The organism is Aquimarina callyspongiae, from assembly GCF_034322225.1.
In the GTDB taxonomy this organism is placed as follows: Bacteria; Bacteroidota; Bacteroidia; order Flavobacteriales; family Flavobacteriaceae; genus Aquimarina.
The window spans coordinates 173,014-230,684 of sequence record NZ_JAXLPA010000006.1 but is presented as its reverse complement, the minus strand read 5'-3'; the positions used below and the strand labels follow the sequence as shown (position 1 = coordinate 230,684).

At 31.9% G+C, this 57,671-nt stretch carries 38 protein-coding genes (2 of these 38 only partly in view); 8 read left to right on the top strand and 30 right to left on the bottom strand.

What is annotated here, in order from left to right; translation table 11 throughout:
• From U0D62_RS22860 to U0D62_RS22720, 29 genes are all read right to left on the bottom strand, one after another.
• On the bottom strand, nt 1–8,125 hold the 5' portion of the coding sequence (locus U0D62_RS22860; RefSeq protein ID WP_322289682.1) for an RHS repeat-associated core domain-containing protein. 2,198 nt of this gene lie to the left of the window's left edge; only the first 8,125 of its 10,323 coding nucleotides appear in the window; the start codon lies at nt 8,123–8,125; its stop codon lies off the left edge, out of view.
• Nucleotides 8,126–8,130: 5 nt separating this feature from the next.
• Complete coding sequence (locus U0D62_RS22855) at nt 8,131–8,874, bottom strand: LolA3 family protein (protein ID WP_322289681.1); 744 nt, start codon at nt 8,872–8,874, stop codon at nt 8,131–8,133.
• A gap of 11 nt (nt 8,875–8,885) precedes the next feature.
• Nucleotides 8,886–9,521, bottom strand: a complete 636-nt coding sequence (locus tag U0D62_RS22850) for a hypothetical protein (RefSeq protein WP_322289680.1) — start codon at nt 9,519–9,521, stop codon at nt 8,886–8,888.
• Nucleotides 9,511–15,684, bottom strand: coding sequence for a hypothetical protein (locus U0D62_RS22845; protein WP_322289679.1), 6,174 nt, complete (start codon nt 15,682–15,684; stop codon nt 9,511–9,513). The genes U0D62_RS22850 and U0D62_RS22845 overlap by 11 nt, the downstream gene beginning before the upstream one ends.
• A gap of 21 nt (nt 15,685–15,705) precedes the next feature.
• Nucleotides 15,706–16,296, bottom strand: coding sequence for a hypothetical protein (locus U0D62_RS22840; protein ID WP_322289678.1), 591 nt, complete (start codon nt 16,294–16,296; stop codon nt 15,706–15,708).
• Nucleotides 16,297–16,328: 32 nt separating this feature from the next.
• A complete protein-coding gene (locus tag U0D62_RS22835) occupies nt 16,329–17,948 on the bottom strand; it encodes a discoidin domain-containing protein (RefSeq protein WP_322289677.1) in 1,620 nt (539 codons plus the stop codon).
• A 331-nt stretch (nt 17,949–18,279) separates the two neighbouring features.
• Nucleotides 18,280–19,023 carry a tetratricopeptide repeat protein gene (locus U0D62_RS22830; protein WP_322289676.1) on the bottom strand — a complete coding sequence of 248 codons (744 nt, stop codon included), beginning with the start codon at nt 19,021–19,023 and terminating at the stop codon, nt 18,280–18,282.
• Between the two features lie 5 nt (nt 19,024–19,028).
• The gene (locus U0D62_RS22825) at nt 19,029–19,613 is read right to left on the bottom strand and encodes an RNA polymerase sigma factor (RefSeq protein ID WP_322289675.1); all 585 of its coding nucleotides are present in this window, start codon (nt 19,611–19,613) and stop codon (nt 19,029–19,031) included.
• A 445-nt stretch (nt 19,614–20,058) separates the two neighbouring features.
• A complete protein-coding gene (locus U0D62_RS22820) occupies nt 20,059–20,547 on the bottom strand; it encodes a hypothetical protein (protein ID WP_322289674.1) in 489 nt (162 codons plus the stop codon).
• On the bottom strand, nt 20,547–21,509 hold the full coding sequence (locus tag U0D62_RS22815) for a hypothetical protein (protein ID WP_322289673.1): 963 nt from the start codon (nt 21,507–21,509) through the stop codon (nt 20,547–20,549). The genes U0D62_RS22820 and U0D62_RS22815 overlap by 1 nt, the downstream gene beginning before the upstream one ends.
• Nucleotides 21,493–22,020 carry a hypothetical protein gene (locus U0D62_RS22810; protein WP_322289672.1) on the bottom strand — a complete coding sequence of 176 codons (528 nt, stop codon included), beginning with the start codon at nt 22,018–22,020 and terminating at the stop codon, nt 21,493–21,495. The genes U0D62_RS22815 and U0D62_RS22810 overlap by 17 nt, the downstream gene beginning before the upstream one ends.
• Complete coding sequence (locus tag U0D62_RS22805) at nt 22,013–23,203, bottom strand: PilN domain-containing protein (protein ID WP_322289671.1); 1,191 nt, start codon at nt 23,201–23,203, stop codon at nt 22,013–22,015. The genes U0D62_RS22810 and U0D62_RS22805 overlap by 8 nt, the downstream gene beginning before the upstream one ends.
• Nucleotides 23,203–25,092 (bottom strand): type II secretion system protein GspD, encoded by a 1,890-nt coding sequence (locus U0D62_RS22800; protein ID WP_322289670.1) that lies wholly within the window; start codon nt 25,090–25,092, stop codon nt 23,203–23,205. The genes U0D62_RS22805 and U0D62_RS22800 overlap by 1 nt, the downstream gene beginning before the upstream one ends.
• 33 nt (nt 25,093–25,125) lie before the next feature.
• Nucleotides 25,126–26,547, bottom strand: coding sequence for a GspE/PulE family protein (locus tag U0D62_RS22795; protein ID WP_322289669.1), 1,422 nt, complete (start codon nt 26,545–26,547; stop codon nt 25,126–25,128).
• 2 nt (nt 26,548–26,549) lie between these two features.
• Nucleotides 26,550–27,038 (bottom strand): hypothetical protein, encoded by a 489-nt coding sequence (locus U0D62_RS22790; protein ID WP_322289668.1) that lies wholly within the window; start codon nt 27,036–27,038, stop codon nt 26,550–26,552.
• A 4-nt stretch (nt 27,039–27,042) separates the two neighbouring features.
• Nucleotides 27,043–27,483 carry a type IV pilin protein gene (locus U0D62_RS22785; RefSeq protein ID WP_322289667.1) on the bottom strand — a complete coding sequence of 147 codons (441 nt, stop codon included), beginning with the start codon at nt 27,481–27,483 and terminating at the stop codon, nt 27,043–27,045.
• A gap of 57 nt (nt 27,484–27,540) precedes the next feature.
• Nucleotides 27,541–28,686, bottom strand: a complete 1,146-nt coding sequence (locus U0D62_RS22780) for a type II secretion system F family protein (RefSeq protein ID WP_322289666.1) — start codon at nt 28,684–28,686, stop codon at nt 27,541–27,543.
• Entirely contained in the window at nt 28,686–29,153 is a 468-nt protein-coding gene (locus U0D62_RS22775) for a PulJ/GspJ family protein (protein WP_322289665.1), read from the bottom strand. The genes U0D62_RS22780 and U0D62_RS22775 overlap by 1 nt, the downstream gene beginning before the upstream one ends.
• Nucleotides 29,146–29,463, bottom strand: coding sequence for a hypothetical protein (locus U0D62_RS22770; RefSeq protein WP_322289664.1), 318 nt, complete (start codon nt 29,461–29,463; stop codon nt 29,146–29,148). Before U0D62_RS22770 ends, U0D62_RS22775 begins: the two co-directional genes overlap by 8 nt.
• A 25-nt stretch (nt 29,464–29,488) precedes the next feature.
• Complete coding sequence (locus U0D62_RS22765; protein ID WP_322289663.1) at nt 29,489–30,721, bottom strand: hypothetical protein; 1,233 nt, start codon at nt 30,719–30,721, stop codon at nt 29,489–29,491.
• Nucleotides 30,722–30,723: 2 nt separating this feature from the next.
• On the bottom strand, nt 30,724–31,449 hold the full coding sequence (locus U0D62_RS22760; protein WP_322289662.1) for a toxin-antitoxin system YwqK family antitoxin: 726 nt from the start codon (nt 31,447–31,449) through the stop codon (nt 30,724–30,726).
• A gap of 452 nt (nt 31,450–31,901) precedes the next feature.
• Nucleotides 31,902–32,804, bottom strand: a complete 903-nt coding sequence (locus tag U0D62_RS22755) for an aldo/keto reductase (RefSeq protein WP_322289661.1) — start codon at nt 32,802–32,804, stop codon at nt 31,902–31,904.
• A gap of 20 nt (nt 32,805–32,824) precedes the next feature.
• Nucleotides 32,825–35,749 (bottom strand): glycoside hydrolase family 3 N-terminal domain-containing protein, encoded by a 2,925-nt coding sequence (locus tag U0D62_RS22750; protein ID WP_322289660.1) that lies wholly within the window; start codon nt 35,747–35,749, stop codon nt 32,825–32,827.
• A 7-nt stretch (nt 35,750–35,756) separates the two neighbouring features.
• Nucleotides 35,757–36,242 (bottom strand): ABC transporter ATPase, encoded by a 486-nt coding sequence (locus U0D62_RS22745; RefSeq protein ID WP_322289659.1) that lies wholly within the window; start codon nt 36,240–36,242, stop codon nt 35,757–35,759.
• A 119-nt stretch (nt 36,243–36,361) separates the two neighbouring features.
• Complete coding sequence (locus U0D62_RS22740; RefSeq protein WP_322289658.1) at nt 36,362–37,153, bottom strand: (Fe-S)-binding protein; 792 nt, start codon at nt 37,151–37,153, stop codon at nt 36,362–36,364.
• A 117-nt stretch (nt 37,154–37,270) separates the two neighbouring features.
• Nucleotides 37,271–37,717, bottom strand: a complete 447-nt coding sequence (locus U0D62_RS22735; protein ID WP_322289657.1) for an LNS2 domain-containing protein — start codon at nt 37,715–37,717, stop codon at nt 37,271–37,273.
• Between the two features lie 75 nt (nt 37,718–37,792).
• The gene (locus U0D62_RS22730; protein ID WP_322289656.1) at nt 37,793–39,118 is read right to left on the bottom strand and encodes a (Fe-S)-binding protein; all 1,326 of its coding nucleotides are present in this window, start codon (nt 39,116–39,118) and stop codon (nt 37,793–37,795) included.
• A gap of 12 nt (nt 39,119–39,130) precedes the next feature.
• Entirely contained in the window at nt 39,131–40,072 is a 942-nt protein-coding gene (locus U0D62_RS22725) for an MlaD family protein (RefSeq protein ID WP_322289655.1), read from the bottom strand.
• Nucleotides 40,073–40,158: 86 nt separating this feature from the next.
• A complete protein-coding gene (locus U0D62_RS22720) occupies nt 40,159–41,283 on the bottom strand; it encodes an N-acetylmuramoyl-L-alanine amidase family protein (protein WP_322289654.1) in 1,125 nt (374 codons plus the stop codon).
• Nucleotides 41,284–41,485: 202 nt separating this feature from the next.
• On the opposite strand from U0D62_RS22720, the gene U0D62_RS22715 reads away from it, so the two are divergent.
• The 7 genes from U0D62_RS22715 to U0D62_RS22685 all read left to right on the top strand — a co-directional run bounded on the left by U0D62_RS22715 (nt 41,486) and on the right by U0D62_RS22685 (nt 54,971).
• Nucleotides 41,486–44,269: a putative LPS assembly protein LptD gene (locus U0D62_RS22715; protein WP_322289653.1), complete on the top strand. Its 2,784-nt coding sequence runs from the start codon at nt 41,486–41,488 to the stop codon at nt 44,267–44,269.
• Between the two features lie 109 nt (nt 44,270–44,378).
• Nucleotides 44,379–47,270 (top strand): sensor histidine kinase, encoded by a 2,892-nt coding sequence (locus U0D62_RS22710; RefSeq protein ID WP_322289652.1) that lies wholly within the window; start codon nt 44,379–44,381, stop codon nt 47,268–47,270.
• A gap of 91 nt (nt 47,271–47,361) precedes the next feature.
• On the top strand, nt 47,362–48,912 hold the full coding sequence (locus tag U0D62_RS22705; protein WP_322289651.1) for a hypothetical protein: 1,551 nt from the start codon (nt 47,362–47,364) through the stop codon (nt 48,910–48,912).
• Between the two features lie 150 nt (nt 48,913–49,062).
• Nucleotides 49,063–49,671, top strand: coding sequence for a response regulator transcription factor (locus U0D62_RS22700; RefSeq protein WP_322289650.1), 609 nt, complete (start codon nt 49,063–49,065; stop codon nt 49,669–49,671).
• A 327-nt stretch (nt 49,672–49,998) separates the two neighbouring features.
• The gene (locus tag U0D62_RS22695; RefSeq protein WP_322289649.1) at nt 49,999–52,575 is read left to right on the top strand and encodes a T9SS type A sorting domain-containing protein; all 2,577 of its coding nucleotides are present in this window, start codon (nt 49,999–50,001) and stop codon (nt 52,573–52,575) included.
• 196 nt (nt 52,576–52,771) lie between these two features.
• Nucleotides 52,772–54,319, top strand: a complete 1,548-nt coding sequence (locus U0D62_RS22690; RefSeq protein WP_322289648.1) for a S41 family peptidase — start codon at nt 52,772–52,774, stop codon at nt 54,317–54,319.
• A 271-nt stretch (nt 54,320–54,590) separates the two neighbouring features.
• Nucleotides 54,591–54,971: a RidA family protein gene (locus U0D62_RS22685; RefSeq protein WP_322289647.1), complete on the top strand. Its 381-nt coding sequence runs from the start codon at nt 54,591–54,593 to the stop codon at nt 54,969–54,971.
• A 69-nt stretch (nt 54,972–55,040) separates the two neighbouring features.
• Here U0D62_RS22685 and U0D62_RS22680 read toward each other — a convergent pair whose 3' ends face one another.
• Entirely contained in the window at nt 55,041–57,230 is a 2,190-nt protein-coding gene (locus tag U0D62_RS22680) for an alkaline phosphatase D family protein (RefSeq protein WP_322289646.1), read from the bottom strand.
• Nucleotides 57,231–57,461: 231 nt separating this feature from the next.
• On the opposite strand from U0D62_RS22680, the gene U0D62_RS22675 reads away from it, so the two are divergent.
• Nucleotides 57,462–57,671, top strand: the beginning of a protein-coding gene (locus tag U0D62_RS22675) for a hypothetical protein (protein ID WP_322289645.1). Its footprint extends 351 nt past the window's final position; the window shows 210 of its 561 coding nt (coding positions 1–210); the start codon lies at nt 57,462–57,464; its stop codon lies off the right edge, out of view.

Below are 57,671 nucleotides of genomic sequence, written 5' to 3'. Positions count from 1 at the left end.
TTTTACTGATACGGTTTCCTAAACCATCATAGGCAAAGCTAATTACGGTACCATCATCTTTGGTTATTCTTTTTACTTTACCGTCTACTCGCCAATCAATATTTAAACCTTCTGCTTCATCCCTGGTTAACTGACCAATAGCATCGTACTGATAATTACCACTTGCCTGATTATCGACATCTACAGCAAATAAGTTTTGATCTACTGTATCTGCTACATGATCTAATTGATTGGTACCAGGGATATAGTTATAGGTAAAATTATCCATAGTTACCGCAGTACCGTTTGATAGTTTTGCTGCGCGCAACAGGTTTTGTAAGTTACCATTACGGTCATAACTATATGAAGTATTTACACCAGTAGCTGCTATAGCACCTGTATCATCAACTTCATAATTAGTCATCCCTTTGATCCTATTTAACTGATCATAATTATAAGTATTGATACTGGTATTTAGTGCCTTCTGATCCGTATCCAATATTGTGGTAACCATAGTATGGATATTACCATTATATAATCGTTTGCCTGGAACAGGAACAGCCCTCGCCAAGGTAAAAGGAGAGGTATTGCTACGCGGAGTATAATCATCATTAAAATAATTTAAAGAATATCCATACGCATCTCTTGCGACCTTTTCTGCCGTGCTTCCTACAACGCCATCTTTACCTATATCCTGGAAGGTACTTGAAGTCTCTCCGTTAACTCCTTTTAACCAGCCTTGTAGCGTATATACGTAATCCATACCCTGCACTTTTTTATCTCCAATCAGTACTCGTGCTAATGGGCCGTGCTGATAATACTGGTAATTGGCATCTTTTTCCCATAGTACTCCGTCTACAGAGGTTTCTACAGCTATAATCCTGTTATCTGCATCATAGTCATATCTATGTATGAATTGATCTGGTTTTCCTGATTGAAAAGTTACCTGGTTGACATTACCACTAATTAAATCATATTGATATTGTACTCGTTTTTGGTGTTGATTGATCGCTACCAGTTCTGTACTTTGATTATCACATACCAATTCTTTGACATTGCCATGGATATCGTAGTTATAAAAGATCCCGTGTTTATACTCTGTATCTCCTTGTGTATAGGTATCATAATATTGTACTGAGGTAACACGGTTACGGGTATGTATCACATCCTGATCGCTAAACAATGTTGTTCCTGCTGACACCTGATCATCATAGGTGGTAATGGTTACTTCAGTTCTTGGTGATTGGGTTAGATTGTATGGGTATGCCATTTGATCTACTTCAGTCACCACTGTTCCATCAGTTATTTTTACTAACCTTCCTGTAGTGTTGATCTCATAATCTCCTGATAATTCTAGTTCTCCGGCTTCTATGATTCTACCTAATGCATCATAATCTGTATAACTATAACGAGAGGATGAACAGGTTTGCTCGATGGTGTTTACGACTTTAAGGCCAAGAATAATTCCTGAAGCTTCAAAATCTACTTGTAGTGGTTTTGTCGTATCTGTATCAACAATGGATACCACAAGTGCTCCATTTTTATAGTAATTGATATTGCCTTGTTTTCTCTCTATACGGATCAAATCCTGATGATCATAAGTACCTGGAATTATCTGAGTAGGATTACTGATATTGGTAAATGTAAGCTCTCCTGTTCTAAACAATGACAATACCTCATACCCGTGCGGTGTACCATCAACTTCTACCAGTTTTACTTTGATCTTGGCCGAGTTACCAAAAGGATCATCTCCTATTATTGGGGATTTATTTAAGCCAAACTCTACATATCCATTATCTAGTACGGTTTCATTAGAACGCCCGGTTGGTGGATCAAAATTCATAGAGGTTATGACTCCTGCCAGGTTTCCTTCTGAAGTAACATTAATATCGCTATTATTACTATCTGGTGCCAGGGTAATTGGTAGTGTCGTTTCTTCATAAGAGCAATCATAAGGCTCGGCTCCAGAAGCTTTTTGCTTTGCATTTTGAGACAAAACAATTCTACCCAATTTATCATAAGCAAAGCGAGTAATACCTCCATCTGGTGTTGATTGCCATACTAATTGATTTAAAGAATTGTATTTATACTGTGTTTTTAACTCATGAGAAGGTATTACAGCATCGGTAAGATCTTCATCTCTGTTTACTCCTTCTGGCGGTACAGTTTGTACCAGGTTACCTGCCTGATCATAGTAATACAAAGTATATTGATATTCTTTATCACCATATGTCACTTTTAAAGTTTCAGTAACATTATTAATCCCTTTGGTAATATATTCACGTTTAAATCTATTGACCAGCTCGTTGATATATGCCTGATATGAATCTTCCTGATAGGTTTCTGTCACTGCAATATTGAACTCCTGGCAGTCGGTTACATCATCGTTGATTTCAATATCAAAAATCGGTAACAATGCTGCTGGAGGACAAATTCCTGGGTTATCAACCAAGTATTTATTATTTACATAGGCTGTCCAATACAAATCATCCTCTGTATTAGCTGGTGTATTGTCATTAAATTGTGAGTTATAGGTAACGTAGGCCGTAATTACCGTATTGATATCATCATACCCATAGTTAAGTTGGTTTTCCCCAAACTCAGCGATACTCAAGAAATTAGGGTCTAGTGAAGATCCATTATTCTGAGGATTTAGGATTCCTAAATCGGTAAGGTACTTCTCGTAAGAATCTACCAGGTATTGATAATTAAGGTTACAAAAGTTTTGCTGAGTATAAAAATCATCAAGCAATACATAATCAGGTATTCTGGACGATTGCCCTGTAGTTTCATCAATCCCTAACATTGTCAGAAATTTTTCAAACTTCTCTTCGCAAGGTACAGGCGCTACCGTTTGTGGGATACAGATCTCACAAGACGGATGTGTATCCATATTTGTAGAAGTTGCTGCAATCGGCTGAATCGGATCGCAAATTACTGTGAATGCCTGTACTTGTGACGTATTTATATCTGCATAAATCAACGGAAGACCATTACTATTATTAGGGTCAACTCCGAAAGACCTTAACGTATAATTTATTGCGCTTGTAGATGGGTTTATAGTTTTTAAAATTTCTATAGTACTCACCTCAAAAAACTGGCTTCGGTCAAATAATTTTATACAGGTTACTCCATTTACCAATAACCCAGAAGTATCTCCTCCAACCGTAGAATTAAAAAAGGTTACCGTTGCTACATTCTGTCCTCCAATAATTTCTGTAATTAAAGTATTCAATTCGGTAGTAATATACCCTCCTGCAATCAAATCAACGTTACCGTTAAGATCTAAATGCCATTGATTATCATATACCGCTTTATATATATTGGCCAAATCTGTTTCCAGCTTACTTTTATTGGTTTGAATATAATCATCAAAGCACTCATATACTGGAGCTACCTTACAACAAGAGTAATCTAATATTTGTTTTATAAACGTAGAAAAAGAGCTATTATCTCCTGTTATAGTAGTATAATATAAGGTTTGAGAAGTATTATTAGCTCCTTGTATGAATCTAATACTTTCATAATTCTGTACATCACTTGCAACTAATGATCTTCCTGCCTGAAATGTAAATAACGATGTATTATTTACACTAATCGTATAGAAAAAATTAGCACTATCGTATTCCCAAACTCCTGATAAGTTGGTATCACCAATAATCTCTGGAATAATGCTATTTGTATAGCTGGTAATAGTAGATAAATCTACTGTTTGATTTACGGTATTGCTACTTCCAGTGATCACTCCTAATTCATTGATCAGATTGACCAAATCATCCCCAAACTGAGCCCTATTGGTGCAACCAATACCATTATTATCATTACCTGTGTTATTATCTATTTGATCATCCAGTACCTCACCTATCCCATCATCTTCAACTCCGCACTCTCCTATAGCAACACAGGTTGCTCCGGTAAAGATAAATTCTCTTAACTCGGTTCCTATAACTACTTGTGCCAATACTTTAAAACCAAACACTCCATTTGAAGGGTCTGAAAGTTCTGCATCATAATACAACCTTGATAACTCAAGAATGGACCATCCTACTCCATCGGTGGTATTATATGTATCCCAATTATTAACATTATTCCATCCAGAAGATTGTAAAGGAAGATCGAGATATAATAGAGGATCACAACCATTTGTTATGTTGGATTGTATGGATAATCTATTTCTTTCTACAACACCGGTAAAATCTAATTGTGATTGCGTATCTACAACACCTCCAAAAGCTTCATATAAGTTCCTGTTAAGATATTGAGCTTGATATGTTCTTAAACCCACCAGGGATTTAAAGTTGTTATTACTATCTTTTTCATTTACCAATCCATCTAAGAAATACTCCAGATCATTATTTAATGGGCATTCTCCTGTTTGAACATACTCTAAATAATCGGTATCACCTTCTAGGTCGGCAATAATATCTTCTTCTTCCTGAGAAGCATCATATTGCTCATCTGCCCCAATAAATCGCTTTTGTTTATTGGTATAGAGCTCTGCATTTTGTTGATCACAAAATGCTACTGATGCTGAGTTAGCATTAACATAATTAAAGATATCTGTTGCAGTGGGGTAATTTTGAATGCTATTGGTAATATTAGAATTCTGAACATCGTTCCCTATACACCCATTATAACAACCATTTTGCTTGGCATACACATCTCTAAAAACCGTTTTTATACGTTCTTTGAGACTGATATAATAAGATACATAAGCTCTCCAGATATTATCTTTTTGACCTACGCTTAAAGATCCTCCAGCTACTTCTGCAATATTTGATAAGTCATTAAATGGTATATTATCACAATTGGTAATACCATTACAATAGGTTGTTATATAGGCAAATTGTAACATTGTGATTTTAGTGGAGCCATCAAGGTAATCTTCAAACTGATCTGTTAATGCCAGGCTCATTACTTCTCTTCTCATATTTTTAAGTGCCGTTGTTTCTCCTAACAAGAGAACATCATTACGGAAATAAGGATCTATATCCATTAACAGAGATACATTATTTGATGATAAGAAAGTAGCCGCTGTTTCCATCGATCCTATATTTCTGATATGACTATCAAATCCGTCACTATCCATATCCACATTTGTGGAGGAAGTATTTATTGAGTCTGATATAGAAATTGTAGAAGACACATCACATAATGCTGTAGCATACTCCAAATAGCAGTTTTCCGGATGATATGGAAGTAAAGATACTGACCAATATGGTTGCCAGGCATTTAAAAAATCCTGTACGTTTTCCAGGTTTTCAGGAGCAATCCATAGATACGATGCCCCAGCATCAGTAGTCCCGTTATTTGGAGCTATTCCATCTACAATTGCCGGAGTGAAGGAACCATTATCATTCTGCTCAACTATGATTTCTGAGATAATACCTGGAGTATCCTGATATGGTTCTACAGGGGTTTTCCAACTAATACTAGAAGCTCCATTATGAATTAGTTTATTGTCTACATTAAATATACTAAGCTCATCTTGTATTGCGAATATTTCATTTCCATTTTCATCTGTTGTAGGGTTTCCATTAGTATCTAACACATTTGTAAACTCACGGTTTCCGTATTGCCCTAATGGAGCCATATCCTGTAATAATAAGTTTGTACCTACCTCACAACTTATATCATTAGTAATCGTATTACAAGGAGCCTCACAAGCATCTTTGATCAATTGCCATTCTCTGGTGAAGGTTTTGATATAGGCAGTAATTTCTGCACTATCCAGAAGGGCTGTTCCATTAATATCCTGATCATTATCAATCCAGGTTACCTTAATAAAACCTTCGGTATCTGTTCCATCGAGTTGAAAACTATTATTATAAAACTGCTCACTTAATTCGGTAATAATATAAATTTCTAAACTCCCCAATTCGGTTACACACTCTTCGCAAGTAGTAAAACATCCATCTAAAGATGCTGTAGGAGCAAATTGATTGGGATCTATATAACATCCACTATTAGAGTCTTGAAGTCCATTTCTATAATGTTCTGCATATATTTCTAAGACAGAGTCATTAATCTTAAGGTTTTTGGTAAATGTATATGATCCTGTATTGAGCCTTGCAGAAAAATCTGTTGCAATTGCAGGAGTAGTTACTGGAATATGAGTACCTGTCGTACTTGCGGTTCCTGCTAATACATCTATATTTCTATTTAGTAACTCTTCGCCACAATCATCTTTAAGACTTATATTCAAATCATAAACAAAAGGATATCTGAAAGGATCAACACCTACCGGACAATATGGGTCAAAAGATATATTTTCGTTTACGCTATATTCAAAAGTATAATCCAATCCATCACCAGCGGCAACAATTTGCTTGTCTACCGTAAATGCATCGAAGGTACCAGGATAGTTATCAGATGCTACCAAAGAATTTCTTTGTATCAAATCTACAGTAAGGTTTCCTGTAGTTATTGTCTCATCAGGTAAGCTTTCTAAAGATTCAGGTGCTCCTGCTGCTAGTGCAGTAGCAATGGTTCTTCCTTGTGGATCAATATAACTTACACTCACCTGACCATTAGGATCTACTACAATATTTTTCTTATAATGTGTAGCATTCCCAACATTGGCACCAAACAACCTTGAAACCTCCTCTTGTTCTGGTACTCCATAAAAATATTTCATTTCATGTTCTGATCCAAGTTGATGTGTTATTCCAACACCTCCTTTTCTTCGTATACGTCCTGTATTATCTGGAGTATATTCAATTTGACTAAAAGGATATTTTTTAGCATCAGGCACATAATCCTGATAAGAATTCGTAGCTGTTTGCGGACCGTAATACTTACTGGCTCCTATAGCTGTTGACATTGCTTCAGTTGCAGTATCGCAATTATCATCTACTGGGTTACCATTATCTTCAACTAAAGTCCAATCAAAATTAAAATGCGAATATTGTGTATTACCATCTCCATCAGGAGTATTAAAGTCTCTATAATATTTAATGGAAGTATCATACGCTGGTACCGGTAAGACCTCTACTGCCGGACGTCCCTGATTATCATAAATAACTTCTCCTACTATTGCATTATTATCGCTATTGATCCTGGTAACCGTCTGCCTGTTACGTAGTGTGCCATCAAAATAACTAACTACTTCTTTCTTTTTTCCTTCTTCAGCATAGCTGGCTTGAAACTGCCAATTCTTATTGTTTTCATGAGCGGTAACCGTGAAAAAATTGGTGCCTCCCCAGTCATTCACTTTATTTTTAACTGTAGTACCAGTACTCCAGCCTCCATAATACTTTTTGGTAATATCCTCTATAAATCTACCTACTGCTCTTACTCTATAAATAAGATAACCATTACTATAGATTAAAGGAATTTCATATGATAATTGATCTGTAGAAATTCTTGTACTATTAAGCTGAAATTGTCTTTCTGTTAAATCTATTTCTGAAGCAGGTATTATATTATTTTGATTAATATCAGGTCCATAATTATCCAACCAGGTCCATTCGACATCATAGCTTATCGCTCCTTCAATTGCAGTCCAATTAATATCTAAAGCAATATCCTGGGTTGTTCCATTATCTGTAGTTGTAATTGGTTGCCTAGATACTACGGGTATATTAGCTGATAAAGGTTTGTATCTACTGGTTCTAAATCCAAACTCCATATTAATATTCTGAGGAGAGGTAGTAGTATTATCTGGAACAGAGCTATCTTCTCTATTCTTTGTACGAATACTCAATATCCTTATCTTGACACCATATGAATCGTTTATAATATGCTCTGTTTTATCAATATATTCTGAACCTACTATAGACGGATTATGTTCTACTGTAATACTTTTTGTATATGTACTTGCATCATCAGGTATTCCTGTTTGTGAAACCGGTGTAATCTCAAAATCTATGGTATATGAATACCAATAAAATGGTTCTTTATCAGCATCTACATAAATCTTGATATAAGATTCATTGTCCATAGTTACTGAACTATTTGAAACCCCTGCTTCTGGATCTATAAGTAATATCGAGCCTCCATTTACATGTTGATCTATTTGTGTAGATGAATATGTATCCTTTATTTGAAAAAACCCTTCTTGTGCTATGATAGTATGATATCCCAACAATACCACTACCCATAACATTTTTTTTATGAAATTATATTTGAAAGTATTCGTACCCATCATTTCTATTGTCTTGTTGTATCTATAAACTGATAATTCTTAAATCTGCCAGATATCTTGTTGTTATTTTTCCCGGTAACTACATAAGATGTCAATTCAAAATTGTTACGATATGTCGTATTATCAATACTGAAGTTGTTAAAAACGATCTCTAATCTTGGATTGGTAAGTCGTTGTTTTCCAGATTCTGTTTGCAATGGTACTTTTTGTAAAAAGAACAACGTTTGTCTTATCAAGCTGAAATCCTTTTTATTAATCTCTAAAATTGCTGTACCATATGGTGAACCTGTTATTGGAGTTGAAGTTAACTCTATCCTATATAGTGAGTCTTCTTCTTGAATCTCTGCTTTTTGAAAATTCTGAAGCAACTCTTCTATATTTAACCCTGCGATCTTTTGCTGTTTCTCTTTTTCTGAAACACCATAGATCATTGCTTTTTCTTCATGATTTACCTTTATAAAATCACTAGGAGTTATTAAGGTTTCTGTCTGGTGTATTTTAGTATAAAAGCTTTCTTGTTCTTTTGCTATCACTCCTTTATAAGATTCCATAGTTTTTGAACTCTTATAATCTTCATACAATGTATAGTCAACTTCTATATTATAACTAAGCTGCGTATCATAAAACTGTTTTACTTTGTTAATGATCTCTTTTGCTCTATTTAGATTGTCGCCTGATGCCTGAGCATTAGTATGACCTATAAACCAAAAACTAAACAGTATATATGAAATGAATATCTTGTACCTCATGCTTCTAATTATTAGTTATTTAACTTTGAATTACCAGATCTTGTTTCCTGGATAGTATATACTCCTTCTTCGGTTTCTTTTTTCACTCTGACTAATCCTCCTTCTTGATCATACTCATAAAGTGTAGCATAATTGTTTTCATCTAATTCTGCCATAAGTCGCTGTGTATCCTGATCATACACAAAGGATTTCATATTTCCGTTAAAGGGATGTATTCTGATATCATCAAAATATGTTTTGACGCCTAATTCTGCAGCTATAAATCCTATTTCCATATTAACAGCATCTTGAGGAACTTCAAAAACTCCAACAAAACGTTGCCATCCATCAATAATGTCTCCAGATGCATGAAAAATGTATTCTGGATTATCTGTAGAGGTAAAAGCTATTTTAAAGCCACTAACTGTATAAGACAATACCTGTTGTGGTCTATCTTCTTTTAACCAACCACTAACTACATATTTATTTCCTGGGATTGGTCTGAAGGAAGAACATTGTACTGTTGGTAAAATGGTTAGATCTCCATCCTGTCCAGATATACTAGACCATCCTATTATTACAAAAGCAAAAGCTAATATTTTTTTATACATTGTATCCTGTTTTTTCTCAAGCGAAACATTGTTACTCATATCTTTTTTAGTTACCATTTCCTCCAGTTGTTCCACCTCCTGGATTTCCGTTATTACATCCTTTATCATCACATAAATCTCCCAATACAACACTTACTGTATTACTTGCATTGAATGTTATATTCCATTTAACAGTTTCTGGATTTCCATATCCAAAATATCCTGTTGCTCCACCAGAAACAATGAATTCTTTTTCTCCATTTGAATCTAGTTGAATGGTTCCGCTACCACCATTGTTCGTATACTGCCTACCCGATACATTAAGATATTTAGAATCCACACATTCATTAGCATCTAATCCTGAAGATGTAAAATCGTAAGAATAATTAATTGTTTGATTTGCTGTTCCAGTAAGGAACACTCGTTTTCTTCTGGTAAAACAATTACTGTTTGGTTCTTCTGAAACTCCTCCACCATCGGTAGCACATCTAATTGTAGATACAACGGTTTCACATTCTGGTAATTGAATCATCATAGTAGTTGTTGGAGCTCCTCCTGGAACTACTAAACTGTATTTTCCTGTATGTGCCGCTTCATCTGTACGTTCTACTCGTTCTAGTAATTTGTCACCTAATAAAGGTTTAAAATCAAAATGAGAGCTTCGTACATTATTAAATCCTTGAATCGGTGATGGTATTACATCTGATGGTTTGTAATCTTCAAAACCATCATATCCCATTTCTCGATATTCCGTATTAGAACCTACTGCTACCGGCAATGTGTATTCATATCCATACTGAGCTGCAGAATAACGATCCAGGGCATCTTTATTTTCAAGTTCTGCTCCATAAGGGCTGTATTTACTAACCTGACTTGCAAAAGTCCAGTTTTCCTTCGTTTTCTTCCAACTATTGTTTTGTGTATTATCATAAAAGCTATTAAATGCACTAAAATATCCTTCTGAAGCTGTCGAAAAATTAGTATCATCTTCTACATTAGAATTTCTACCTCCTAAATAAGCATAGGATTTTATAGCTCTCCAATCTCCGCGAACATTATATAAGTAAGGATTGAATCCATATTTATGAGTAGTAATCTGTTCTCTGTCTGTAAGCTCATTTCCTTCTTCATCTACAACTTCATCGTGGATCTGATTATATAAATTACCTAATGTCGATGGAAAACCTGGTAATTCCAGTTCTTTTTGTGGTTTCCAATAATCTGAATATGCAACAGCACTAGCATTCACTATTTTAGGGTCAATCGCATTGCCTCCAGCATAAGAATAATTAGCCGTAGAAAAATCATTGAGGACTCCATCATTATTAAGATCTATTGGATTAATCATACTAGTAACTGAAGCCATCGAAGCCATTTGCTGATTACGATATCCGGAACGAATAATTTTAAAGTTCAAATCTTCTTTAGTAAAATTTGAACACTCTTGATTTATAATAAACCCATTACTGTTCATCAAGGTTACACCTGATTCAGAAACATCTATGACCCATAATTTTTCATTAGTACCATCAGGTTCAGTTGTCATTAACTCATCTCCATTTCTAAAATAGTCTAATGGTGTTTTTCCCTGATCGGGGTCCTGTAAATTAAAAACGGGTACATTTTCTGTGTATAATAATGTTCCTGATATCCCTATATTACTGCTAGCCAATTGCATACCATCATAATACCAATGCGCTGGATACTTAAAGTTATAATAGTGATCATCAAACTCGTTAATCGTTTCAGTTAACAATATATCTCCTGTTTCGGCATCCCAAGCAAGGTTTTTTGTAGATACTTCTGAACCAAGATCTCTTGCGATCTTTTCTACTAAAATTGCAGATTTATGAATCACTTTGGTAGTTGTTGCCGTTCTTAGTATTTGCTCATGATTTGCATATGCCGGTAACGGTATAGGAATCAAGTTTGGCCAAATCCCAATTATAAACCCAGTAAGATTTTGATTTACACCTGTAGTTGTTAATTGTGACTTATTTTCTCTAAACTCATTAAAAACATCATAGTGCATCGCAATAAATTTATCTGTAGAGATCTTTCCATTTGAATCTATCACAGGTAATTTATTATCTAATTGTCCTTGATCATCAACACTATACTTATACTCCACTTCAGAAATAGGTACTTCTTGTCCTTCAGCAAATACTTGTTGTCTTTTTAATCGACCATTTATGTCATTGGTTTCTATTGTAAAACCCTGAGAAAGTGTAAGATGATTCTTATCAATGACAACCACTCCCAATCCTAAAATATTTTGTAATACCGGAGTTTGATCATACGCTTTTCCATCACTTCCATTAATATCTGTATAATCAACTATTGTTGGATAGTCTTTTGTTGTATACATTTCAGTAATCACTTTACCCGTGGCACTTTTTTTAACTGTATACTTCTTACCTCCTTCTGTTCTGGTTCTTGGTAAATTTTTAACTTCTACTCTGCTATAAGTAACTTTAGGTGAAGGAAAAAAAGATTCTCCAAAAGGCTTTTCTGTATAATTTGATTCTTGTGGAGCTGCCAATTTATCTTTTCCTAGATTTTCACTACCAGGTTTTTCACTAAAAAAGGGTTCTACAAAAGGGTTTTCTTTACTTCCGTTAGGTTCGAAAGTAGCGACTCCATAACTAGACCCGTCTTTGTTGTTATAGGTATACTGCTGTCCATAAAACTGTAAATATCGAGCATCATTAGTATGATTGGTCATTGCATCCCATCGATCATGCATTTTAATTTCTTTTACTCTTATACCACCTCCCAATTTTCTTTGATCAGGATGTAGTAAACGCACCCAGGATTTTTTGGGCTCAAATTGCATTGCAGATCTTTTTTCCTGAAGCTTTCCGTTAGGGCCTCCAACAATTTCAAATATGGCTCCCAGACTTCCTACAAGATCTTTTAGAATTTCTTCAAAATTATCATTGGTACTATTACCATCGTAACTGTACACCTGTCGGTTTAAATAAGTTCTACCAAAATACCATCCTGCTTTTGTAATAGGATTTACGTCTTTATTACTATTAATCAATCCTCCTTCTCGCTTTAACTTTTTCATCGGGATCGCAGCATATGTACCCCTACCTGATTCGCTTACTATTTTTATAGGAATATCTTGATCAATCTCAAAATACCCAGAGACATAGTCAAACTGTTCTGATTGTCCTGCTACCATTTGTAACAAAAATCTAAATTGAATGGGTTTATCAATTTGATCTCCCAGATAGCGATCTTTAAATTCTTGTTCAGACAATGGTAATACATCGTCACTAAGCTTCGCAAAAATATATTCTGCATGATCATCAGGATTCTGTAAATCATACAATAAAGGATTATCTACATGATCTATAATTGGATCGCTATGAGCTCCTGTTACTTTAAACATTTGCATCGCTTTACGATCCTGTACGTATTGGTAATCATCGGACTCATATTCCATTTCAAGTTTACCACCTGAAGGAAGATCTATGGATGTTAATGTCCAAGCTGATGCAAAGGCATCTTGTAGTTTTTTATCATCTTGCTGTACAAATGGAAACTCTGGAGCTACCAGGGACGCGTCTACTTTGCAATAAGACGGATCGTCATTAAAAGAAGTATTTAGTATTGGCACCTCTATACCGGCTTCATTTACCTCATACTCCACCTCTTCATTTATATAATTTAATTTTTCTTTTACAACTGGTTTATAGTTACCCCATATATCATAACTTTTTAAATTATAATCAGGATTAAACCCCTCATAACTAAAAGTATATGGAGTATATTTTCCCATATTAGAATTTCTGTAAGTAAAGTATACTTTATCTAAGGTTAGTTTTCCATTTCCAGCAAGGTTATTTGGGACACCTTTACATAAATCATACTTATATTCAAAATGTGCTTCTTTAATTGCTGATGCAGCATCTCCTGATTCATCATATTCGGGTTTTGAGTATAATGATATCTTATCGATTTTTTTCATATATCCTGCGACACCCTCATCGTTCGTTTCCCCAATAGCCCCTCTGGCATCTTCTCGATTAGAAAGATGAAAGATTGCCACATGGGTCTTAGTTTCTATTTTAGAAATGTATTTTAATTCTTTTTCTCCATAGAGATAGTTTGCTTTCTGATCATCTTCATCAGATTTTAACCCTTCATTATAAGAAGCTTTGGTAGCATCATAAGGTACCCTCCATTTATAATCAGTATCTGCCAGATCATATGTAAATAAAGTATAAGCACCTAAATCATTAGGTGTTGGACCATTGTTATCCACATCTTCATAATCAGAAGACAAAACACTGGTCAGCATATAAGAATGTGCATACGCTGGTGTCGTAATACGATTGAGGTATCTATCGCTAAACTCAGAACTATTACCACTAAACTGACCAATAAGCGGGTTATTATTTTGAATAGAAGAAAAACCAACTGTACCATCTGTACAATCAATATCTGATCTTCCAGATACGTCAAAAGTTGCTTCTACTTTTTTGTTATTATAAGCTGCTTCACCATATACATAAGTGCTTCCATCAGGTTTTAAAATTTTCATACCTGCAGTATGATGTTTGATTGCATCATTACTACGGTATAAAATCATAGGATCGGTTTCAGCTTCTTCCTGTGTTACTTTTTGTATGTTTTGATTACGGAGATCTCTTTTTGTTCTTTTGAAATTCTGTGTTGTTATTTGCTTTTCAGGATATTGAATGGTACCATTATCTTCAGTTTTTTTTATCTGAAATACAGGAGCTGTTTTACGATTAAACTTTCCTCCAGTAATCTTTAGTTTCATAGGATCATTGCCTGATAACTGCGTTTTGTACAAATTCTCTTCGTTATCTACAGTTTGTTCTCCAATCATCTTAAAGTAAGAGGGTTCGTATGCTAAATGGTTATTATCATTTTCGGTTTCGACGAATTTTCCCAGTGCTCTGTTATTATCTTCCCATTTACCTGTTTCTCCAAAAGAAGGAGCTACTTCTAATCGTCCTCCTACAAAAAAATTCCAACCAGCTCCCAGTTTTACTCCCAAACTACCTCCATTTCCCTGATCAATCACACGATGATCATATAGATAGCTCACCTGACTTCTGTGAGGGCGAAACATTCCATTAATTCCTTGTCCTTGAACAGCATATAAATCATAGGTATAATTGGTAACAGGTATTGCGGTGGTATGTTTATTAAATGTTCTGTCTTTTTCACGATTAAAATCCAACACTCCATTTTTACCTTCTCCTTTTTCTGTATTTTCATATCCATAGGCTTTTACCAGTTTGTTTTTATCTTCTTTGATAATATCCTGATAGGAACCAAAGCCATTAACCTGTAATTGAGCATCAAACCCTAAAACTGTAGGACCTATTGATCCTGAAAATGTAAAATTCCCATTTTCTATCCCAGCTCTTTTAGTTGGCGTAAAAGTGTTGTTATTGAATGAAACATAACCCGATCCAGAAATAGTTCCTTTATTATCATAAAAACTCTCATCTCCTATATCAAATACATGTTCTAATCTCTTTACACTAAAACCCAAATTGAGAGCTTCTAAACCTTTTCTGGAATTAACGCTAATTCCAACAGTTGAGGTTAGTTCTGTTTCTATTTCTTCCAAAAACTGAGAAATACTCACATTGGGTGAGATTGTAGGACCACTTCCTACTGAAGATGATAAATCTGCTCCTACTCTGACTGGACCTTTAAATAACTGATAACTGAGTCCAACAGTTGGCCTAAAAGTAATTCCTTCATAATTATTATATTGCGCAGAAATACCCACATTACCTCTTAGTGCTTCCAAGCCTGCATACCCAGCAGTGGCATTTACACCTACCCCAACGGTTACATTAGTTTTCATGTCATTTTCATATCTCACTAAATCCCCATCAAAATCATCTGGTAATCCTCTTACATCTCTTACGATCTGACCTACATTAAGGTTCCATCCTAAACCTACCCAGGAAGCTTCCTGATCCATTGTGATCCCAGAATCATATGCCAGGTTTAGCGGATATCCCCCAACATCCATAATCGGGATATTGTAATTAAAATTACCCGAAGCCAGATTCACCATATCTGAAGTGCCAATTGGCGTAAAAGAATTAAATTCTGGCTGGGTTGGCCCACTTGTTAATGCCCAAAGCTGCATAGGTTGCATCATCTGAACAACTAATTGTATTGCCAAATAACTTGCAATAACCTTAGTAATTTTACTTTTTCGAATTGTATTGATCATATCACCTTATGTGTTATAATTTTATAGCTTAATTGGTGTTTCTGTAAACTTAAATTTGAGTAATCCGTTGTCAAACAACTGATCATCATATATCAATTGAATATTTTCTCTTTCTGGTATATTGCCAAAATGAAGCAACAACCTTTTAAAAGGTGCTACTTTAAAATTTCTTTCAAATGTTAAACCTGTACAATTAATAGTATCACCAGATTGGGTTACTACTTTAAAATCTCTTTGAATCTTAAAAGACATATACTTTACCGATGATTCATAATCAAGATTCGTATATTTTGATTTGAGTAGGTCGTCTTCCTGTTGCTGTTGAAATTCTACTTCTATAATCCTTTCGTTCTTAACCGATTGATAAATAGAATCTATTTTTTGTAAATCCGAACCTCCTTCTTTTTTAAGAATATAATATTGCAGCGGAACCTCAGTTGCTTTATAAGTTATCTCTGAAAATGCATGTGAAACAGATTTAGATTTCCAGCCAATTTTCTCAAGATTAAATAATCTCTCTTCTATTTTTGAATTGGGTATTTCATTATTATTCTGGCAAGAAGAAAACAAAATCATCCCTATCAAAAAGAACATAAAATTCTTTTTTGACATCATCTATTAATTAAATTTTGAATGATTTTAGGTTACTTTTTTATTAGTTTTTCCAGTTTCTCTAACCTCTCTTCTAATTCTTTATTTTTTTCCTTTTGTGTTTTGATGGCTTTTTCCTGGGAGATTGTATATAAAGTAAGTTCTTCTACTTTTTCTAAAAGTTTTAAATTCATTTCTTTTAGGTTCACACCTTCTTTTTCCATTTCTACGGCTGAAGGTATATTGGGTAAATGTCCTTCTTTATTGATAAAAGCCTGAACCTCATCTAATGTTATTAGGTTATAATCTTTATAGAATACATAATCCGGAGCAATGGCTCCTAAAAGATCTACCTTTACTTCCTGCACGTGGATTTTACCTTTTACTGTTAATTTATAATTAGGATCTTCTACCGTTGTACCGATCGCGATTCTACCAGTAGAAATGATATCTCCATTAATATTTGCATTCCCAATTACTTCAAGTTTTTCTGAAGGTGTTGTTGTTCCAATACCTAAATTACCTAAATTATCAATTCTGATTAATTCATTAAAGCTTGTAGCTCCATTAGCTGTTATAGTTGATGCTTTCCCTATTCTCATTTGTGAATCTTCATGAAAAACTAATGCAGGACCATACTGCATATTGTTATTCAAACCAATCCCTAAAAAATTTGATCCCGATTGTATTAATTCATAAACACTACCGGAAGCTTTATTGATATGAAGAGCTCTAACAGGGTTATCTGTTCCTATACCTACATTACCAGTAGATGAAATATTTCCATCAATATTTGCTGCTCCACCTACAGCCAAATTATATCCATCAGGTATGGTATTGGTATTAATACCTAATTGATCAGTCGCAAAATCTCCATAGATCAATGGTTGTAGGTCATTAGCAGAGTTTTCTATATATAGTTTATTATCACTATGAATACTTTCACCAACCGTATGACCAATAAGAATATTATCTGAACCTCCATTTTCCAATCCTGCACCAACACCAATAAAAATATTACCTGACCCTGTACTTTCTTCTCCCGCTTCCGCTCCTATGTATACATTATTGTTTCCGCTTATATTTGATTTTCCCGCCTTTCTACCGACAAATGTATTGAGGTTTCCTGTAGTAGTATTATCCCCTGCTAAATCTCCTACAAAAACATTGTTAGGATTGGTTGCTGTATTATTTCCTCCATTATTTGATGGTGTTCCATACACTTCTATTTCATAAAGTCTAAATAAGTTATCTCTAGTACTTCCTAAACCATACAATCTAACCTTAGAAGTAGTTATTGAATTAAATGTTTGATTTACAATCCCACTTGTATTACTCGAACCATTAATGATTACATTCCAACTGGAACCATTCCAATACTCAAATAGAAATTGTACTCCTTCATCATATCCTCCACTATGTCCAGTCCAAAATTTCATTTGATTTATTTCAAAACTTCCTTGTAAATCTATCTCAATCCAATGTGGCCAAGATGTATTTGTACTTACCCATCTTGAAGAGTTTAAATTATTATTCCCATCAACGGCTTTCCCTCCAACAAAAGTTGTATCATATTGAGAGTCTGTAATAGTAGGTTTATTAAGTGCAACATTTGTTTGCGAAAACAAAATGTAATTACTTAATAAAAAAAGTAAAAAAAATAGATTCTTCATTTGTTTCAATTTAGTGTTATAGTTTTTTCTTAATTTATTGTTCAATTTTCTTAGTATTAGTTTTTCTATAATCTCTCTGTAAGCTTAACAAACTGCTTAAATTAGTTATGTTTTTAATACTATTTCGAGTAAAATAGGCTTCTTATAACGTAAAAAAAATATGTTTATACCATAGTTTTATTCACATCTCCTATAACTATGTGTCTCCATCTTCACATTTGTTACCACCTATTTCTTTTTTTTTTTATTTTTTACTAAAAAAAGCCACAATGCATCATTCATGCATTGTGGCTTTCTTATTCTTAAGTGTACTTTTTATTATGTATCGGATCTAATTCATTAACTCATCTAACAACTTAGAGGCTTTATTTTTATAAATACCATTATATTGAATTATTTCTTGAAGTAAGGGGGGTATCTTCTTAACTTCTCCTAACTTGAGATAAGTTAATGCAAGATACCAATTCGCGTCTTCATAAAATCTACTGTCTGCTTGTATGTTTTGAAACTGAAGTATCGCTTTTTCTTCCTGATTATTATTCAAAAAACTATTTCCCAAATACAATCTTAGTTGTTCTTTATCTGATAATAAAGGAGATGTCTCAAGTGCATTTATAACTTTGTCATAATTCTTTTTTACATAATCTGTCATGATTGCATCCAAATCATCTTTTGTTCCACCTCTAGTTGCATCTTCAACAGGATAAGCCACGTAATAAGACAGGTATAAATCTGTCATCTTATCTCCAGGTTCTATTGTACTCCATAAAATTGCACCTATTCCTAATAAAACTATAATCGAAGCTGCTATTTTCCAATAAGAAAAGAAAGATTTATTCGTTGATTTAATCTGTTCTTCTTCTTTAATCTCTTTACTAATCTTAATCAACTTTTCTTTAAAGTCTAATGTATCTTGATCACTTAATGTCTGATGTAAAATTCTGTGTTTTTCTACTTCATTTTCTAACTCTGGATTAATAGATAGTTCTTTCTCAAAAGCAGCACGTTCTTCCTGAGATAATGTTTTAGCAAGATACCCTTCTATTTTTTCAAATATTTCCTGAGTTCTTTTCATAAATTTTATTGTTTTTCAGAAGTTAGATAAACCTCTATATACATTGGATCTTTCTCAATCATTTCTATTAAAGATTTCTTACATTCAAACTTCTTTTTTCTGGTATACCCTTCACTGTACCCCGTTTTTTCAGATATTTCTTTCATACTCTTTCCTTCAAAAACTAAACTTAATACCACCCTACAAGTATCATTAAGTTTTAAAAAACATTTTCTAAATAAATGTTCTCGCTCTTTATTTTCGATTTCTTCGATTATAGAATCCTCTATACTTTCTACAATCGTCAGCATGTCTTCTTTAAAAGTCAACTTCTTATTTTTTCGTAGCCTATTTCTCCAAATATTCTTACATACCGCATAAAAATATGTTTTTAAAGTAGAGCCATCAATCTCAAGAGAACCAGATCTTAATTTTTGGTACATAAATACTAGTGCATCCTGAAATACATCTTCTACATCTTCTTCTCTTCCAGAATTCTGAAGTATATAACTACTAATATAATGAAGGTTGTTTTTATAAAAATCTTTTATAATCAATTCATCTCCATTAACAATTCCTTCTATAATTTCCTGATCTTCAATTCTATTCATAGGTTAATGTTATAAAATAACAAACTGTTACCTTTAAAGATGTATTTAACGAATTGTAAAAGTAACGTTTTTCCCTTCTTTTTTATTAATAATAAAATCATAAACCTATGGAACGGTTAGAATTTCTTTTTCATATGTAAATTATTGATATTTTCTCACAATATTCAATTAGGACTAAAACTCCTATCAATGTATGATGCCAGAATACTATTTTTTTTAGATATATAGATATATTATTTTTTAAAAAAAATATTTAATCAACACACTATTAATTTTGAAGAAATTTTGAGAAAAGTAGATATGTTTTCTTCTTATATAAGATATTATAAAGTCAATAATATAGATTAAAGTAACATCTATTCTCAACCTGGAAGAAGTAATTGAAACTCTTAAGTATGTTTTTATAAATAGTGATAAGTAAGAATAGTAATTGAAAAAATTAAAATCAATTCACTTTATAAAAATCTTTGGTTTCGTTTTGAAACTGTATGATAACCTGGGTATCTTTAATTTTTTTAATTTTAAGATCTCCAATCCTAGCGCCATTTCGAACTCTCTTTAACCTTCCGTTCACTCGTAAAAGTCCTAATTTTGACTTGCTTTCTTTAGATTTTACAAACCCTAAATATTCTATTTTAGGCCAATCTTTAATAGTTGTTGATTTTGGCCTTTGTATTCTTTGTTTTTTTGAAGTTACAGCGGCTACTGCTTTTTTTACTCTTATTGTTTTACCCAGAAAAGGATCACGTTCGGGAATAATTAAATTGAAGGTATCTTTTTTACGCAAAAATGTCTCTGGTGGTTTTACCAAAACATCTGCTGTAATTACAGTTTCTTCAGACATAAAGTATGGAGCAGCAAACTTATAGATCACTACTCCCCATATCAACGCTACTGCAGCGATAAGTACTTTATTTAACTTCTTTTTTTGCATTAATTTATATTAATTTGTCCGGTACTATTGTATTCACCAACGTTTCCTGCTTCATCTTCTCCTCGCACTCTCCAATAATACATTCCTGCCGTATCAAAAGTGTTAGAAAAACTACCTGTAGCATTAGAATCCGTTAAAATAACATTACTAAAATTTTCATCAGAGGCTATTTGTATTGTTCCAGTAATTCCTGATTGTACTGTTCCGGTATCATTATCAAAATTCCATGTAAAATTTACTTCCTGACTTGTCGTAAAATTCTGCCCTGGATTTGGTGAAACTAAATTAGGTGCTGGTGGGTTTTGAGTATCAACAAACAATACTCTACCAAAATAATCTGTAAAACTAGTATCATTTTCTGCACTTACTTGCCAGATATACTCTCCATCTTCAGTAATCGTAGTATTACCAATAGTAATTGAAGTATCGATAACATTAGTATCTTCAAAAACAACAGTTTCTGTAGAACTTTCAACCTTTAAAATTTGAAATTTATAAAAAGTTGCAGTATCAATCCCTTGCCAAGAAAAGGTAAGAGCTACATCATTTGTATAAATATTATTTAATGGACTATTGAGTAATACTGTTTGTCCCGAAAGATCTTCTGATGATACTACAGAAAATCCTGAATCAAAAGAATATGCGGTTTGATATGCAAAATTTTCTCCTCGTACTCTCCATTTATAAGAACCTGGATTTATAGCAAAATTAAATACAGGAGAATTTACTAAAGAATCCAAAATAATTGTATTAGTGGATTCATTATTGATTTGTATACGATAATCATCAGCTCCATCAATAGAATTCCATCTGAATTGTACTGAGTTTCCTTCTATCTGCGTACCTTCTAAAGGAGCTACAATAGTAACTAAATCGCTTGTGATATCATCTTCTATAATATCATCGCATCCTTGAAAACTTATAATGGATAGTAATACTATATATCTAGCGTATTTTTTCATAATTCTGAAATATAATTTGTTCAAATAATCTTTTTCTTCGTGTTCTTGGTTCTTTTTCTATATAAAATCGCAGGCTTACTACTCTGGAAAAGTCAAAATTCTCTTCATAGTTATATGTAGTTTTTAATAAATCTCCATAGTTACCTGTTAGGATTAGCCTATTGGTATAAATATTAAAATAGTTATCACTGGCTTTATGAATCTCTTCAAGTTTTACTAATTGTGTATTGTTATTGATATCAGTAAATGTATTGAGTATCTCTTGTTGTACTATATCTGGATTTGCTGTTTCTTTACCAATCAGTTTATCAAGATATGCCACTTCTGATGCAAGGTTTGTAATTCGTTGCTGAGAGTTATTTACTTTTGCAAGTTTTTCTTTGGATTCATCTAATAATTTTGCAGCATCAATAGTCATTTTAAATGATCTTTTATAAGCTGTTATACCCAAAACTATCATTAAAGCTAGTAGAGCAAAAAACTTCTTTTTATATGATAGATTCTCAAACATCGAATTTTAGTATTAGTTTGATTTTAAAAGAATTTGTTCTGTTTTCTCTTTGAAAATCTATGATTTTTACATTATCTACCCAGGATTGTTTTTTTAATTCTTTTACCCAGTTAGCAAAGGCAGAATTAGACGAAACTGTTCCTTCAATATTAACTTGGTTATTAATGAAATTAATTCTCTGTTCTGCCTTAATTTTTGAAGTTGTTGGAAAAACATTCAACGTTTGAAGGTTTACTTCTGACGGAACCTCTTTTGTGATTTCTGAAATATAAAAACTCAGAAAATTACTATCTATCAGTCCGGATTCTTTTAATATTGCTTCTTTATTTTCTTTATCCTTTTCTAAAGATACTAGTTTATTATATGCTACATTTTGTTCTCCTAACTGCACTTGTAGTTTATGATGCTCTTGCTGATAATGTCCAAGTAATAAATAACTAACCAAAAGAGTTAATAAGAAAAAGGAAAGAGTAAATGCACCTACTATATTAAATGCTTTTTTATAAGTAAAATCTTCTCTTTCTGTTGAAAGAAATTCGGTATCTGATATAATATCATCATTTGGATACAGGTAATTTATCAAATTAGCAAATGGGATAATATTTTCGCTCGAAATTTTCTCATCTCCAATGTTGTAATCTTTAATTTCGTAATCTGTATTTTTTTTATATCCTATTAACTGATTCTCTTTAAAAGATAACTCAGTATCACCTACTTGTAATACAGTGTTCTCCAGTAATTGTTGTATTCCTACTCCTACAAATGGTCCTAAACTAAGATTTAATATTGAAATTTGAGACTTCTTAAATTCTTCAATCTCTTTATCAATTAATTCTTTTCTTGCTACTGAAACATATATTGTTTCTTCTTGATGAAACTCATACCAATAAAAGTCATTGGGGTCATTATTAAACAATATTTTGGATTGATAATTAGGGTCGCTATTTACTTTTTTAGAAATAACTCCTTGCCCAGTGACCGATAATATAACTGGTTTATTTTTTGATAACGTGCTGATTAGTTGATCATAATCTTTTGTCACATATCGTTCTATAATAGATACATCGTTTTTGTTCTTCTGGATTTCGAGCAAACGAAATTCTTTTTCATTTTGGTTAAAATGAATCTGAACAGATTGAATCTTGTTTCCAAAAAGGATTGTATTTAAAAACTTATTTACCATTAATAGATCACGCTTGGTTTAATAAACACATGTAATTTTGATTTATCTTTTGCTTTTCTTCTACTACTAAAAAACCATTTAATAATTGGTATTCTTGATAAAAAAGGAGTCCCACTACCAGAATTTTCTCTTTCTAATTCATCCAATCCACCAAGTAAAATCATCTCGTTGTTCTTGATCCTAATTAAAGATTCGAATTTTTGCGTTGATTTACCTGGAGGTGCATTCTCTCCTGCTCTTGCCAAAAACGCACTCTTTTCTACAGAAATCTCTAATGTTACATGTTCATCTAATGATACAAAGGGTTTTATGTTTACACTCAAATTGGCCTCTGTAGGTTTCCATTGTCCAGATTGTACAATATTATCATTAACTCCTCTATTAATTAATTGATTAGTTTGTTCAAAATAATAACTGGTTTCTCCTATGGATACATTTGCTTCGTGACCACTAAGTGTTGCAATTTTGGGAGTAGACTTCAGGTTGATAACAGAATTGTTTTCTAAAGCGCTTAGATTGGCATAAAAATTCTTGGTTACTTTACCAATATTAATAACTCCTAAACCATTAAATGCATCTATCAATTGATTGATAGAACCCGAATTTAAAGTAACGTTTGTCGTTGGAAATACTGAACCTGTAGTTTTTACATCTTCGCTTCCATCTCCTAAGATTGCCTGGATGCCAGTTTGTATATCATATGATTTTTGGTATTGAACGATTAATACTTCTATTTGTACTAGAGGGACAACTTTATCTAACTTACGAATTACTTGTTTTAATTCTATAATTACCGGTTTAGATCCTGATACCAACATCCCGTTAAGCTCTACAAACTCTTGTATTTCTACATCTTGGGTTAAAGATTTTGGTAATGTAGCAAGTACTGATTCTATTGTTCTGTTTTCTAATTGAATCAGTTCTGTTGCCCTAAGTCCTGCTGTTGTTTCTTTTCCAATAAGGTAAAAATCTTCTGATTTTTTTACTGTATATTTCTTCCCTCTGAAAATATGCTCTAGTAAAGTATCAAAATCCATTTCTTCAGAAAAAATAGTAGTAACTACCTCATCTGGCTTATCATACATAGCATACCCAATTTTTAGCATTTCTGCTGCTTTTGTGATAATTTCGGTAGCATTAGCATCAAAAGCTTTGATCGCTAAATATCCGTTATCATTGAGTTTAATATCTAAATCTCCTGATACGTTTTTTTGATTATTACGAGAAGATGTCCTTCTCCTGTTAGTATTTCTATTATTATTTGCTGATGCTTGTACAATTTCATCTTTTGACAGAAAATAAAATCCATTTTCATCTTTTTCTGCTATCAATTGATTAGATTTTGCAATCATGTCAATCACCTGATCAAATGGACGATTTATGATATAAGCAGAAACATTCATAATTTTTGTATCCGGTGCCAAAACAATGTTTTTATTAGCTAATTCTGTAATCATTGCAGCCACTGCTGGCAAAGAATCATTTTTAAGCTTAACCGAAAGAAAATCATTCTGTTCATTATATGTAATATCAAGTTTGCGTTTTTGTTTTGGCTTAGGTTGTTCCTGAATTATTTCTTTAGCCTTAAAAACTATGATATTATTCATAAACTGTACATCTAACTCATATTTTCTGATAAGAAAAAGAAAGACATCTTTTACTTTTACATCATAAAAATTACTGACTACTAACTGATTAAGACCTGGATCAACATCTACATTAAGTTTATGTTCTTCTGCCAGTGATGTAATTATCTCAAACAATGTCAAGCCAGAAACATCAAGTTGTGTTGTCTCCTTTAATCCCTCTTTTACTTCTGCTATTTCATCTAATTGTTCTTCAACTGTTTGAAATGTGTCTTGTGAACAAATTATATTGAACGTTAGCAAAAAGCTAAGTATTAGTATCTTCTTTATCATCCCTTATCCTTCTATTATAATTGAATACACCTCTTCTATTGAGGTTATTCCATTTTGAATTAATCGCATCGCTTTCCCCGAAAGACTTGATGCTGTATAATCTGAAATAGATTCTTCCAGATTTACTGAGTTTTTCTTTATTTCTTGAGTTAATTTGCTATCAATTGGTATAACTTCATAGATTGCTGTTCTTCCCTTATAACCTGTATAATGGCAATTCTCACAGCCTTTAGGTAACCAATGTTTTTCTATTTGATCAAATGCTTCATTTTTATATTCTCCTTTGGTTAAGGAGGATTCTGTTTTACAAGAATTGCATAGTTTTCTAACTAATCGTTGTGCGACAGATATTTTTAAGGTTTCTGCAATTAAAAAGGCGGGTACTCCCATATCAATTAATCGAGAAATGGTTCCTAAAGCAGAATTTGTATGAATTGTCGATAATACAAGATGTCCTGTTAAACTAGCTCTAATTGCCATTTCTGCAGTAGCACCATCTCTGATCTCTCCTAGCATAATAACATCAGGATCTTGTCGCAAGAATGTTTTTAATGCACTAGTAAAGCTTAATCCTATATCTTCACGTAATTGTACCTGATTGATTCCTTTTAACGTATATTCAATAGGATCCTCAACGGTTACTATATTACTTGTTACTTTATTTAAGAGCTTTAAACTAGCATAAAGTGTGGTTGTTTTTCCAGATCCTGTAGGACCGCTTATCAAAATAATTCCCTTAGAAGCTTTTAAAGCTTCCAAGTAGAGGTGTTTTTCTTTATCCTCTAATCCAAGTTTATCAATACTAAGATGTCCTGTATCTCTACCAAGGATTCTCATTACAATCTTTTCTCCGTGTAATGTGGGTAAAATAGAAACCCTTATATCAAACTCATCATAGTTTATTCTTCCATCTTGTGGTAGTCTCTTTTCTGTAATATCAAGATTGGATTTGATTTTAATTTTATTGACAAGCTCCAGGTAGTTCTCTTTTTCTATCTTATATTTTTCTATAAGTTTTCCATCAATTCTATAGCGAATTCTGGCTTCGTCTTTAAATACTTCAAAATGGATATCACTACTTCCTATTGCTTTAGCTTCAAAAATTAATTCTTCAAGAAAATCTTGTGATGCAGATCTAAAGCTTTCAGTTTGATTTCTATCTTTTGTAGAATTATCACCAATTCTGTAATAGGATATTAATGCTTTTTGTATTATTTCTGAAGCTACAGGATGCAAACGAACAGATTTACCTATAATTAATTCTAATTCATCAATTATTGATTCCTGTTCTTGGGATTCATCTATAAAAAAGTCAATCGTATTAACAGTATCCTTCTTTGGAATAATACCATAATTATGAGCCAGATCAGCATTAATGATCTGTTGCTCTTCAGTAGTTAATATGATCTCGTTAGCTGTGTTCAATTTTATAATATTTTATTAAAGAAAAAATCAAAATCTGTAATATAATACCCTGCTTTGAGTATGATCATATACAAAGCTAGTAACCCTGCTAATGGCACTAAATTTGTCTTGGCAAATATCTTTATTATTAAAAATCCAAGTATTGAAAATAACATACCTGTAATAAAAAACAGGATGTAGTTATACGTAGAGAAAAACGGTATTACTGCTACAAAGAACAATACATCTCCTAATCCCATTGTTTGTTTAAATGGATTTGTAAAGCGTTTATTTTTAATTGACAAGTACAAGTATAACCCACCAAAAGTTATACATAAAAATGACAGGCTATATAAGAGAAATACAAAGCTATATCCGAGTTTGAAATACGAAACTAATCCCACAATTAAAATAATGACTGGTAATAGAATATGAATAGCTCTAAGCTTTAAATCCTGAATAAAAACCACGATCAATAAAAAAATGACTAATATTTGAAGAACAGTATCCAATGAATTAGTCTTTTATAGTTTCTTTCAACATTTTTTTCTGATCAATCTCCCAGGTATTATAGTTTCCATCATCATCAAAATCTGATAATGAAGTGGCACTAGCTTTAAAAGAATTTGTAGAAGCTTCAATAATTTCTATTCTATAAACAGCTTGTCCTCCTTGCTCTATCGTAAGTGCTGGTTCAAAACCCAATTCATCAAAGTCTGCAGTATATCTAGAATGCCTATAAAAATAATTTTTCTCTAATCCATAGAGATGATTTAGCATACTTTGAGCTTCAATTGATTTGGCTTGCGTGATTACCGAAGTTTGACTTGGTAATACCATCAACAATAATATACCAATGATACAAAGTACAATAAGTATCTCTGTCATCGAATATGCAGCAGCATACCATTTACTGTTTCGTTTCTTGGGTGATATAAAAGATCTTAATCCTTTCATATGGGTTAATTTATGGGTACTCAAAAGTGTTGAAAATGTTAACAAAATCTATAAAATTTAACTTCCATTAATTATTTTACTCAGGTCAAACATTGGAGCGTACATGGCAATCATGATCAATCCTACGATTAAACCTATTATTATAATGATAAGTGGTTCTAACACCACTCCTATCATTTTGGTCTTATGTTCTACTTCTTCATCATATTCATCTGCTAATCGAGAGAACATAGTATCCAATTCATTAATTTCTTCTGCTACCTCTACCATAGAAATTAATTTATATTCATAAATCTTGTGTTTCTTCATGGCAGCAGCAAAAGGAACTCCTTTTATAATATCATTTCTGATAGGATCAATAGAGGATTCTATTGGGTAAAACCCAATCATCTTTTTAACCATATCCAGTGACTCTGTCAATGATGTTTTTGAAGTCAATAGCAGATCTAAAAACTGACAGTATCTCGCCAGGTATACCATTTTAACCAGCTTTCCAAAAAAAGGAATTTTAAGAATAAACTTAGATTTATAACTTCTAAAAGTTGGATTCTGACCATAAAACTTAACTAAAAGTATTATTGAAATTATAGTTACTACTAACACTACAAAAATTGTTGGAAACCTCTCTGATAACACAATTATATTTTTAGTCAATTCTGGCAGGTCACTATCAAACTGATTGAATACTGATTTAAACATTGGCACAACATACGTCAACATAAAATACAATACTCCAACTGTAAGTGTCAGTACAAATGAAGGGTATGTGATTACCGAAATAATCTGTTTTCTAAGTTTTATTTGGCGTTTAAAATATTTATGTAACTCTAATAATACCGTATCTAACTTCTTAGTTTCTTCTCCAATCTTGATACTAAAATATTCGTAGGCTGAGAATTTACCTGTATCTTCAAGAGCTTCATAAAAACTTTTTCCTTTTACAATTTTTCCTTTGATCGTTAAAATTAGATCTCTTAGGTATTCTTTTTTTTGTTGATTGGCCAAAATATCTAACGATGTTTTAAAATCTACTCCAGCCGTAAGTAATGTGGCAAGGTCTTTATATAGGACTTCTTTTTCTTTTGCTCCTACTTTCTTAGAAAAACTAATTTCCTGGTTAAAAAAACTTCCAGTCGATGATGACGATTTACTACCTCTAGTCGTAGTTGTGCTTTTATTTATTTTACTAACATCTATCCCCATTACAATTGTTTTAATTTAAAATTAGGGGCATACTCCTTAATTACTGTAAACTCTAATGGTTCTTCAAACAACATAGTTTTGACAACTAACTTATTTATTAAATCTTCTTTTGTAATTTGATTAAATTCACTTTCTATGCCTATACTACTTACAGGTAAAGTATCATATACCTGCAATTGTTTTCTTATTAAATACTTATCTGTGATTTTATATTCTATTTCCTGATTGTTATAGGCAATAGTCTTAAACATTTTATACCCTTTAACTACTCTTTCTGCATTATAGAAATCAGTTTTTAATTGTACATAACTTCTGGTTAATTCATTCTCTTCATCAATAGATCTTTGATAATTCATTACTTGCTGTACAAAAGAAGAATACGCAAAATAGATCAATCCCATTATGATTGACATAATTGTTAGATTAACCAGCATTTCTAATATCGTAAACGCTTTTACTTTATTCATCCTTATCATTTTTATGTAACAAGTAATTGTATACTATAGTATCCTTAAGTGTTTGTACAATGTATTTTACATTTTTTAATTCTTTGTTTCCTTGAAAGTCTACTACTTTCTTTTGTATAGAGAATGTTTTAAAATCGTATACCTCATCATCAAAATCTCTATTTATTTTTACTTGATTATATAACTGACTTACTTTAAACTTTGTTCTATATGAATTAATAGAAGAACTACTATTTAGCACTGTTGCATACAAACGAATAGCGATTAACAAACAGGTTGCAATAATCGTAATTGCAATTACTGATTCCATCAATGAACTTCCTTTTAGAAAGTATTTATTGTATGTTTTTAATTCGTTCAAGTTTTTGTTTGTCTATGTTATCAAATAAAGGTAATCTCACAAAATCTTCTGGCAGCTCAGTTACATCCACAACTCCATTAAGTATGACATCTGCATATTTAGAGCTTCGAGTCTCTAATTGTAATTTATGTGTATACAATGTGCCTATAATACTTCCTTTAAGTTCCATAACTCCATTGCAATAAACATCTCCTACGACTAAAGAGTTTTCATCAATATTTACATAATTATTCTGTCGTTCTCTAAAACTAGATCCATCTATCACAATTCCTCCATAAATTTCTACATCTTCTGCAATAGTAACTTTCTTTTCATAATCTCTGGTTGAAGCTTGAATTACAATACATGATGGATATCGTAATTTAACTTCGGGCTCTATTTCTACTTCTTTATCTGCATATATTTGTATACTTCCTTCAAAGCCTTTTTCTACTACTACTTTTGGTGCCTGAATAATTACATCTTCCAGTTTTGTTGTATCATCTATATATACAGTATCTAAAGATTTTATAATAAAATTGCCTTTGATTTGCATTCTATCTAATACTTCTCGTTTATCCAGATATACAACAGCTGTCTTTTTATCAAACCCTCTATAAACAGGTTCACTATTCTTTAGTTTTGTTAACGTGGTTTCCAAAATATTTTTTGGATATATTAATTGAGGAGGAGAAATCTTGGGTAAATTTTGAGATGATAAAGTTATATTTCCTTCTAATTTAGGGTCATTAACTTGTTGATTACCTAATATATTTACAACCTTATACCTCTTTTTTGGAAGTTTTACATTTCCTTTAATTTTTGTGGATCCAGAAATTTTAAGTTCTTCTCCAAAATCACACATATATAGTGCTAAGGGATTTTTTTTAATTGTCTGACCTACAATATATTTTTTTTCAATAGTATCTTTTCTAAAGTATGCTTTCCCCGATAACGTTGAAAACATACCCCATCGTTCTTTTTTAAACTGACATAGTAATCCATCATCAAAAAGATCTACTTTTTTAGAATCTGTATTCTCTAATTCAGAAGAATTAGATAAAAAATAATCTAAACAAGAATCACACCTATCAATTAATTGTTCTTTTACCGATTGTCTGGTAGCCAATGTTTTATTGATTGTAAATATATAAATCAAACCACCACTAAGAATAGCGATAATCACACATATATATATAGCATACAATAAAGATCCGGCTTGTATCATTATTATTGCTTTGGAGAATTTTTGGCAGCGGTTTCCTTTTTCTTTTTAGCCAATTCTGCACGTTTTTTCTTTAACTCTCGTTGTTTTTTCCTAGCTTCTTTTTCCTTTTCAGCTTTTTTCTTTTCTTCGGGAGATTTCTTTTTAAAGGTATTGGAGAAAAATGATTTTATTTTGGTTCCTATTGTCTTCTTATCTGTGTTTTCTGTATCCTTTTCTTCAGGTTTATCTTCCTTAATTACTTTTTCTCCTTTCTTGAAATATAAGGTATCTTTTATAGCATGATCAATCCAAACACCGTGTTTCTTATGATTTTTATACTTTCCGGTAACAAGTAATTCTCCTGATTTAGAAAATTTTTGATATGCACCATTCATTATTCCTTTTTGCCAGTTCTTAACCTCACTAAGTTTACCATTCTCATACCAACTTTTCCAGGCATTATCTTTTACCCCATAAAAGAAGTCTCCTTGTTCTGCCAGGCCATTGACTCTATATGTTTTTTTATATAACCCATGTAAGACCTGACCATCCACTCCTCCATAGGACGAATGGATTTCTCCACTTCTAAACCAATAGTACTTTTTATGATTTTGTGGATCAGATTTTACTTTGGTTGAAACATAAAATGTATAATTATACTCATCATCAGAAATAATCTTCTTACTCACGTCATTACCTATATTTGATATAGATCCTAGTAAAAGAAATATTGTAAGGAATAATTTCATCTGTTTATATTTATTGTTTTTTTAATGTCAGATGGAATCTTTGACGATTTCATCTTTTTTAAAATTTTACTTTTTACTGACTATTAACTATTCCAAAATAAGTGATCAATAAAATTTAAAAACTTATTGTTCATTCGTTGTCTTATTTTGGGTTAATTTATTAAGGGTGCAAATTACGTTCATTATGATCAAAAAATGAACAAAAAAAGTAGTTTCATAAAAATCAAGTACCTACAAATCAAAAAAATCAAGCTACAACATACACATACCCTTTCATGCTGCAGCTTAATGATTTTTTATACTCGATAAATTCTTGATTTTACCTGCCTTTGAATTCATCTTTCTATAAGTAAGTGTCTTGAGTTTGTCAATTGTTACCTCGTTTTTCTTACTTTTTTTATTTATTTTATAAAAAGTAAGAAAAGTATTAGTGAAGAATGTATTAATATCTTTTACGGTACTTGCTCTCCCATAGAAGCAATCCATATCATAAACCACTCTTCGTCTGTAAGGTTTATCTTGAGAGCATCTACGGCTGATTGTATCCTATTAATTTTTGTGGAGCCAATGACAGGAAGAATCCCTGAAGGGTGTTTTAGCATCCAAGCCACCAAAATCTGATCTAGAGTAACATTATATTTTTCTGCCAACTCATAAACTACCTTATTAATCCTTACTACTCGATCTTCTGGTTCTTTAGAAAAGAATTTACCACCAGCCAATGTAGAATACGCCATTGGTTTGATTTCATTTAAAATACATTGATCTAAAGATCCATCAAGAAAAGGATCTAAGTGCAAAGGTGAAACTTCTATTTGATTGGTTTCTAAAGGAAAGAATTTATGAAGCATCCCAAACTGAGAAGTCGTAAAATTAGAAACTCCAAAATGCAATACCTTACCAGCATCTTTTAATTGACTAAAAGCCTCTGCTATTTCTACAGGATTCATTAAAGGACTTGGTCTATGAATCAATAAAAGATCGATATAATCCGTATGAAGATTTTTTAATGATTGTTCTACTGACCAAATAATATATTCTGTGGTAGTATTATATGACTGAACTATATTATCTGGACGATTAGGGGTTATCAATTTGATTCCACACTTAGTCACTAATTGTATTTGTTCTCTTACTACAGAGCTTTCTTTAATCGCATCACCAAACAATTTTTCTGTAGTATAATGACCATAAATATCTGCATGATCAAATGTAGTAACTCCAATAGACAAGCAATCCTCTATTAGCTTATGAGCATCACTAATAGATAGTTTAGCTCCCCATTCACCCCAATTCATACATCCAGCTACTATTCTTGAAAATAAAGGACCATTTTTTGAAAGCTTACTATCCATGTTTTTTAGTTTATGTGTTGCTAATAATCTATCGCTTCATAGATTAATCTTTGTATTTCTGATCTAATATTGTTAGAAATCAACTTACGATTTGCAGAATCAGGATAGGTTCTATTACTTAAGAATACATAAATTATTTCTTCTTCAGGATCTGCCCAGGTAAATGTTCCGGTAAAACCACTATGCCCAAAACTTGCCTTAGAAATACATCCACAAGTAGGCCCAACATCTCCTAATTGAGGTTTATCAAATCCTACTCCTCTCCTTACCTGATTTTTACAATAATAACAGGTATTAAATTCTTGCAATGTCTCCTCTTTTATATATTGTTTCCCTCCATAATATCCTCCGTTAAGATACATTTGCATAATCTTGGTGACATCGTTTGCATTGGCAAATAATCCTGCATGACCTCCAATACCACCGAACATTGCTGCTCCTTGATCATGAACATGGCCATGTACGATTTGTTTTCTAAACGCTCGATCATTTTCTGATGGAGTAATTCTCTTTTTATCAAACTTGGATAATGGTAGATACCCAGTATTACTAGCTCCCAGAGGTTTATAAAAGTGTTGTCGTGTTAACGCATCGAGATTATTATCATAATGTTTTTCTATAAACGCTTTCATCAGGTAATAGGGTAAATCACTATACTTATAACTTAATCTATCACGTAATTCACTGTCTTTGATTCTTAACATTAAAGAATCTTTCATATCACTTCTAAAATAGAGCTCATCCGTAACTCTTATATTAAAATCTTTAGATTTTTTATTTTGATAATATTTTTTATCCGGTTTAGAAGTAATGGTATCTAAAGTTTGTAAATAGAAAGGAATCCAGGCTCTTAAACGAGCATAATGAGAAAGCATTGATTTTATAGTGATATCTTCTTTATTAGACTCCTTAAACGACGGAAGCATTTCTCCTACAGTTGTTTTTAAAGACACTATTCCTTTATCTCTCAACTCCATTGTTAATGGTAATGTCGCCAAAATCTTTGTTAACGATGCTAAATCATAAATATCAGAAGCTTTTACTTTTCTAGTCTTATTATATGTATGATATCCATAATTTTTATTGAAAACGACTTTTCCTTTTCTAGCTACTATCAATTGCAATCCAGGAGTCATTCTTTCTTTAAGAGCAATATCTACAATAGAATCAATTCTATTTAATTTATAAGAATTCATTCCTACACTTTCTGGTAATCCATATGTCAATCTTTTCAAAGATCGAGTTTCATATCCTGTACCAACAGGAAAATCTTCACCTAGACTAACCGGTAGCTTGCCTTTAGCATCAATGGCTCCAAAAAGTAACTGGGCTGCTTTTTGCTGAGCCACTTCACTATTTTGATAAGCCATTAAAATTCCTTCAAAATTAGTTGTAGTTAGCAAGTCAAGCATAGCATATGGTCGAGAAAAAATATTTAGTACCGTATTGTTAAGCCTTGCTATCTCATACAACCATACAAGTTCCTTATCTTTAAATTTATAATCTTTCCATGGAGAAGCATTAGATTTATGAAAACCTACAATTACATAATTATAATTACGTAATTGATCTATCATTTCTCCTAACTGATTAGCTTTTACCCAATCTACCTGAGTATACTTATTTAATTCTTCAAAAAAAACGTCACTCGGATCATCTCCAAATGAAACATAAGCTACCTTCTTTAAGTCAAGGTTCTTAACTGGTAAAATACTTCTTTCATTTTTTATAACTGTCAAGGAGTTTTCTACTAATTGGTGATGTAACAAATCATTCTTGATGCTATTTAATTCTTCATCAAGGTATTCTGTTTTTACAGGTTCATATTTATTTAAACCTGCTTTAAATTTTGCCATTAAAATTTTCCTAACAGAATGAGATAACCTTTCTTCTGTTACCAGACCAGAATAATAGGCTGAAACAATTTTTTGTGAGGCTAATGGCACATCTTCTGAGATCAAAAGAATATCATTTCCTGCCAATAACGCTGCCAGATCAATATCGCCTGGGTCTTTAAAATCGGATGCACCTTTCATATTTAATGCATCAGTAAATATTAAACCGTTAAACTGTAAGCTATCCTTAAGGATATTGGTCACTACATTTTCTGATATTGAAGATGGATATCCTGATCTAGGTTCTAAACTTGGGATGTTTAAATGTGCGATCATAACACTAGACAACCCTTCTTTTATCATCTGTTTATATGGATACAGCTCTATACTATCAATACGTTGCGCTCCAAAATTAATGGTTGGAAGTGTCTTGTGAGAGTCACTATCTGTATCTCCATGTCCAGGAAAATGTTTTGCACTTGCTAATACTCCTTCTTTTTGCATTCCCTTCATAAATGCAAGGGCTTTTTGAGTTACATTGTCTTTATCTTCTCCAAAAGAACGGTTTCCAATAATTGGGTTTTTAGGATTGGTATTAATATCAACTACTGGAGCAAAATTAATATGTACCCCCAAACGTTTGCAATGTTTAGCAATTTGCCTACCTGTATCTTCAATCAATTGATTGTCTTGAATAGCACCAAGTGTCATATTCCACGGAAATGCATGGGTAGAATCTAATCGCATCGATAATCCCCACTCCGCATCCATACCTATTAGCAATGGTATTTTTGACAGTTCTTGGTATTCGTTGTTTAATCGTGCCTGACGATAGGGTCCTCCTTTAGAAAAAATCACTCCACCGATATGATATTCATCGATAAGTGCTTTTATTTTATCTGTTTCTTTTTTAGATTTTGACGAAAAGATATCTACCATAAATAGTTGTCCTACCTTTTCTTTTAGCGTCATTCTATTATATATACTGTCTACCCAACGTTTTTGAGCTTCAGAATCTTCTACAACCAAAGGATTCGCTTCTTGAGCATAAATACCTATGGTTAAAATAAAAAACAGTAATGGAATATTCTTTTGAAATATATGCCGCACGAAAATTCTAATTTAAAAAACGATTATGCCAACTATCCTTTGCAGGAACCTCCCAATCAGATCGATACTCGGCGATATTTGTTACCAGGTTATTAAATACTATTGTATTGGGAGAAACAGAGCGGTTTTTGGCCATTTTTCTAAAATCAGTGAGCGATTTATAAGCCACAAATTCTCCTTGTTTATATGAGACATTCATTTTATCCATTAGATCAACATTGTATGCCTTCTCTAATTGTTGTATAAAATGTACAGAAGCATCTATTGAGCATCCTGTAGCCTGGTTCATTTCCTGGTCTAACGCAATTACAATAAATCGTTTATACTTTATATCATACCCTGCTTTGAGGTCAGCACCGTGCGCTGTCCATTGGGTTATAAATCCATCTAATTTTTGTGTAATCTCCTCAAGTTCTTCTCCGGTAAAAGATCTATTGGCTTGATATACCCAAACTCTAGATGTATCCGGAAGTTCATTAAAATCTACTAACATCAGCTACTTTTTTTCCTTACTAAAATAACAAAAACTATTCCTAATTACTGTTATAAAAAAGAGTTAATATGAACAAACATATTAACTCTAATAAAATTGTACATAACTAAGAAAAAATCCTATAGATCCTGAGCATTGGCAATCAACTCTGCCACATCCAAAACCTCTATCTTATCTTCTTTTTCTTTATTTTTTACTCCATCGGTCATCATTGTATTACAAAATGGACAACCTGCTGCAATGATATCTGGTTTAGTTTCAAGAGCATCTTCGGTTCTTTCGATATTTACATCTTTATTTCCTGGCTCTGGTTCTTTAAACATTTGTGCTCCTCCGGCACCACAACACAAACCATTACGCTTACAACGTTTCATTTCTACAAGTTCTACTTCTAATTTGCGAAGTAAATCTCTTGGTGCCTCGTATACACTATTTGCTCTTCCGAGATAGCACGGATCATGAAATGTAATTCGTTTTCCCTTAAATTTTCCACCCTCAACGAATAACCTTCCTTCATCCAAAAGAGATTTTAGAAACTGAGTGTGATGCATCACCTCATAATCTCCTCCTAGTACCGGATATTCATTTTTTAAAGTATTAAAACAATGAGGACAGGCAGTTACTACTTTTTTTATTTCATATGCGTTCATTACCTCTATATTGGTAACGGCTTGCATTTGGAATAAAAACTCATTCCCTGCACGTTTTGCAGGATCACCAGTACAACTCTCTTCTGTTCCTAATACAGCAAAGTCTACCTTGGCATTATGAAGTAGTTTTACGAAAGCTTTCGTTATCTTTTTAGCTCTATCATCAAAACTACCTGCACAACCTACCCAAAATAAAACTTCTGGTTTTTTTCCTTCGGCCATGTATTCTGCCATCGTTGGCACCTTAACTGTCTCACTCATATGTAATACTTTGTATTTCTTAGTAATTTATCCAAATAAACAATATAAAATCAATACCTATTCAGATGAATTAATCTTATCTCTTATTTGGGATTATTAAAGATCTAACATCTTTAATTAATCATGTTTTCCATCATCAAAAACCTCTATAGTCACTACTCGTTCTACCAATTCTGTAAATTTACCTGTATAGCGGGTAGCTTTTACAAGGTGATTATCTATCCAATGGTAGTTTCCTCCTCTTGGTTTTCCCATTAATAAACTATGGTATTTAAAACCATGTTTATTTAACCAGGTTTCTGTAACCTCTCTATGATCTTCTGTCCTAGATGTAAAGAAGCAGATAATATGTCCTTGATCAAACCATTTATTTAATGTTATCAATGCATCTGGAAATGGTTCACAGGTAACCATACGTTCTGGTTCTTCATTTGGTACATCTTCAGTAATAGTTCCATCGATATCGATGAGATAATTTTTCATCCCTTCTGGCAGGACCGGACTTACATGCTCTCCAGCCTCTACTTTATCGTGCAATAACTTTTCTACTTCTTCCTTCTTCATAATTGTAATTTTCTTTTGATTTATGGTTTAATCGGTTAATATTAATACTTTCTTGGTTTTGAAAGTTTTGGTTTTTTATTCATTACTCCAGTTTAATCGATCCATTTGGTTAAATGGCCACGGAGCTCCGTTGTTTTCTATATTGGACATCATATTATTTAAATCTGATGGTGCTGCACTTTCTTCCATCACCAGATAACGTCTCATATCAATAATAATAGATAACGGACTTATACTTACCGGACAGGCTTCTACACAAGCATTACAACTTGTACAGGCCCATAATTCTTCAGGAGAAATGTAATCATTAAGTAATTGTTTACCATCATCTACAAAACTACCGTTCTTATCGATATTATCTCCTACTTCTTTTAAACGATCTCTGGTATCCATCATTATTTTACGAGGAGATAGTTTTTTTCCTGTTTGATTTGCAGGACATTCACTTGTACAACGACCACATTCTGTACAGGTATATGCATTAAGTAATTGGGCCCAGTTTAAATCTGTCACATCAGAAGCTCCAAATTTTTCGGGTTCTGCTTCTCCTTCATCTTCTGCTGGTGCTGCAAAAGGATCTGCATTAGGATCCATCATCAGTTTTACTTCATTCGTTACTGCTTCCAGATTATCCAATTGTCCTTTAGGGTTTAAATCTCCAAAATATGTATTAGGGAACGCTAAAAGAATATGTAAATGTTTTGAAAAGTATAAATAATTTAGAAATACCAGTATCCCTAAAATATGTAACCACCAAGCTCCTCTTTCGATCAAAAGTAAACTTCCTTCTGACATCCCATTAAACAATGGTGATATATACTGACTTATAGGATATGCTCCTGCTTTAATATAATGATCAGCACCTAAGTTTTGTAATTGAAGGTCTGCAGCATTCATGACTAAAAACAATGTCATTAATACCATCTCGAAGTATAAAATCAAATTACCATCGTTTTTTGGCCACCCTTTCATCTCTGGATTCCAAAAACGTTTTAATTTAATCACATTACGACGAATCCAGAAAAGGACTACACCTACAAATACCAAAAATGCTAACACCTCAAAGGATCCAATCAAAAAGTCATAAAACCCTCCTAAAAATGCAAATATTCTATGGGTACCAAATATACCGTCTATAATAATCTCTAATACTTCTATATTGATAATTATAAATCCAACATATACCACAATGTGTAATATTCCAGAAACAGGTCTTCTAACCATTTTGGACTGACCCAAAGCTATTCTAGCCATATTATTGAATCGTTCTCCTTTATTATCAGATCGATTGACATCTTTACCTAAACGAATATTACGAATGACTTTACGAATATTCTTAGTGAAATATCCAATACCTGCTACTAGGGCAATTACAAATAAAATGTTAGGTATATATTGCATAAATAATCTATATTAATTTATTGAGTCGGCTGGTTTTTCGTAAGGTTTGTTTTTCTTTCCAAATACAGAGATATGTACGTATCGTTTAGGGTTTAAACGAAGATCTTGTAGCAGAAGTTCTAATTGCTTACTTGTTTTTTCTAAATTATCGTACAGCTTATCATCTTTTAGTAACTTTCCTGCTGTTCCTTTTCCGTTATTCAAATCTTTTGATATACGATCAAAATTTGACAACACAGTTTCCAGTTCCTTACTTATTTTTCCAATATTTACTTGCGACAACGAATCTGAAACTTTGCTAAGATTATTAGACATCTTATCAAGGTTAGTAAACGTTCTTCCTAATTTTTCTTCATTATTAGCCAACAAGCTATTTATTCTTTTTGAAGTAGTTTTAAATTCTTTGATTGTTATGCTTAAATCAGAAAAAATAGAATTAAGATTTCTTCTGTTGTCTACAGATACTATTGACTTAAATAATGTATCCGCATCTGTGATAGCGGCTTCTAGTTTTTCTTGTAATGGAGTAAGCCGATCGTTAACTAACTCTAATAAACCAGCTTCTATTCTTCCTGGTAAAGTATCTTTATCCTTTGCTTCTAATCCTTTTTCATAGACAGGAATAATAGCAAGTGATTTACCGCCTATTAATCCTCCTCCATAAACTTTGGCCTGACTGTTTCTTGAAAAAGAAAAATCACTATTTACCGTAAACTCTACGATAAGATTACCCTGAGTATCTGCAAAATCTATAGAAACAACCTGCCCAACGACCAAACCGTTAATAGTAACAGGCGATGAAGGAATTAATCCTTCCACATTATCATAAACCGCATATAGGGTACGATCATTTTCCAGAAGGTTTTTACCTTTTAAAAAACTATATCCAAAAATAAGTAGTGCTATAGCACATAGTGCTAATATTCCTGTTTTGACTTCTTTAGTAAATTTCAAAATAGCTTTCCTTTTAAGTCACAAATTTAGGATAAAAAATAGATTATTATGCGCAAATAATAAATGAATCGCAGTATTTATTTAGATTAATTCGACGAATTAGTTGCTTTCAGTGCTTCAACAAGAGGAATTGGCTCATTATTCCGGAAAGCAACAACAAAACTTGAAGTAAACCCTTTGCCAATTGCAATTTCTTTCAGTTCCTTAATCAAGGTATAATTTGCTGTTTTTCCGTAATAATATTTATATAATTCGCCAGATTGCTTTTTAGAAAGCTGATCCAGGCCATTAAAATTAAACGACTGCAATTCAATATCAGTAGTCCCCGCAGCTATTTGAACTTTAAACAATACCCCTTCATATACTTTATCTCCTTCCATTTCTGTTTTAATCTCAACAACTTCTTGTATCTCTGATTTTGGAACATAATATATTGCATCAAGACTTTCTTTATAATCAGTTATTGAAGTTGCAATAGATTTTGCCATTTCTTTTTGACCTTTATCAGAATTTAGATACTTCCCTTCCTTATCATTAGTAAGAAACCCAAGTTCTACAAGTACACTAGGCATATATGTTTGGTGCAATACCACAAAACCAGCTTGTTTTACACCTCGACTTTTTCTTGTTAGTGATTTTTTAAAACGGTTTTGAACAAAACTGGCCAATGTAAGACTTTGTTCTAAGTATTCTTCCTGCATCAGAGTTAAACCTATGATTGATTCTGGGGAATTAGGATCAAACCCATCATAATTCGCCTCATAATTATCTTCTAAGAGAATTACAGAGTTTTCATTTTTAGCTACATTAAAATTTTCATTATTCGCATGTAAACCTAAGACAAATGTCTCTGTACCATATGCTTGCGAACGGTGAGAATTGCAGTGTACAGATACAAAAAGATCTGCTTTGGCTTTATTAGCAATACTACCTCTTTCATGCAGTTCTATGAATTCATCAGTTTTACGAGTATACACTACATTAAATCGTCCATCTTTTTCTAACATAGTTCCTACCTCTAAAACCACTTTAAGAGAAATTTCTTTTTCTCTATAACCATTACCTCTGTTTCCCGAATCATGTCCTCCATGCCCTGCATCCAAAACAACAGTAAATTTATTGTTTTCCTGAGCAATAGTAAGGTTTACAAAACCAGATAGCATAAAACTAATGGCAGCAAATAAAGCTGTATATGTTGCTTTTCTTTTCATCAATTTTTTCAATAAATGTTATTATCCTTGAAACATTCCCTTCATGTTTCAGTATTTAATATACTATTTTCAAAATATCAAGGTTATGACCTTTGAAAACAGTAAGAAACTTTTATTATTATATAACTCAGAAGATCTCTTTTTGATATATTTTTTTATTTTTTTATCAATTCGAATCTTCACATAAAAAATATATGTAATTTTGGCACTTCAAAAACTAAGCCATAGTTTTACAAAAATAGGATTTAAACCATTGCAAACAACGGTACGCAACATACTTTATTCACTAAGTTTTTCACTGTTTTTTATTTCTCAAATAGCAGCGCAAGAAACCAATAAGACTACTAATGTTCCTATTCCGGCAACAAAAGACTCTATTGCTACGAATAAAAAAGGAGACAATACGTTAAAATTGAACTCAGAAGAACTATTAGGTGAAAAATCTCAAGACACTGTAAAGAAAGATTCTGCGCAGGTTGAACAGAGTTTTTTAACTGATAAAGTCGTTTATAAGTCTAAAGATTATATGAGGTTAAGTCGAAAAGAGAACAAAATGTATCTCTATAATGAGGCTGAAATTTTATATGGTGAAATGCAATTAAATGCCGGGCTTATTATTCTCGATAATAATAAGAATGAGGTATATGCATATGGTATAAAGGATTCTTTGGGTGAATATACACAGGCTCCTATTTTTAAACAAGGAGCTAATATTGTAGAACCAGATTCTATTCGATTTAATTTTGATACAGAAAAAGCTTTAATATACAACTCAAGAACACAACAGGGAGAAACCAAAATTAAAGGTGAAATCTCTAAGCGTGAAAATGATTCTGTTATCTATATGAGTAATGTAAGATTTACTACCTCTGATAATATAGATGATCCTGATTATTATTTTTATGCAAGACGAATCAAATTTGTTCCTAAAAAGAAACTTGTAACTGGTCTTGTAAATATGTATATAGCAGATGTACCAACACCTTTGGGATTACCTTTTGGTTATTTTCCTTTAACCGAAGACCGAACCTCTGGTTTTATTATTCCTAGTTATGGAGAAGAGAATAACCGTGGTTATTTTCTACAAAATGGTGGATATTATTTTGCTATCAACGATTACGTAGATTTAACGGTACTGGGAGATTATTACACCAATGGTAGTTACACATTATCATTAGAATCTGCATATGCTTTACGTTATCGATATAGAGGGAATTTGAGATTTAGGTTTGAGAATAATTTACAGAGTGAACGAGGGTTTCCTGATTTTTCAAGAACTACTACTTATAATATTCAGTGGAGTCATAATCAAGATGCTAAGGCCAATCCAAATTCTCGATTCTCAGCTTCGGTGAATTTTGGTAGTAGTAATTTCTTTAGGCAATCAACGAATCAGCAAAACACCGGTAATTTCCTGAATAACCAGATCAACTCATCTGTTTCTTATTCTAAGACGATTCCTGGAGATCCGCAAGTAAATATCAATGTTGCTGCAACACATAACTCTAATACCAATACAGGAATTGTGAACTTATCACTTCCTAATGTTAATGCCAGTGTTTCAAGAATTTTTCCTTTTGCTCCAAAAGCAGGTGTTAAAAAAGGAATTATTCAAAATATAAATACTCAATACAATTTTAGTGGTCAAAATCAAATAGAAACTACTGATGACGATCTTTTTACTGCAGATATGTTTAAAGATTCAAGAATTGGTTTACAACATTCTATCCCTATAAGCACTAACTTTAAGGTCTTAAAATATATTAGTGCTTCTATGGGAACCAGTTTTAGAGAAAACTGGGTATTTGAAACTATTGAGCAAAGTTATGACGAAACTCTTAACAATGGTGCTGGTGGTGTAAGAAGAGATACTATTTCTGGTTTTGATGCTTTTCGTACCTATAACTTTACCGCTAGTCTTGGAACCACTGTTTATGGTACTTTTAATTTTAAGAAAGGAAAAAAAATAGAAGCTATACGTCATACAATGCGGCCATCGATTAGTTATAATATTAATCCTGCATTTGATCAGTTTTATGACGAGTATACGATACCTGATGACCCAACCACTCCAGAAATAGAAACTGAGATTGTTGAATATTCTAGGTTCGAAGGTGGTTTTTTTGGAGCGCCAAGTAATACTTTTTCTAGTAGTATTGGTTTCTCATTAAGTAATAATGTTGAGGCAAAAGTCCGGAGTAAGGATAGTACAGCCACAGAACCTAAAAAAATAAAACTGCTTAACAACCTTACTTTTACAACGGCTTATAACTTAGCTGGAGATTCTTTAAGATTAAGTCCAATCTCTGTAAGAGGTAATCTACCTATTATAGAAAACAAATTGGATATTAATTTTAGTGCAGAGCTTGATCCTTATGCCTTAGATAACAATAATAATAGAATTGATACCTGGAATACTAAAAACGGAGGAAGTCTATTTAGATTGACGCGAGCGAGTGCTAATTTTGGATATTCGTTTTCTAGTAAAGATTTTGAGAAAGGAAAAGCTAATGATGACCCTACTCAAAATCAAACATTCCGGAACGGTGGAAGGCAAGATAACTTGTTTGGCGGTGGTACTGATTTTGGGGATCAACAATCCTATGTAGAGGATAAAAAAGGAGAAGAAAAGGATATTAAAAACTACAATTATAAGATTCCTTGGTCGTTACGTTTGTCTTATACCGTAAACTATAGTAATAACAGACGACAAAATGAGATATCTTCACACTCATTAATGTTTTCTGGTGATGTTGAATTAGCCCCTCGTTGGTCTGTTGGTGTTTCTTCTGGATATGATCTTAAAGACCCAGGATTTACTTATACCAGTTTGAGATTTCAGAGAGATCTGGAAAGTTGGCGTATGAGTTTCTCATGGATTCCTTTTAGTGATAGAACATCCTGGAATTTCTTTATAGGTATTAAATCTTCTGTACTTAGTGATATTAAATACGATAAAAGACGAGAACCGGACAGACAGTTATAGTGAGTTGTGGTTCAAGATCTTTTTTAAAATCTTGCGTAAAGCATACGCTTAAACAATACTCTAATACCATTTTTATATATTCGTAGCAGATATTTGAGTTTTTCTACATATGAAATGGAATTTCCTTTATACACTATTACTGCTATCTATATATTCAGGAATTTCTCAAAAACCTATATATAAACATTATACAACAGAAGACGGTCTACCTCATGATATTACATATGGTATCATACAAGATAGTGATGGCTATATTTGGATAGGAACTGATGACGGGTTAACTCGTTTTAATGGCATCGACTTTAAAAACTACACCTATGAGGACGGTTTATTGTCTAATTACGTTATCGATATTCTTGAAGTAAAACCCAAAGAATATGCAATCGCCACTTGGGGAGGAGGGTTACATACTATGAAAAATGATAGTATCACAAAACAGCCCATACCAAATGATGAAACTACAAAAATAAACATCCTGGATCACTTAAAGAATGGAAAGATTTATGCCAACTCCAAATTCCCTCCGTTTTACACCTATGATCTGAAAAATAACACCAAAGAAGTTCTTTATCTAAAGATTAATCATGAATCTAATACTCCTTTTTTATCTGTCACCCCTCCATTACATAATAAAGATCAATATTTGGTTTCAGAATCTATAATTGATAAAGAGTTATATATTCATGCTAATGAAGATGTCAAAGAGCTCAATGGAAAAGAATTTCCTGATCTATATGGTATTTACAAAGTTACCAAAGACTCTTTATCAATTGCTTTCGATAAATTAAAAAATCTAAAAATTCACGAAGCATATAAAAAAGATGACTTTTATTATTTCACTTCTTTTAACACCATCTTTAAGTATGAGTATGACAAGATCGTTGATCAAAAAAAACTTGAAGATATTCCTAATGAAAAAATAATACATCTAAAAAAGCACAAGGATAATTTCTATTTCATTACAATTAATAGAGTTAATGGAAGTAGGAAGTTATATACCTATAACTGGAAAAATTCTACTTTACTAAATATCTCAGATCAATTACACATCGAAAGTATGATCTCAGATTTTATCTTTGATTCCCAAAATAATTTATGGATTACCACATATGGAGAAGGAGTATATATTCTTCCGACTATTGGTCATTCTTTTTTAGGAGATGAAATATTTTCAAACCCAGATTTAAAAGATATACTGTTTATAGAGGATAACCTTTATGCGCTTTCCACTAATAAACTACATACCATTGATTCATCGTCTAAAATAACAGAAATAGACTTTCCTTTTCATACAGAATCCTTTAGATATGATAGTATCAATAATGTTTTAACATTAAATGCTTATTCGACCAAGAAAATCTTTGTTAATGATACACAAAACGACCAATTAAAAATCATAGGAGATTTCATATCCAACAACGATATATATTATAAGAACTTACACATCTCAAATGAATTTAATGTTATAAAATTCTATAAAGATAATATTCTTTTTGCTTCGGATAATACGATAAAATCCAATATGGATGAGGCCATAAAAAAAATGGTGATCCATGAAGATAAACTATATATTATAAATAGACAAATAGGAGTACTTGTTTATGACGTTTTTACAGGTAAGTTAATTCAGGAATTAAGTACTAGAAAAGGATTTTCAACCAATAAGGTTACGGATATTGTATTTGATCATTCTGGTTCTTTTTGGATAACAACCGATAGAGGAGTATTTAATATCGAATCTAAAAAAATAACACAATACACTACAAAAAATGGTCTGATTAGTAATCATATTAACAATCTGTTTTTTGATCGATTTGGTGTTTTATGGGTAGGTACTCAAAAAGGACTTAGTGTATTATCCAATAATCAATTTTATACAATAGGTAAAGAATCAGGACAACAATCCTCTTTTATCACAAAGGTTATTGAACATAAAGGTTTTATTTATGCCGCAGGCAATAAAGGTATATTTAAATATAACAATAGTGCTCCCTTTGCTCCACAAAACAATTCTTCTTTACAAATAAAGCAGAAGCGTCATTCTTTTTTTCTTACTCCTATTAATTATGTTAATGGAAACTCAATGCAATGGCAATATAAAATTGATGATCATAAATGGGTGGATACTCAACAACATCAATTGGATTTTGGCAATTTAAATCAAGGAAGATATGATATAACATTTAGGTATAAAGACAATAATAGTGATTGGAAATATAGTAAGATCTACGAGTTTATCATCATATATCCCTGGTACTCTCAAAGTTGGTTTTATTTTTTAATTATCACTATTGTTTCTCTAATTATTGTAACTATCGTTATTCAACTTTTGAAAAAAAGCATTAAAAAAAACAAAACATTACAGCAAACCATTTCTGAGCGTGAAAAATTAAGGACAGAACTTAATACTGTTAGAAAAAATGTAGCACAAGATTTTCATGATGAATTAGGTAACAAACTCGCTAGTATATCAGTACTTTCTAATCTGGTAATGCAAAAAACAAATACGGCAACTGACCTACATCAAAAAGTAAAAAAAATCAAAGAAGACTCTAAATCTTTATATTCTGGGATGAGAGATTTTATCTGGGCACTAGATCATGAAAGTGATCGGTTGGATGAATTACAATTATACCTAACTGATTTTGGAGAACAATTATTTAATAATACCGAAATCTCATTTCTTTCCTCCTCTCCTATTGATACTACAAATATCATACTACCATATTATTGGAGTAAACAATTAGTTTTTATTTTTAAAGAAGCAATGACTAATTGTATTAAACACAGTAATGCTCAAAAAGTATCTCTTTCTTTTGAAATTAACCAACAAACATTACTAATTACTCTTAATGATAATGGCCAAGGTTTTTCTATAGATACTATTAAAAGACAAAATGGTTTGATTAATATGGAATCTAGAGCAGAAAAAATCAACAGTAAACTATATATCAATTCATCTGATATCGGAACGACTATCATTTTTAAAGGTAATTTCTAATTTTAAATAATCGATTTTGATGAAATAAAATCACCCTTTTAGGGTGAAAACTCACTTTGTTTTTGAGCTTATTTTTGCCAAAAACAAAAAAATGATAAAAAAATTAGTCTTAATTATCTTATGCATTTATGGAATACAGGTAAATGCACAAAAAACGCTTCCACAAGGTTCAACCTGGTATTCTTACGGAGTTAGTGATCCATCAAAAGCTCTCGAAATCACCATTACTCATCAGGATGAAATCTACATGAAAGTAACCAGAAAACTAATAGCTACATCAACCAATTCTGAAAATCCTAAAAAGAAGAAAAAGAAAAAAGGAAGCTTTTTCAAAAATCTAAAAAATGCGGTTACAGAAAAACCTCGTTCTAATAATTCTTCTAATAAAACTAAAACTTCTCCTTTAGAAGGTACTTTTAATTATAAAGTAGTCTCAGATAATACAGACGATGGTATTTATATGGACTCCTATAAATATGATGAAGCTGTGTATGGTTTTGTATATCCAATAGGCGATGGATTATATAAAGAGGTCGTTTTTACCAAAGACCCTTCTGTTCATAACTTTCTTAAAGATGAAAACCCTGCTACTGCAAGTGTATACATCATGGGAACAGATAAAGAAGCTGTAAAAGCAAAAGCTGCAAGTCTTAATGCTGATGAAGAGCTTAAAAAATTCTACACTCCAGATTACAGTACAGGAAGATTAAAAAATCCAGCCGTAAGTTTTCATTCTTATAATGGCCGTAATTTTGATATCGACCCAGAAAACGGAACCATTGATTTATTACAAAGCACCGTATATTATCTACCTAGTAAAACTATTGAAGGCAGAAACATACAATATAATTGGTCTGCTTTTAACTTAAAACTTTTTAAAGACGGCAAGTTAGTACATAAAGTAATTGGCCAAAAAGGTCATAGAAACGGACGATGGTTAGAGAAAGTAAAAAATACTTTTGATATGTATGGAAGTTTTGAAAGAGTAACTCCGGGAAAGTATCAACTCACCTATTCTATCTATGATAATGATCCTTTTTTTACAATAGATTTTGAAGTTTATACCCATGCTAATCCAGATATCAATCATGAAATTGGTACTGTTTATACGATGAAAGGTCCTTGGGATGAAAACTTATCTATAGACTTAAGACCTGATGATCAAGGAAATCCAACTCAATTCAAAACAGAATTTCCTTTATTTCGTTTATTACCACTAGGTAATGAAAAAAACCAAATACAACAATTACAATCCAGATTATATAAAAACGGAAAATTAATAGGTCTTACAGATTCTGAAGAACACCCAGATGGAAGTGCTACTGTAAAACAAGCTTTGGAGCGTAGAGGAAGTAGTATTGATTTATTATATAGAAAAGACAAATATCAGGATAGTAACCGTACTGAATTTCATTTGATCAGTAATTCTACTAAACCTTCTAGTTGGGATTGGATTAGATCCCTCAAAGATGGTAACTATAAAATAGAATATTTAGTTAATCAAAAATCATTTGCTGAAGTTACTTTTACCGTAAAAGGTAATAAAATCCAATTGCAAGGTAATCAAGTAAAAGAAGGAACTGATCCAAAAAAATACATTATGGATGAAAGTTTAATTCTTGTTCCGATAAATTATAAATAATAATTACCCTATACTAAATACTGTCTTGAGCAAAACATAGTAATAGTTGCTTAAGGCAGTATTTCAATAAAAAAATATCCTCTTCAATAAAAAAAGTAATTATAGTATCTTACATCACTACAGAAGAAAATAGTAACTAAAACACAGTTTATGTCCATTAGAGTAGTAATTATCGAAGATTATGAGACACTATTGTCATCATTTGTAGAAATCATTAATTCTACTGATGAGTTTATTGTAGTTGGAGGTTATACTAACTGTGAGGATGCTATCATAAATTTTAAACATGATAATCCCGATGTCATGTTAATAGATGTACAATTGCCAGGAATCAATGGTATTGAAGGTATTAAACAATTCAAAGCCTTAAAACCTTCAATTCCGACTGTTGTAATAACGGTTCATGAAGATTCTAAATATATTTTTGATGCATTATGTGCTGGTGCGGTAGGATACCTTACAAAAAACACAGAGCCTCAAGAATTAATTTCTGCTTTAATCCAAGCACATCAGGGTGGTGCTCCTATGAGTGCTAAAATTGCTCGTAGAGTTGTTGAGTCCTTTCAAAATCCTAAAGAAAAAGACCTTTCTGATCGAGAAAACGATGTTTTAGAGTTATTGGCCAAAGGAAAAAGTTATGCAACCATTGCCAAAGAACTACATCTTAGTAAAAATACTATTAAAACACATACTCGTAATATTTACGAAAAACTTCAAATCAATAATCGAGAAGAAATTATTCAAAAATATAATCGGTAGTTTTTCGTCTAAAACTAACAGGAATTATATTCAACCTTACGACCAAAAACACCCTCAAATTAAGTGATTTTCAGCAATGATCGCTGGATCTCACTCTATATCATGTGAAGAAAAATTGTATCATCCCTTAGACAAGTTTTAGATGATAAAATTGTGTAAGAAAGTAATTTGTTTTCAACACATTTTTATTATTACAAAACATTACCATTGATATAATTTCCTTATCCCAATTCATTTTAAAATTAGTAGTAAAATCACCCTTTTGGGGTGAAAACGCACTTTGGTTATGGTTATACATTTGTTTCGGAAACAAAAAAACAAATATCCATGATCAAAAAATTATTTTTTATCTCAATTGTATTGTCTGCTTTTATAACTCAGGCACAAAACGTAAACATCCCAGATGCCAATTTTAAGAATGTATTGCTTAATCACAATCCAGTTATTGACACAAATAATGATGGTGAGATACAGGCTATAGAAGCCATGGCTTATAACGGAACTATCAATGCCGATGCCAAAAACATTGCAGATATGACAGGCCTTGAAGCATTTACTAACCTTACCGGATTATTTTGTTCTGTAAATCAAATAACTAATCTTGATGTATCACAAAACACAGCATTAAAAATGCTTTCTTGCCATAGAAACCAATTAACAAACATCGATGTTTCTCAGAACCTGGCATTAACGGGATTATTTGTAAATGAGAATCAACTTTCTTCTATAGATCTAACTAATAACACATTACTGACTAGATTTGGTTGTTCTGGTAACCAGTTAGAATCGCTTAATGTAGGTAATAACACTTTACTTACCGAAATTAATGCTAATAATAATCGACTATCTTCTATTGATATTAGTACAAACGTAAACCTTACATTTTTATCTTTTGACAACAATAATGTTTCTACTATAGACATTAGCAACAATATTGCTTTAACTACCTTTTCAGGTTTTAATAACAATTTTTCCACAATAGATTTCATCAATAACCCTGAATTAGGTAACATTAGATGTGCTAACAATCAACTAACTTCTATAGACATCTCTAATAACGGTAAATTATCAATTCTTCAATGTAATGGAAATCAGATTACCAATTTAGATCTATCCAATAATACATTGTTAACTTCCCTAACTTGTAGCAGCAATCAATTAACATCTATTGATGTAAGCAGTAACACATTATTAAACAGTCTTATTTGTTCAGATAATCAACTTACAAACCTTGATGTATCACAAAACACTGAGCTTTTTCAGATACAATGTGTAAACAACCAAATAAACAACCTAAACTTTAGTACAAACACAAAACTAAGTCGTTTAGATTGCTCTGGTAATCAATTAACTGCCCTTGATGTTAATAATAATATAGTTCTAGATCGAGTAAATTGTTCTAATAACCTTCTTACAAGTTTTGACATAAGCAATAACCCATCCGTTACAAATCTAATATTATCTCAAAACCAATTAACTTCTTTAAATCTAAAAAATGGAAATCAGAATACACTTATATGGATGAGAGCAACAAACAATCCAAATTTAAGATGTATCGACATTGAAGATTTGTCACAAATTCCAACTAGTTGGGAAAAAGACAATACAGCTACTTATAGTCTAGATTGTTCTACATTTGATCCTATTATTACTATCTCTGACACTAATTTTAAAACAGCATTAATAAATCAAACCAATCCTGTAATCGACACAAATACTGATGGAGAAATACAAACTTCTGAGGCCTTAGCTGCTACAGAAATTAAAGTTTGGTCAAAAAATATAAGCGATTTAACAGGTATTGAAGCATTTGAAAACATAGCTTTATTAGATGCTAGCGGAAATCAATTAACAACACTTGATCTTAGTCAAAACAGGGCGCTTAAAACACTAAATGTTAATCAAAATCAACTTACTACATTAGATCTGAGCAACAATCAATTATTAGAAAATATAAACTGCTACGAGAACCAATTGAATTCATTAAATATTGGACAAAACAATGCACTAACCTTATTAAACTGTCATACCAATAGTTTAACAAATGTAGATATCACTTCAAATCCTAATCTAGAAACTTTTTGGTGTTACTCAAATAACCTAAGTTCTTTAGATGTTAGTAATAATACGATTCTAAAACAGTTGCAAAGTTATGATAACCCTCTTACCACTCTTGACGTAACCAAAAACACAGAACTAGAAGGGTTATATTGTAGTTCTAATCAATTGACCATATTAGATGTTAGTCAAAATACTAAATTAATGTTTCTAAGTTGTTTCAATAATCAACTATCAAATTTGGATATTAGTCAAAATACTACTTTAGAAAGTATAAGCTGTTATGACAATCAAATCACTAGTTTCGATCTTAGTCAAAATACAAGGTTAAAGAGGGTAAGCTGTTTTAGAAATAAAATAAATACATTGGACATTTCAAGACTTCGAAATCTAGAAAGTTTAGATTGTTTTTCTAATGAATTGACCAGCCTTAACCTTAGAAACAATAACAATACCATACTTAACTTTTTAAGAGCTACAGATAACGCAAATTTAACCTGCATTCAGGTTGATAATGAAACTGACGCTGATGCAAAAACTAATTGGACAAAAGATGCTACAGCCGTTTATAGTGAAAACTGTGCTACATTATCTATTGATGAGTTTAATAATGATCTTGAACTAATCTTATATCCAAACCCTATTACCAATGGTACATTTGCTTTACAAAGTAAAGAAGCCATAAAAAATATCGTAATATATTCGATACAAGGAAGTAAAGTACAACAATTTGAAGTTCATCAAAATCAAACTTCTTTTTCTATCAATAATTTAACTGCAGGAATATATTTTGCTCATATCATCGGGGATGAAAAAACAGCAGTAAAAAGAATTATCGTCCAATAAACAATAACATCATAGTTAACAATTAATTTATCTTTTTTCATTTCTAAACAAAAGCCTGGAAGTAGGGGGTATTTAATATTTCCAGGCTTTATTTCTTAATAATTTTTTTTACTTATCATCTAACAATCACCCATTTAGGGTGATTGTTTGCTTTTAAATAGAAGCTATTTTTGTTAGGGAAACAAAAAAAATTAGAATGAAAAAAATCACTTTGGTATCACTTATTTTCTTATCATTTTGCTCTTGTCAATCTGAACAAAAAGAAGCTCCAGAAAAAAGTAAAACCCTTTCAAAAAAAGAAATGCTTCAGGATTTAGCCATATTTAAATCCATTTTTGAACAAGCAAACGCCGGAATTTATAAATTCAAAAGCAAAAACCAGGTAGATAGTATTTTTGAGTTATCTGAATCAAAGATCGACTCACCTTTAACTCATCGTGAGTTCTACACCATTGTATGGGATATTATTGATTATACAGGGAGTTGTCATAATAATTTGAGTTTTTCAGATTCTTTAAAAACAAAAATTAAAGAAAAAAAAGGTTTTTTCCCTTTCCCGGTAAAAGTAGTAGAAAACAAACTACGTATCAATCAACAATTAGATGATATTCCTTTGGGTGCAGAGGTTATTAGTATTAACAATGTTAAAGCTGACAACATAATTAAAGAAGTAACTCATTATACCTCTACTGATGGTATCAATAGAACTGGGAAAGTAGGTTTTGCCTCAACTTCTTTATTTCCCTTTAACTATTATTTGCGATATGGCTATGCTGATAGTTTTATTATTGAATACAAAGACATCAATAATAACTTCTTAAAAAAAACATATCAAAGCGTTACCTATAAAAGCTTTTTAAAAAATTATAAGCAAAAATATTCTGGTTACAGCAATCAAATCAATGATAGAGGGTATCATCTAGAAATTATAGATTCATTAGATATTCCACAAATAAGCGTCAGGACTTTCGATTTTGGCGGTGAAGGAGATACTATCCAAAAGCAATACGCTTCTTTTCTCGATTCTAGTTTTACCGTTTTAAAAAGAAAAAAGTATAAAAATCTTATTATTGATGTTAGAGATAATGGTGGTGGCAGTGACCCTAATGACTTATTATTATATTCATATATCACTCAAAGAAATTTCAGAGAAAACACCAGTGCCTATACCTCATTTAACAAAGTACCATTACCTCAATATTTTGTAGAAGAGTATGATGATGAAATCCTAGATCTTGAAGATGAACTAAAAGAAGAACACGCTATTTTTAGAGATTATAAGTATTATCAAATAGAAGATTTTAACAAAGAATGGACTCCTAACCCTTTGCGTTTTGAAGGCAATATCTATCTACTAATTGATGAATTCGTAGCCTCAGCAGGTTCTTTATTTGCCAGTATGGTAAAAAGTGATGCGCATACTACGGTCATGGGTATAGAAACTACTGGTGGTTATTATGGGCATACAGGACATATCCCTGTAAGATATCAATTACCTAATAGTGAACTAATTCTTGATTTTTTCATAGTAAACGTTGATCAAGATGTTAAAATACTAAAAGATCAAAAAAAGTCTGATGGAGTAAAACCTGATATAGAAATCAATTTATCCCTCAAAGATTTTATAATTCAAAAGGATACACAATTGAATTTTGTGATCGATCATATTATACAATCAACAAAAAACTTCAAAAACCAAAACAAAAAAGTTAGTGAACTCAAAAAATCAGAAAATGATAGATAAAAAAATACAAGAAATATGGGAAAAGCAGCGGCTTCGTGTTGTATTGTTTATTTTCTATTCTTCGATAATAACACTAATATATCATCTTATTTAAAAAAGAAGTAATACCAATTTAAAAACCAAAATATACTGTTTATATTTGGATGCAAATTGCTATAAACACAAATCTGATGAAACCAACCCGATTAAAAAAATCATTAAGCATATAGTGGAAAGATTATTTTAATCGTCAAAGATTCCATCTGACTTCTAAAACATTAAAAATAAACAGATGAAAAAAATTATAACAACATCCAACGCTCCTGCTCCTATAGGGCCTTATAATCAAGCCGTTCTAAATGGTAACACTTTATATACTTCTGGGCAGGTAGCTATTAACCCTAAAACTGGTGAACTTGTTTTAGACGATATTAAAACAGAAACAGAGCAAGTAATGCAAAACTTAAAAGCCATACTTGATGAGGTAGAAATGACTTTTGAAAATGTGATTAAAACCACTATTTTCTTAAGTGACATGAATAACTTTGCTCTAGTAAATGAAGTTTACGGAAGTTACTTTAATGAAGATACAGCTCCTGCCAGAGAGACGGTCGCTGTAGCTGCACTTCCAAAATTTGTTAATGTAGAGATCTCTGTAATTGCAGTAAAGTAATTATAATCTTAATATATAAAAACCCCGGATAATAAATTATCCGGGGTTTTTATATAACCACTCATTATATTATTTAATAATGATTTTTCTGCTTACGTTCGTTTTTCCGGTTTCTACTCTAATTATATATTTTCCTTCTCGAATAGCATCTGCATTAAACGATAAATTATAAATCCCTTTAGATACTTTTTTATTTTGTAATTCTTGGATAAGCTTTCCGTTTAGGTCATATAAAGAAATAGCAATTTTAGTGTCTTTATTTACTAAGTAATGTACATTACCTTCATTTTCTAATGGATTTGGATATACTCCCAGGATTATAAAATCTTCTGTAACCGTTGGCTTCTGTTTTTCTTCATCAACTAATACATCTTGATAAGAATCTTTGTTATTTGTTGCAATAGCTTGAGATGAAGCTTTTCTTAGTTTACAATCATTAGTATTTACATACCAACCTCTGGATCTCGTATCACCAGCTTGAGGTCTTACTATACTATTTACATCATACCAATCTGCCTGTACCCTATTTTCTTTTACATCCAAAACATAATATCCGTGATTATCCAGATCTACATCTTTAATATGCCTGTTTAGTAATTTGATATAAAATTCTGCGATACCAGAAGCAATACCTCCAAGAAAATCAAGGTTTTGAGAAGTTACACTAGGCACTACAAATTCACACATTTCGCAATCTCCCTGATATTTTACTTCTCCTGCAAATGTGCTATGTATATCTCCTGTAAGAACTACTAGATTGTTAATGTTGTTATTTTTTATAAAACTCAACAATCGATCACGCTCTTCTTTATATCCATCCCATGCATCACTAGAGGGAACTCCATTCCAAGGCATTACCATAACCTGATTACCAATAACTCTCCATTTTGCTTCAGATATTGATAATTGATTTGTTAACCAATTAAACTGTTCTGATCCTAGTATTGATGTGTAAGTAGATTTATTTTCTTTTGTATTATATTGTTCATTATACCTTGTTCCTTTTTTAAGCAAAGCTTCTAGATCTGAAGTTTGTTTGTTTTTTACGTCCAATGACTTTTTATTAACTATATAATCAGTAAAGCTGTTTACCAAAAATTGAAACTCTTCTATAGATAAGCCGATTTTATTTTTATCAGTATCTTTAGATATAGTAAGAACCATAGGTAATACGGTAGTTAATATCTCTTTAACATCTTCTTTATTGCTTAAATCTTTTTTAGCAATTATATTCTTTGCATATTCTTTAAACTCCTGATTTGATGCTGCAGCGCTAATTAGATTTTTAGAGCTACTTATCTGAGTTTCTCTTCCTTCGATTCGAGTATCCAACATAATCAGATCCATTAGTTTACCATAAGAAATGGTACGATACAATCTATATTGTTCAATAGTATTAGCGCGAACAGGCATCCATTCAAAATATGCTTTGTAAGCATTGTTTTTTCTTGTTTCCCAACTACCTTCTGTAGAAGGTGTATGATTTTGCGCACCAAATTTGTTAGCATCATTCGCAAATTCATGATCATCCCAAATATTAATAAAAGGGTGTTGTCTGTGAGCGTTTCTAAGCATAGGATCTAAACGGTAGTAGGAATATCTAACTCTATAATCGTCAAGTGTAATAATCTCGTTCTCTGGTAAATGACCGCGACCAATTTCACTACTGTAACCATATCCTCCGGATTCGTATTCATAGATATAATCTCCCAGATGAATCACAGCATCGATATCATTACGATTGGCGATCTGATTATAAGCATTAAAATATCCATTTTGGTAATTTGAACACGATACTACAGCAAACCTTAGATTATCTACTAAATCTTGTTTTCCTGGGGTTGTTCTGGTTTTACCAACTAACGATGTAGCACCTAATGCTTCAAACTGATAATAATAGGTAGTAAAAGGATTTAAACCGTCTACATCTATTTTAACAGTATAATCCTTACTCTGATTTGTTACAACCTGACCTTCTCTAATAATTTGTGTCATTTCCTGATCTGTAGCAACTTTCCAGTTTACATCTACAGATAAATCGTTGGTAGTAACTCTTGTCCAGATAATTACGGCATCCTCTAATGGATCTCCTGAGGCAACACCATGATAAAATGGTGCAAGTCCCGGATCAAAATAACTTTCCAAATTTCCTTGATTTGGAGATCTTTCAATTTTAGTAAGAATAGTCTCTGCATTTTGTGCATAGAAGCATTTTGTTATCAGAAACACTACGATAATTTTGTGTAATTGTGATTTCATTTTTAAGCTTGTTGAGTGAATATATTTTGCGAAAGTATAGGAATGTCAAAACAAAAAATAGACATCATTTTTCATTTAATACAAGCTTAATTTGGATAACAATCTTTTGTGATTATCAATGACAAATTAATCGTTTATTTACTTCTATATTTTTTATAATTATTATTTTATAAAAGCTAAATACACTTAGTAAACTAATAATAAACCCTTTAACAAATTTTATATCTAAAAATGGAAAACTACAAACTACAATCTGAAGATTTTCTTACTCAGATTATTCTTCAAAAAGAGGTGCGAACCTGGTTTGATTTAATAGATTACGTAAAAAACATTCCTTATGGAAGAAATCTAAGTCGTACTGATTTTTCTTTAGTGATATCAGAACATAAAGGTACCTGTAGTTCTAAACACGGGTTATTACAAAAAGTTGCCGAACTTCAT

Bases quoted from the DNA above. Each gene is read 5' to 3' on its own strand.
- U0D62_RS22805 (WP_322289671.1), bottom strand. From the start codon at position 23,203: ATGGTAAATAAGTTTTTAAATACAATCCTTTTTGGAAACAAGATTCAA.
- U0D62_RS22760 (WP_322289662.1), bottom strand. From the start codon at position 31,449: ATGAAATTATTCCTTACAATATTTCTTTTACTAGGATCTATATCAAAT.
- U0D62_RS22705 (WP_322289651.1), top strand. From the start codon at position 47,362: ATGATAAAAAAATTAGTCTTAATTATCTTATGCATTTATGGAATACAG.
- U0D62_RS22770 (WP_322289664.1), bottom strand. From the start codon at position 29,463: ATGGAATCAGTAATTGCAATTACGATTATTGCAACCTGTTTGTTAATC.
- U0D62_RS22810 (WP_322289672.1), bottom strand. From the start codon at position 22,020: ATGTTTGAGAATCTATCATATAAAAAGAAGTTTTTTGCTCTACTAGCT.
- U0D62_RS22835 (WP_322289677.1), bottom strand. From the start codon at position 17,948: ATGAAGAATCTATTTTTTTTACTTTTTTTATTAAGTAATTACATTTTG.
- U0D62_RS22775 (WP_322289665.1), bottom strand. From the start codon at position 29,153: ATGAATAAAGTAAAAGCGTTTACGATATTAGAAATGCTGGTTAATCTA.
- U0D62_RS22780 (WP_322289666.1), bottom strand. From the start codon at position 28,686: ATGGGGATAGATGTTAGTAAAATAAATAAAAGCACAACTACGACTAGA.
- U0D62_RS22685 (WP_322289647.1), top strand. From the start codon at position 54,591: ATGAAAAAAATTATAACAACATCCAACGCTCCTGCTCCTATAGGGCCT.
- U0D62_RS22730 (WP_322289656.1), bottom strand. From the start codon at position 39,118: ATGCAATATATACCTAACATTTTATTTGTAATTGCCCTAGTAGCAGGT.
- U0D62_RS22740 (WP_322289658.1), bottom strand. From the start codon at position 37,153: ATGAGTGAGACAGTTAAGGTGCCAACGATGGCAGAATACATGGCCGAA.
- U0D62_RS22855 (WP_322289681.1), bottom strand. From the start codon at position 8,874: ATGAGGTACAAGATATTCATTTCATATATACTGTTTAGTTTTTGGTTT.
- U0D62_RS22820 (WP_322289674.1), bottom strand. From the start codon at position 20,547: ATGCAAAAAAAGAAGTTAAATAAAGTACTTATCGCTGCAGTAGCGTTG.
- U0D62_RS22745 (WP_322289659.1), bottom strand. From the start codon at position 36,242: ATGTTAGTAGATTTTAATGAACTTCCGGATACATCTAGAGTTTGGGTA.
- U0D62_RS22680 (WP_322289646.1), bottom strand. From the start codon at position 57,230: ATGAAATCACAATTACACAAAATTATCGTAGTGTTTCTGATAACAAAA.
- U0D62_RS22850 (WP_322289680.1), bottom strand. From the start codon at position 9,521: ATGGTAACTAAAAAAGATATGAGTAACAATGTTTCGCTTGAGAAAAAA.
- U0D62_RS22845 (WP_322289679.1), bottom strand. From the start codon at position 15,684: ATGATCAATACAATTCGAAAAAGTAAAATTACTAAGGTTATTGCAAGT.
- U0D62_RS22720 (WP_322289654.1), bottom strand. From the start codon at position 41,283: ATGAAAAGAAAAGCAACATATACAGCTTTATTTGCTGCCATTAGTTTT.
- U0D62_RS22785 (WP_322289667.1), bottom strand. From the start codon at position 27,483: ATGAAAGGATTAAGATCTTTTATATCACCCAAGAAACGAAACAGTAAA.
- U0D62_RS22825 (WP_322289675.1), bottom strand. From the start codon at position 19,613: ATGAATAGAATTGAAGATCAGGAAATTATAGAAGGAATTGTTAATGGA.
- U0D62_RS22695 (WP_322289649.1), top strand. From the start codon at position 49,999: ATGATCAAAAAATTATTTTTTATCTCAATTGTATTGTCTGCTTTTATA.
- U0D62_RS22765 (WP_322289663.1), bottom strand. From the start codon at position 30,721: ATGATACAAGCCGGATCTTTATTGTATGCTATATATATATGTGTGATT.
- U0D62_RS22735 (WP_322289657.1), bottom strand. From the start codon at position 37,717: ATGAAGAAGGAAGAAGTAGAAAAGTTATTGCACGATAAAGTAGAGGCT.
- U0D62_RS22690 (WP_322289648.1), top strand. From the start codon at position 52,772: ATGAAAAAAATCACTTTGGTATCACTTATTTTCTTATCATTTTGCTCT.
- U0D62_RS22700 (WP_322289650.1), top strand. From the start codon at position 49,063: ATGTCCATTAGAGTAGTAATTATCGAAGATTATGAGACACTATTGTCA.
- U0D62_RS22840 (WP_322289678.1), bottom strand. From the start codon at position 16,296: ATGTCAAAAAAGAATTTTATGTTCTTTTTGATAGGGATGATTTTGTTT.
- U0D62_RS22755 (WP_322289661.1), bottom strand. From the start codon at position 32,804: ATGGATAGTAAGCTTTCAAAAAATGGTCCTTTATTTTCAAGAATAGTA.
- U0D62_RS22830 (WP_322289676.1), bottom strand. From the start codon at position 19,023: ATGAAAAGAACTCAGGAAATATTTGAAAAAATAGAAGGGTATCTTGCT.
- U0D62_RS22710 (WP_322289652.1), top strand. From the start codon at position 44,379: ATGAAATGGAATTTCCTTTATACACTATTACTGCTATCTATATATTCA.
- U0D62_RS22815 (WP_322289673.1), bottom strand. From the start codon at position 21,509: ATGAAAAAATACGCTAGATATATAGTATTACTATCCATTATAAGTTTT.